The sequence below is a fragment of the Ectopseudomonas khazarica genome (assembly GCF_004521985.1).
Taxonomy (GTDB): domain Bacteria; phylum Pseudomonadota; class Gammaproteobacteria; order Pseudomonadales; family Pseudomonadaceae; genus Aquipseudomonas; species Aquipseudomonas khazarica.
In genome coordinates, this window is sequence record NZ_SBHZ01000024.1 from 1 (window position 1) to 56,665 (window position 56,665).

Consider the following 56,665-nt stretch of genomic DNA (forward strand, 5'->3'; position numbering starts at 1 on the left):
ACTGCTTTAATAACGGTCTGATCATGCGCGCCGTGGGCGACACCATGATCATCGCGCCGCCGCTGGTGATCAGCCAGGCGGAAGTGGACGAACTGGTGGAAAAAGCACGCAAGTGCCTGGATCTGACTTTGCGTGACCTGTCGGTCTGAAAAAGCCGCAGTCACGGAAAGTTGTCAGCGGTGCCATGACCTTGCCAGACTGCGCCAGAGCGCGTTGGCCAGCCTGATTCGAGCGGCTTGCGCGACGTCTGGAATACCGACACAACAACAGGAGCTGTACGCATGAAAACATTCGGCAAGACCCTTCTCGCGTTGTCCCTGACCGCGGCCGTGGCTGGCGCTGCTCAGGCTGACGACAAAGTGCTGCATGTCTACAACTGGAGCGATTACATCGCCGAAGACACCCTGGCCAATTTCGAGAAGGAAACCGGCATCAAGGTCGTCTACGACGTCTTCGACAGCAACGAGGTGCTGGAAGCCAAGTTGCTGGCCGGCAGCTCCGGTTATGACGTGGTGGTACCGTCCAACCCCTTCCTGGCCAAGCAGATCAAGGCTGGCGTATTCCAGAAGCTGGACAAGTCCAAGCTGCCGAACTGGTCGAATCTGGACAAGGACCTGCTCAAGGCCCTGGAGCCGAGCGACCCGGGCAACCAGTACTCGATCCCCTACATGTGGGGCACCATCGGCATCGGCTACAACGTCGAGAAGGTCAAGGCCGTGCTCGGCGCCGACGCTCCGGTCGACTCCTGGGACCTGGTGTTCAAGCCGGAGAACATGGAAAAGCTGAAGTCCTGCGGCGTTTCCTTCCTCGACTCGCCGACCGAGATTCTGCCGGCCGCGCTGCACTACCTGGGTTACGCCCCGGATAGCAGCAACAAGGACGAGCTGAAGAAGGCCGAGGAACTGTTCCTCTCCATCCGTCCTTCGGTGGCTTACTTCCACAGCTCCAAGTACATCTCCGACCTGGCCAACGGCAACATCTGCGTTGCCATTGGTTACTCGGGCGACATCTACCAGAGCAAGGCGCGCGCCGAAGAAGCGAAGAACGGCGTTGAAGTCGGCTACAACATCCCGAAAGAGGGCGCGGGTTCCTTCTTCGACATGCTGGCCGTACCGGCCGATGCGAAGAACGTCGAGGAGGCGCACACCTTCCTCAACTACCTGATGAAGCCGGAAGTGATGGCCAGCATCACCAACTACGTGCAGTTCCCCAACGGCAATGCCGCGGCCACGCCGCTGGTGGACGAGGCACTGCGCACCGACCCGGGCGTCTACCCGACCCCCGAAGTGCTGAAGAAGATCTACACCTTCCCGGATCTGGCGCCTGCCGTGCAGCGCACCATGACCCGCAGCTGGACCAAGATCAAGTCCGGTCGCTAAGCGACGAAGCAACGCCGCCTGGCGGGTTCGCCCGCCAGGCACTCAAAAAGCCCGAAGAGGAAACGTTATGCGTCGTTCTACCCTGCTGGCTGGCCTGATCGCCGCCGCCCTCGGTATGTCCGTAGCTCAGGCAGCCGATCGCGTGGTCAAGGTCTACAACTGGTCCGACTACATCGCGCCAGACACCATCGCCGATTTCGAGAAGGAAACCGGTATCAAGGTGGTGTATGACGTTTTCGATTCCAACGAAACCCTCGATGGCAAGCTGGCCACCGGCCAGAGCGGCTACGACGTGGTGGTCCCGACCAACCACTTCCTGGCCAAGCAGGTGCGTGCCGGCACCTACATGAAGCTGGACAAGTCCAAGCTGCCCAACCTGGTCAATCTCGACCCGACCATCATGAAGAACCTGGCCGCGGGTGACCCCGGCAACGAATACTCGGTGCCCTATCTCTGGGGTACCAATGGCATCGGCCTGAACGTGACCAAGGCGCGCGCCGTGCTTGGCGAAGACGCCCCGCTGGATTCCTGGGAGCTGCTGTTCGATCCGAAGTACGCCGAGAAGCTCGCCTCCTGTGGCATCGCCCTGCTCGACTCGGGCGACGAAGTGCTGCCGCAGATGGTCAACTACCTGGGCATGTCGCCGCACACCAAGAAGCGCGAAGACTACGAGAAAGCCTACGAGCAGATGATGAAGGTGCGTCCTTACATCACCTACTTCCACAGCTCCAAGTTCATCTCCGACCTGGCCAACGGCAACATCTGCGCCGCGTTCGGCTATTCCGGCGATGTGCTGCAGGCGGCCGATCGCGCCGAAGAGGCCGGCCGCACCGACGAGATCGCCTACATCATTCCCAAGGAAGGCACCGCCATGTGGGCCGACCTGCTGGCGATCCCGAAGGACTCCAAGAACGTCGATGAGGCGCACGCGTTCATCAACTACCTGCTGCGTCCCGAAGTGATCGCCAAGATCAGCGATTACGTGGCCTACGCCAACCCCAACAGCAAGGCCACCGCGCTGGTCGACGAAGACGTGCGTGACAACCCCGGCGTCTATCCCAGCGCCGAGGTCATGGCCAAGCTCTACGTCGCCCAGGAACGTCCGCGTGACGTACAGCGCTGGCTGACCCGCGACTGGACACGAATCAAGAGCGGTCGCTGATCGTCGGAAGATTTTCCTATAAAGTGCCGCGCCTTTTTCCGGGCGGCACACAAAAACGAGGATGAAACTGTGCGAGTTACCCTGCCCAAGTCTCTGATCGCCCTGGCGGCTTCCGCCTTCTGTGGTGTCACCCTGGCCCAACCTTCGGTGCACATCTACAACTGGAGCGACTACATCGGCGAAGAGACCCTGGCCAAGTTCGAGGCGAAAACCGGGATCAAGCCGGTCTATGACGTCTTCGACTCCAACGAAACGCTCGAAGGCAAACTGCTGGCTGGCCGTAGTGGCTACGACGTGGTGGTGCCCTCCAACCACTTCCTCGGCAAGCAGATCCGCGCGGGTGCCTTCCAGCCGCTGGATCGCGCCAAGCTGAGCAACTGGGACAACCTCGATCCGGCCCTGCTCAAGCAGCTGGAAACCAACGACCCGGGCAACCAGTATTCCGTGCCCTATCTGTGGGGCACCAACGGCATCGGCTATAACGTCGAGAAGGTCAAGGCCACCCTGGGCATCGACGAGATCGACTCCTGGGCCGTGCTGTTCGAGCCGGAGAACATCAAGAAGCTGAGCGAGTGCGGCGTCGCCTTCCTCGACTCCGGCGATGAAATGATCCCGGCCATGCTCAACTACCTGGGCCTCGACCCCAACAGCACCAAGGCCGAGGATTACGCCAAGGCCGAAGCCAAGCTGCTCGAAGTGCGTCCTTACGTCACCTACTTCCACAGCTCCAAGTACATCGGCGACCTGGCCAACGGCAACATCTGCGTGGCGGCAGGTTTCTCCGGTGACATCCTGCAGGCTGCCGACCGTGCCGAAGAAGCCGGCAAGGGTATCGAGATCGCCTACAGCATTCCCAAGGAAGGCGCCAACCTCTGGTTCGACATGATGGCCATCCCGGCCGACTCCGCGAATGTCGAGCAGGCCCACGCGTTCATCAATTTCCTCCTCGAGCCCGAAGTGATCGCCGAAGTCAGTGACTACGTCGGTTATGCCAACCCCAACGTCAAGGCGGGCGAGCTCATGGATCAGGAGGTTCGCAACGACCCGTCCGTGTACCCGCCGCAGGCCGTACTGGACAAGCTGTACATCTCCGCTGAATTGCCAGTGAAGGTACAGCGCCTGATGACCCGTACCTGGACCAAGGTCAAGTCGGGTCAGTAATCGTTTCCAGCCCGGCCGCAGGGGCCGGGCACAATCTTCCGGGAGTTTTCCTAAATGGCTGTTGCCTCCAGCGCCTACAAAAAAGCCCTCGAGGGGGATCAGACACCGAAAGAGGTGTTGGTCAAAATCGATCGGGTGACCAAGAAGTTCGATGAGACAGTAGCAGTCGACGATGTATCGCTGACCATCAACAAGGGCGAGATCTTCGCTCTGCTGGGCGGTTCGGGTTCGGGCAAGTCCACGCTGCTGCGCATGCTCGCGGGCTTCGAGCGGCCCACCGAGGGGCGCATCATTCTCGATGGCGTGGACATCACCGACATGCCGCCGTACCAGCGGCCGATCAACATGATGTTCCAGTCCTACGCGCTGTTCCCGCACATGACCGTGGCGCAGAACATCGCCTTCGGCCTGCAGCAGGACAAGCTGCCCAAGGCGGAGATCGACGAGCGCGTCAGCGAGATGCTCAAGCTGGTGCACATGACCCAGTACGCCAAGCGCAAGCCGCACCAGCTCTCCGGTGGCCAGCGTCAGCGTGTGGCCCTGGCCCGCTCGCTGGCCAAGCGGCCGAAGCTGCTGCTGCTCGATGAACCCATGGGCGCACTGGACAAGAAGCTGCGTTCGCAGATGCAGCTGGAACTGGTGGAGATCATCGAGCGCGTGGGCGTGACCTGCGTGATGGTGACCCATGACCAGGAAGAGGCCATGACCATGGCCCAGCGCATCGCCATCATGCACCTGGGCTGGATCGCCCAGACCGGCAGCCCGGTGGATATCTACGAGACCCCCACCAGCCGTCTGGTGTGCGAGTTCATCGGCAACGTCAACCTGTTCGAAGGGCAGATCACCACCGACGAAGCCGACCACGCGATCATCGACTGCCCGCACGTGGACAAGCCGATCTACATCGGTCACGGCGTCAGTACCCGTGCCGAGAACAAGTCGGTCAGCTACGCCCTGCGCCCGGAAAAGCTGCTGATGGCCACCGCCCTGCCGGACGACCACGAGCATCCCGAGTACAACTGGAGCCATGGCCACGTCCACGACATCGCCTACCTGGGCGGTCACTCGGTGTACCACGTCAAGCTCACGTCCGGGCAGGTCGTGCAGTGCTTCATCGCCAACGCCGAGCGCCGTGGCAAGCGTCCGACCTGGGATGACCCGGTGGTGGTGTACTGGGAAGACGACAGCGGCGTGGTACTGCAATCATGAAACCGAGCAAACTCCTGCGCTATCTGCCCAGGGGGCGGCATGCCGTGATCGGCATACCCTTCCTGTGGTTGTTCATGTTCTTCCTGCTGCCCTTCATCATCGTGCTGAAGATCAGTTTCGCCGAGGCCGACGTCGCGATTCCGCCCTATACGGAAATCTACGAATGGGCGGACGGCAAGCTGACGTTGCTGCTGAACTTCGGCAACTACATCTTCCTCACCGAGGACGCACTCTATCTGTCGGCCTACCTGGGCTCGCTCAAGGTCGCGTTCTTCAGCACCCTGCTGTGCCTGCTGATCGGCTACCCGATGGCCTATGCCATCGCCCGTGCGCCGAAATCGCAGCAGACCGTGCTGCTGCTGCTGATCATGATGCCGACCTGGACCGCGATCCTGATCCGCGTCTACGCCTGGATGGGCATCCTCGGCAACAACGGCCTGCTCAACAGCCTGCTGATGGGAATCGGCCTGATCGACTCGCCGCTGCAGATCCTCAACACCAACATCGCCGTCTATATCGGCGTGGTGTATTCCTATCTGCCGTTCATGATCCTGCCGCTCTACGCCAACCTGGTGAAGCATGACCCCAGCCTGCTGGAGGCCGCTTCCGACCTGGGCTCGAGCAACCTCAACAACTTCTGGCGCATCACCGTGCCGCTGTCGAAGAACGGCATCATCGCCGGCTCCATGCTGGTGTTCATTCCGGTGGTCGGCGAGTTCGTCATCCCCGAACTGCTTGGCGGTCCGGAGACCCTGATGATCGGCAAGGTGCTGTGGCAGGAATTCTTCAACAACCGCGACTGGCCGGTGGCTTCCGCCCTGGCGGTGGTGATGCTGGCGATCCTGATCGTGCCCATCATTCTGTTCAACCGTAACCAGGCCAAAGAACTGGAGGGCCGCCCATGAAGCGTTTCAGTTTCTCCAGTCTCATGCTCTGGGCGGGCCTGGTGTTCATCTACCTGCCGATGGTCATCCTGGTCATCTACTCGTTCAACGCCTCGCGTCTGGTCACCGTCTGGGGTGGCTGGTCGGTGAAGTGGTACGTCGGCCTGCTCGACAATACCCAGCTGATGAACTCGGTGATGCGCTCGCTGGAAATCGCCTGCTACACCGCCATCGCGGCGGTGGCGCTGGGCACGCTGGCGGCCTTCGTGCTTACCCGTATCACCCGCTTCAAGGGGCGTACGCTGTTCGGTGGCCTGGTCACCGCACCGCTGGTCATGCCGGAGGTGATCACCGGTCTGTCGTTGCTGCTGCTGTTCGTGCTGATGGCGCAACTGATCGGCTGGCCGATGCAGCGTGGCATGACCACCATCTGGATCGCCCACACCACCTTCTGCTCGGCCTACGTGGCGGTGGTGGTGTCGTCGCGTCTGCGTGAGCTGGACCTGTCCATCGAGGAAGCGGCCATGGACCTCGGCGCCAAGCCATGGAAGGTGTTCTTCCTGATCACCGTGCCGATGATCGCGCCGTCGCTGGCGGCGGGGGCGATGATGTCCTTCGCCCTGTCGCTGGATGATCTGGTGCTGGCCAGCTTCGTCTCCGGTCCGGGTTCCACCACGCTGCCGATGGAGATCTTCTCCGCCGTGCGCCTGGGTGTGAAGCCCGAGATCAACGCGGTGGCCAGCCTGATCCTGCTGGCGGTGTCCTTCGCCACCTTCCTGGCCTGGTTCTTCAGCCAGCGTGCCGAAGAGAAGCGCAAGAAGGCCCTGCAGCAGGCCATGGACGAGACCGCCAACAGCGTCAATCCGTCCTGGCAGCAGGTAGTCGACAGCCGTCGCAGCGACAGCTGAGCCTGGTGCTGCAATGAAAAACGGGCCCTTCGGGGCCCGTTTTTCGTGGGGAGCGGCAGCGCTTCAACCGCGACGAACGGCTCGCCGGCAAAGCGCCTGCCACAGGGGTGTGGCGGTCATTTCACCAGCGCTTTCCAGGCCTTGAGGCTTTGTACGACCTGAGTCTGGGTCATGCGCAGCTGGCGCTGCTCGTCGTCCAGGGGTTGCAGGGCCAGCCCCTGCAGCTTGCTCAGCTCGCCGTAGAGGCGGTCGACCTCGGCGACGTCCAGCACGCCGCGCGCCAGGCGCAGCCAGACCAGCAGGCGCTCCAGGCGTGGCATCTGTTCGGCCAGGTCTTCCGGTTGCTGCTGGTAGCGGCGTAGTTGCAGGGCCGCCCCTTCCTCGGCCAGCAAGGTCGGCAGCCAGCTGCCCAGGGCCGCTTTGCCCTGACGCTCGCCCCGTGCATTGCGCGCCGCCGTCCAGCTGCGTTGCAGCAGCCAGTACGACAGCTTCAGCGACAGCAGGCCCCAGCGGCAGCCGTCCAGCTCGGCGGCGAACAGGGCCGGCGCGTTGCGGCGCATGCTGTCGTCGTTCTGCCCGGCAGCCAGGCGCGGGCGCCAAGCATCGAGCAGGCTGTCGAGCGCTTCGCGCAGCTCCCGCGAGCTGGCGCGCGGGGCGGCCTGGCCGAGACTGGCGAGCAGGGCGCGCAGGTCGACCAGTTGCTCCAGCCACTGCTGCAGCAGGCTCCAGTGGCCGTTCCAGCGGTACTGCTCGGCCAGGCGCTGGCTGGCGCCGAGCAGGTGCCAGGCCAGCGCGGCGACGGTGTCGTCGAGGCTCATCTCGGCATCCAGCGCGGGCGCTGGCAGGCTCAGGCTGTAGCTGCCGGCGTCGAACAGGCGATAGCCGCGTTCGGCCTTGCTGATATCGCAGGGCATCAGCGGCAGGTCGGCGGCCAGCTCGCAGGCCAGCTCCAGCAGCGCGGCCGGCTCGCCCTGGCGCAGCTCCAGTTCCAGCTCGCAGATTTCCTCTTCACCCTCGCCAGCCAGCACCTTGCCCAGGTCCAGCGCCGCTTCGATGACGACCTTGGCCTTGCCGCGGCCCCAGGCGATTTCCGCCTTCTCGCGCACGAAATCGGTGGTGAACAGCGGCTGCAGGCTCTTCTTGTCCAGCTCGGCCAGGCTGGCGGGCCAGCAGCTGTCATCGAGCTTGCTCAGGTCGAGCTTGGCCTTGCTCAGGTACCAGTCCCACTCGTTGCGTTCGGACAGGCCGGCGACGCTCTGTCCACGCGATTTCAGGGTCTGGATGAACTGTTCGCCGTCACGCCGCAGGCGCAGCGCAACCTTGGCGGCGGCCAGGTCGCGCGCTGGCGTGTCGTAGTACTGGTTGAACAGTTCGACGCGTTGCCAGCCGCTCTTGTTGCGTTTCTTCAGCAGCGGGTGTTCGCGCAGTGCGGCCAGGGTGGCGCGGCTGGCACGCAGTTTGATTTCGGTTTCTTTGACCATGGTGGAGAGCTAGATAGCCTTTTATGAAAATGTGACAGACCGATGACGCGCGCTGGCGGATGACGAAGTCGGTCCCTATACTTGCGGCCTTCTCAAAACGGGGGCTTACCCTATGCCTATCAATCCCTTTGTCAGCCTGTTCGGCCGTTCACCCATCGGCCCCATGCAGCAGCATATCGCCAAGGCCCACGAGTGCGCGGCGAACCTGGTGCCCTTCTTCGAGGCCGTGATGGCCGAAGACTGGACCAGGGTTGAACAGGTACAACAGGAGATGTCCCGGCTGGAGCACGAGGCGGACAAGCTGAAGAAAAGCGTGCGCCTGCATCTGCCCAAGAGCCTGTTTCTGCCGGTGCCGCGCTCGGACCTGCTGGAGCTGCTCAGTGTACAGGACAAAGTCGCCAACCGTGCCAAGGACATTGCCGGCCTGATGCTTGGCCGTCAGATGAGCATTCCGCAGGCACTGCAGCCGCTGATGGCTTCCTACGTGCAACGCAGCGTCGATGCCAGCGCCCAGGCGCTGAAGGCGATGAACGAACTGGATGAGCTGCTCGAGACCGGTTTTGCCGGGCGTGAAGCGGTGCTGGTGGAAACCCTGATCGAAGAGCTCGGCAATATCGAAAACGATACCGATCGCCTGCAGATCGAGGTCCGCCGCAACCTGTTCAAGCTGGAGAAGGACCTTCCCCCGGTCGATGTGATGTTCCTCTATCAGATCATCGACTGGATCGGCGATGTCGCCGACCGTGCCCAACGAGTGGGCAACCGACTGGAACAACTGCTGGCGCGCTAAGCGCCAGTGTCCTTTCTGGGATCTACGGATAATTCATTATGTCTCTGATTGCGGACTACGGGCTGGTTCTGCTCGTTCTTGCCTGCCTTTTCGGTTTTTTCATGGCCTGGGGTGTTGGCGCCAATGATGTCGCCAATGCCATGGGTACTTCGGTCGGCTCACGTGCGCTGACCATCAAGCAGGCGATCCTCATCGCCATGGTCTTCGAGTTCGCCGGTGCCTACCTGGCCGGCGGTCAGGTGACCGAGACGATCAAGAGCGGCATCGTCGATGCCTCGATGATCAGTCCCAACCTGATGGTGCTGGGCATGATGTCCGCGCTGCTGGCGGCGGGCACCTGGCTGCTGGTCGCATCGACCAAGGGCTGGCCGGTGTCGACCACCCATTCGATCGTCGGTGCGGTGATCGGCTTCGCCGCGGTCGGCGTGTCGATGGATGCCGTGCACTGGGGTGGCGTCGGCCCGATCGTGGCCAGCTGGGTGATCTCGCCGGTGCTCTCCGGGGTGGTGGCGTTCGGCGTGTTCATGAGCGTGCAGAAGCTGATCATCGACACCGAGACGCCCTTCGCCAACGCCAAGCGCTACGTGCCGGTGTACATGTTCCTCACCGGTTTCATGGTGTCGATCATGACCGTCACCAAGGGCCTCAAGCACGTCGGCCTGCACCTGAGCGGCGGCGAAGGCTTCCTGCTCTCGGCCGGTATCGGTGTGCTGGTCATGCTGATCGGCATCGCCCTGCTGAGCCGCATCAAGATCGACGTGGAGGCTGACAAGAGCTTCCACTTCGCCAGCGTCGAGAAGGTGTTCGCGGTGCTGATGATCTTCACCGCCTGCTCCATGGCCTTCGCGCATGGTTCCAACGACGTGGCCAATGCGGTCGGCCCGCTGGCAGCCATCGTCGGGGTGATCCAGAGCGGCGGCGAGATGGTCGGGGCCAAGGCGGCCCTGCCGGCCTGGGTACTGTTGCTGGGTGCGATCGGCATCGTCGTAGGCCTGGCCACCTACGGTTACAAGGTGATCGCCACCATCGGCAAGGAAATCACCGAGCTGACCCCCAGCCGTGGCTTCGCCGCCGAACTGGCGACCGCCACCACCGTGGTCGGCGCCTCGGCCATCGGCCTGCCGGTGTCCACCACGCACACGCTGGTCGGCGCCGTGCTCGGCGTGGGCATCGCCCGGGGTATCGGCGCGCTGAACCTGGGCGTGATCGGCAAGATCTTCATGTCCTGGCTGATCACCCTGCCGGTCGGCGCCGCGCTGTCGATCTTCTTCTTCTTCATCCTGCGCGGGCTGTTCGGCGGCGTCTGATTCGGCGCCGGCGGTTTCCCCTGAGGTTGGATGCTCCTATGATGGGAGCTCCGACCCAGGAGAGCGCCGATGCCCTTGCCGTCCTTTCAGGAGCAGTTCGCCGCGTTGATTGCAGCGCCCTCGGTGAGCTGTACCCAGCCGAACTGGGACCAGACCAACGCACCGGTGATCGACCTGCTCGCCGCCTGGCTGAGCGATCTCGGCTTCCGCTGCGAGACCCAGCAGGTCGCGCCGGGCAAATTCAACCTGCTGGCCAGCTATGGCAGCGGCCCTGGCGGCCTGGTCCTGGCCGGGCACAGCGACACCGTGCCTTTCGACGCCGCGCTGTGGCAGAGCGACCCGCTCAAGCTGACCGAGGTCGGCGACCGCTGGGTCGGTCTCGGCAGTTGCGACATGAAGGGTTTCTTCGCCCTGGTCATCGAGGCCGTTCGGCCGCTTCTCGAACAACCTTTCCAGCAGCCGCTGCTGATTCTCGCCACCTGTGACGAAGAAAGCTCCATGGCCGGCGCCCGTGCCCTGGCCGATGCCGGCCGGCCGCTGGGCCGGGCGGCGGTGATCGGCGAGCCGACGGGGTTGAAGCCCATCCGCCTGCACAAGGGGGTGATGATGGAACGCATCGACATCCTCGGGCAGAGCGGCCATTCCTCCGACCCTGGCCTTGGCCACAGTGCGCTGGAGGCCATGCAGGACGTGATGGGCGAACTGCGCGCCCTGCGTGCGCAGTGGCAGCGCGAGTTCAACAATCCGCAGTTCGGCGTGCCGCAACCGACGCTCAACCTGGGCTGCATCCACGGCGGCGACAACCCCAACCGTATCTGCGGGCAGTGCGCGCTGGAGTTCGACCTGCGCCCGTTGCCGGGCATGGACCCGGAGGCACTGCGCGAGGCGATCCGCGGCAAGCTGCAGCCGCTCGCGCTCAAGCATCAGGTGCGCATCGACTACGGGCCCCTGTTTCCCGCCGTGCCGCCGTTCGAGCAGGCTGCGGATGCGGAGCTGGTGCGCGTGGCCGAGCGATTGACCGGACATGCGGCGCAAGCGGTGGCATTTGGCACCGAGGCGCCTTATCTTCAGCACCTTGGCTGCGAGACCCTGGTGCTTGGCCCGGGCGACATCGACTGTGCGCATCAGCCCGGGGAACACCTGGCACTCTCCCGTATCGAACCTACGGTGACACTGCTGCGCCAACTGATCCAACACTATTGCCTGATTCGGAGTGAAGACGTGCAGCGACGATGAGCGGACCTCTCGAACCGAACATGGCGGGTGATTTCCGCCCTACGTCTCGACGCTAACGGATTTGTCATGCACGACTACGTCAACTGGCTACGCCACGCTTCGCCCTATATCAATGCTCACCGTGACTGCACCTTCGTGGTCATGCTGCCGGGGGAGGGCGTCGCCCACCCGAACTTCGCCAACATCGTCCACGACCTGGTGCTGCTGCACAGCCTCGGCGTGCGCCTGGTGCTGGTCCACGGCTCGCGCCCGCAGATCGAGACACGCCTGGCCGCGCGTGGCCTGACCCCGCACTACCATCGCGACCTGCGCATCACCGATGCGCCGACCCTGGAGTGCGTGATCGATGCCGTCGGCCAGCTGCGCATCGCCATCGAGGCACGCCTGTCCATGGACATGGCCGCCTCGCCGATGCAGGGCGCGCGGCTGCGCCTGACCAGCGGCAACTTCGTCACTGCGCGGCCAATCGGCGTCGTCGACGGCATCGATTACCACCACACCGGCGAAGTGCGCCGCATCGACCGCAAGGGCATCAACCGCCAGCTCGACGAGCGCAGCATCGTGCTGCTGTCGCCGCTGGGTTATTCGCCCACCGGGGAGATCTTCAACCTGGCCTGTGAGGACGTCGCCACCCGCGCTGCCATCGACCTGGGGGCGGACAAGCTGCTGCTGTTCGGCGCCGAGGACGGCCTGCTCGACGAGGCGGGCAAGCTGGTGCGCGAGCTGCGCCCGCAGCAGGTGCCCGCGCACCTGACGCGCCTGGGCGGCCACTACCAGGGCGAATTGCTCGACGCCGCTGCCCAGGCCTGCCGGGGTGGCGTGAAGCGCAGTCACATCGTCAGCTACGCCACCGATGGTGCCCTGCTCAGCGAACTGTTCACCCGCACCGGTAACGGTACCCTGGTTGCCCAGGAGCAGTTCGAGTCGCTGCGCGAGGCGAGCATCGAGGATGTCGGTGGTCTGATCGAGCTGATCAGCCCGCTGGAGGAACAGGGCATCCTGGTGCGTCGCTCGCGCGACGTGCTGGAGCGCGAGATCGAGCAGTTCAGCATCGTCGAGCGTGAAGGGCTGATCATCGCCTGTGCGGCGCTCTACCCGATCGCCGATTCCGACTGCGGCGAGTTGGCCTGCCTGGCGGTCAATCCGGACTACCGCCATGGCGGTCGCGGTGACGAGCTGCTGGAGCGTATCGAGGCGCGGGCACGGGCGCAGGGGATCAAGACCCTGTTCGTGCTCACCACCCGCACGGCGCACTGGTTCCGCGAGCGCGGTTTCCAGCCGAGCAGCGTCGAGCGCATGCCGACGGCGCGCGCATCGCTGTACAACTACCAGCGCAATTCCAAGGTGTTCGAGAAGGCGTTGTAACCCGCAACGCCGCGACCGCTGGGAGCGGCTTCAGTCACCAGCTCGAGAAGCGTCGATCAGGCGCTGTGCTGCTGCAGGCGCATCTGTTCATGGCCGTCGTCCCAGCCGGCCTCCCAGGCGGCGGCGGGGATTTCGTCGGGGTAGGGTTGGCGGTTTCTGGCCTGGCCGGTAAGGCCGGCCATATAGCCTTGCTGGTAGGCCTTGGTCAGGCTTTCCAGGCTCCATTGCGGCGTGGCTTCGTCGGCCATGGGGCGCTGCTCGTCTTTCGTCCGTTACCCGGCAATGCTAGCTGGCCGGGCGGCCTGCAGTGTGGCCGCCCATCCCGGCTTTTGCTCCGCTGGTTGGCTTTGTGACGCAGTCGACTATTGCCGTTTCGTTACACCGCCAGTGCCAGGATGCTCGCCTGGTAGGCGGCGACGAACGCGTCGAAGTCGCCAGCGGGCTGCGCTTCCAGCTCGGCCTGCTCGGCCAGCGAGTTCTGCGCGGCCTGCTCGAAGGCAGCCTGCTGCCCGGCGTCGAGCGGCTGGGCGCGGAAGTACTCGGCGTGCTGCAGGCTCTGCTGCAGGGCGAACTCGGCGAAGCTGGTGCCCTGGCGCAGGATCGCCAGCACCTGCGCCGACGGCGTCAGCTCGACATCCGCGACCTTGGCCTGCTGATGGGCCAGCGCCTCGACATGGGCCTGGCTGTCCTGGCTGCGGTCGAGCAGCTCGGCCAGCGGCAGGATGCGCTCGAGCAGTTCGCCCGCCCAGGCCTTCAACTCCACCGAGCGCCCCTGGCGCTGCAGGTGCAGGCCGGGACGACGCCCTTCCTTGACCACCTTGAGGAAGTTGCGGGTGCAGTCGCCGCACTCGCCGTTTTCCAGCAGCGGGCTGTCTTCCAGTGCACAGAACAGCAGGAAGGCGTCGATGAAGCGCGCTTGCGCCACGTCGATGCCCAGCGGCAGGAAGGGGTTGATGTCGAGGCAGCGTACTTCCACGTACTGCACGCCACGGCTGGTCAGCGCCTGGATCGGGCGCTCGCCGCTGTGGGTGACGCGTTTCGGGCGGATGCTCGAGTAGTACTCGTTCTCGATCTGCAGGATGTTGGTGTTCAGCTGCAGCCACTCGTCGCCACGCTTGGTGCCCGCCTCGACGTAGGCCGGGTAGGGCGTGCCGACCGCCAGGCGCAGGCTGTCGGTGTAGCTGGCCAGGTCGTTGTAGCACGGCGTCAGGCCGGACTGGGCGCTGCTCTGGTAGCCCAGGTCGCTCATGCGCAGGCTGGTGGCGTAGGGCAGGTACAGGGTGCTGGCGTCCAGCTCCTGCAGCTGGTGCGGGCGACCGCGCATGAAGCCCTTGTCCAGCGCCGGCGAAGCACCGAACAGGTACATCAGCAGCCAGCTGTAGCGACGGAAGTTGCGGATCAGCGCGATGTAACGCGCCGACTGATAGTCGCGTGCGCTCAGCGTGTCGCCTTCGGCCTGCTGCTGCAGTTGCCACAGGCGCTCGGGCAGCGAGAAATTGTAGTGAATGCCGGCGATGCACTGCATGGTCTTGCCGTAACGCAGGGCCAGGCCCTTGCGGTACACGTACTTGAGGCGGCCGATGTTGGAGCTGCCATAGCGGGCGATGGGAATGGTCGCCTCGTCCGGCAGGGCGCAAGGCATCGACGGGCTCCACAGCAGTTCGCTGCCGAGCTTGTCGTAGGCGAAGCGGTGGATACGCTCCAGCTCGCCCAGGGTCTCGGCCGGGTCGGCGGCCGTTCCGGTGATGAACTCCAGCAGCGACTCGGAGTAGTCGGTGGTGATCTGCGAATGGGTCAGCGCCGAGCCCAGCGCTTGCGGGTGCGGCGTCAGGGCCAGTTGGCCGTCACGGTCGACGCGCAGGCACTCGCGCTCGATACCATGCAGGCACTCACCCAGCAGGGACAGGTTGGCCGGCTCGCCGAGCTGGGCCAGGCGGCGGGAGAGAAGATCGCTCAAGATGCAATTCCTAACTGGGCAGTCGCCACAATATGGGGATCGCCCCCGCACTCTGCAAGGGGCACAGTTTCACCCACAGTAGACGAGTTCGCTCAGCGCGGATTACACGCAGGCGAAGGTGCCTTGTGCCTTGGCGACCAGCTTGTCGTCCTGCCAGACCTCGGCTTCGACCACCTGGGTGCGGCGGCCGGCGTGCAGGACCTTGGCATGGCACAGCACGCTGCCGTCGGAAACCGGGCGGATGTAGTTGATCTTGCATTCCAGCGTGACGCTGCTCGGGCCGCCGTCGCCCAGGCTGTGGCTGGCCTGGCCCATGGCGGTGTCGATCAGCGAGAACAGCGCGCCGCCATGCAGCTTGCCGTGCAGGTTGCGCAGGTCATCGGTCAGGGCCAGGCGGATGCGCGCCTCGCCGCCGCCGACCTGCAGGATCTCCAGTCCGAGCAGGCGGGAGAAGGCGCTGCTCGCGCCCACCTCCTGCTTGCCGCTCATCGCTTGAGCTGCTTGGCGTTGGCGAACAGCGCCGCCATGCCGCCGGTGGCCGGGGCCGGTTTGTCCTGGCTGGAGTGACGCTCGCTGCGCGGCGTGTTGCCGCCACGGTTGCCATTGCCACGCTGGCCGCCGCGTGCGCCCTCGACCTTCTCGCCGGGGGTGTCGCCCATGCGCATGGACAGGCCGATGCGGTTACGCGGGATGTCCACTTCCATCACCTTGACCTTGACCACGTCGCCGGTCTTGACCGCTTCGTGCGGGTCCTTGATGAACTTCTCCGACAGCGCGCTGATATGCACCAGGCCGTCCTGATGCACACCGATGTCGACGAAGGCGCCGAAGTTGGTCACGTTGGTCACCACGCCTTCGAGCACCATACCGGGCTTGAGGTCGGCCAGGGTCTCGACGCCTTCCTGGAACTCGGCGGTCTTGAACTCCGGACGCGGGTCGCGCCCCGGCTTGTCCAGCTCCTTGAGGATGTCGCCGACTGTGAGCAGGCCGAAGCGCTCGTCGGTGAACTTGGCCGGGTCGAGGCGCTTGAGAAAGCCCGAGTCGCCGATCAGCGAGCGGATGTCGCGGCCGGTGTCCTGGGCGATACGTTCCACCAGGAGGTAGGTTTCCGGGTGCACCGCCGAGGCGTCCAGCGGGTTGTCGCCGTTCATCACACGGAGGAAGCCGGCGGCCTGCTCGAAGGTCTTGTCGCCCAGGCGCGGTACCTTCTTCAGCGCGGCGCGCGAGGCGAACGCGCCATTGGCGTCACGGTATTGCACGATGTTCTGCGCCAGGGTCGCGTTGAGGCCGGAGATGCGCGCCAGCAGGGCGGCGGACGCGGTGTTCACGTCCACGCCGACGGCGTTCACGCAGTCCTCGACCACGGCATCCAGCGAGCGTGCCAGCTTGAGCTGCGACACGTCGTGCTGGTACTGGCCGACGCCGATGGATTTCGGGTCGATCTTCACCAGTTCGGCCAGCGGGTCCTGCAGGCGACGGGCGATGCTGACTGCGCCGCGCAGCGACACGTCGAGATCGGGGAATTCGCGGGCGGCCAGCTCGGAGGCCGAGTACACCGAGGCGCCGGCCTCGGAGACCATCACCTTGGTCAGCTTCAGGCCCGGTACCTTCTTGATCAGCTCGGCGGCCAGCTTGTCGGTCTCGCGGCTGGCGGTGCCGTTGCCGATGGAGATCAGGTCGACGCCGTGCTTGGCGCACAGCTTGGCCAGGGTCGCCAGGGTGCCGTCCCAGTCGTTGCGCGGCGCGTGCGGGTAGACGGTGGCGGTGTCCAGCACCTTGCCGGTGGCATCGACCACGGCCACCTTGCAGCCGGTGCGCAGGCCGGGGTCCAGCGCCAGGGTGGCACGCGGGCCGGCCGGCGCGGCCAGCAGCAGGTCGTGCAGGTTGCGGGCGAACACGGAAATCGCCTCGTCCTCGGCCTTCTCGCGCAGCTCGCCGAGCAGGTCGGTTTCCAGGTGGTTGTACAGCTTGACCTTCCAGGTCCAGCGCACCACCTCGGCCAGCCACTTGTCGGCGGCGCGACCCTTGTTCGCGAGGCCGAAGCGCTCGCCGATCATCAGCTCGCACGGGTGCAGGGTGCCGGGCAGTTCTTCGCCGACCTTCAGGCTGGCACTGAGGATGCCTTCGTTGCGCCCGCGGAAGATCGCCAGCGCGCGGTGCGACGGCACGCCCTTGAGCGCTTCGTCGTGTTCGAAGTAGTCGCTGAACTTGGCCCCTTCGTTTTCCTTGCCGGGCACCAGGCGGGCGCTGAGGGTGGCGTTGTCCTTGAGGAAGCTGCGCAGCTTGTCGAGCAGCGCGGCATCCTCGGCGAAGCGCTCCATGAGGATGTACTTGGCGCCTTCGAGCACGGCCTTGACGTCGGCGAAGCCCTTCTCGGCGTCGATGAAGCGCTCGGCTTCCTGCTCGGGGGTCAGGTTCGGGTCGTTGAACAGTGCGTCGGCCAGCTCGCCGAGGCCGGCTTCCAGGGCGATCTGGCCCTTGGTGCGGCGCTTCTGCTTGTACGGCAGGTAGAGGTCTTCGAGGCGAGTCTTGGTGTCGGCCAGGTCGATCTCGCGCTTGAGTTCCGCAGTCAGCTTGCCCTGTTCCTCGATGCTGGCGAGGATCGCCCCGCGCCGCTCGTCCAGCTCGCGCAGGTAGCGCAGACGCTCTTCCAGGTGGCGCAGCTGGGTGTCGTCGAGGCTGCCGGTCACTTCCTTACGGTAGCGGGCGATGAAGGGCACGGTGGAGCCTTCGTCGAGCAGGGCCACGGCGGCGGCAACCTGTTGCGGGCGCACGCCCAGTTCTTCGGCGATGCGGTTGTTGATGCTGTCCATATAGTGCTACCCACGCTGGTACGACAAGGCGGCCGCGCCAGGGCGGCCAGATACGAAAGCGGCGCATTATAAACACCGCATCCACCGACGCTGAGAACCGTTCGGGGAAAAATCTGCTAACAATGGCTAAGGCGCCCATCCATGCGCCTGAGCGATAATGCCGCCACTCGCCGTCCATCGTACGGCTGTCCAAGGAGACGCCATGACCCAGTCCGCCCCCGCCGCCGAAGGCGAGAAGATCCTCATCGTCGATGATGACGCCCGTCTGCGCCGCCTGCTCGAGCGCTTCTTCGACGAGCAGGGCTACCGGGTACGTGCGGTGGAGAACGTCGAGCAGATGGATCGTCTGCTGGCGCGCGAACTGTTCAATCTGGTGGTGCTCGACCTGATGCTGCCGGGCGAGGATGGCCTGTCCGCCTGCCGTCGTCTGCGTGAGTCGAACAATCAGATCCCGATCATCATGCTCACCGCCAAGGGTGATGAGTCGAGCCGTATCCAGGGCCTGGAACTGGGCGCCGACGATTACCTGGCCAAACCCTTCAACCCGCGTGAGCTGCTGGCGCGGATCAAGGCCGTGCTGCGCCGCCAGGCGCCGGTGGTGCCGGGCGCGCCGGGCTCCGAGGACGAGAGCGTCAGCTTCGGCGACTACGAGTTGTCCCTGGCCACGCGCGAACTGAAGAAAGGCGACGAAGTGCACATGCTCACCACCGGTGAGTTCGCCGTGCTCAAGGCGCTGGTGCAGCACGCGCGCGAGCCGCTGACGCGGGACAAGCTGATGAACCTGGCGCGTGGCCGCGAGTGGGATGCGCTGGAGCGTTCCATCGACGTGCAGATCAGCCGCCTGCGCCGCCTGATCGAGCCGGATCCGTCCAAGCCGCGTTATATCCAGACCGTCTGGGGCGTGGGCTACGTGTTCGTGCCGGATGGCAATAAGTGAAGTTGCACGCTGCCAGTCACACGCTGCAGGTGATCGGAGGTTGGGCGGCTTCTTCTTGCGGCTTGCAGCTTGAGGCTTGCCGCTCGTGAAGACTCCCGTCTGGTTCCCGCAAAGCTTCTTCGCCCGCACCCTCTGGCTGGTGCTGGTGGTCGTGCTGTTCTCCAAGGCACTGACGCTGGTTTATCTGATGATGAACGAGGACGTGCTGGTCGACCGCCAGTACAGCCATGGTGCGGCGCTGACCCTGCGCGCCTACTGGGCGGCCAACCCTGATGACCGCGACCACATCGCCCAGGCGGCAGGGCTCAAGCGCATCCCGCGTGACAAGGTGCCGGCCAGCGAACAGCACTGGCCTTACAGCGAGATCTTCCAGCGGCAGATGCAGACCGAGCTCGGTCCCGACACCGACACCCGGGTGCGTGCCACCACACCGCCTGCGCTGTGGGTGCATGCCCCCAGCCTCGGCGACGGCTGGGTGCGCGTGCCGATGTACCCGCACCCGCTGCGTGGCCAGCGCATCTGGAGCGTGCTGGGCTGGTTCCTCGGCATCGGCCTGCTGTCCACCGCCGCCGCCTGGATCTTCGTGCGCCAGCTCAGCGCACCGCTCAAGCGTCTGGTCTACGCGGCTCGCCAACTGGGCCAGGGGCGCAGCGTGCGCCTGCCGATCAGCGACACGCCCAGCGAGATGACCGAGGTCTATCGCGCCTTCAACCAGATGGCCGAGGACGTCGAGCAGGCCGGACGTGAACGCGAGCTGATGCTGGCGGGCGTCTCGCATGACCTGCGCACGCCACTGACCCGCCTGCGTCTGGCCCTGGAGTTCATGCAGAACGATGCGGAAACCGAGGACATGGTGCGCGACATCGAGGACATGGACGCGATTCTCGATCAGTTCCTCGCCTTCATCCGCGACGGACGCGACGAGCCGGTGGAGGAGGCGGACTTCCCCGAGCTGGTGCGTGAAACCCTGGCGCCCTACAACCAGGGCGGCGAGCGTGTTCGCCTGTGCCTGGAGCCGATTCCTCCCTTCCCGCTGCGCCGCGTCTCGACCAAGCGGCTGCTCACCAACCTGGTGGAGAACGCGCTCAATCATGGCGGCGGCGATGCCGTGGAGGTGGTTGCCAGCCTGGCCGGTGACCACAGCGCGCCCTATGTGGTGCTGAGCGTCCTCGACCGTGGCAACGGCATCGACCCGACCGAACTGGACAGCATCTTCAACCCCTTCATTCGCGGTGACCGGGCGCGTGGCGGGCGGGGCACCGGTCTCGGCCTGGCCATCGTCAAGCGCATCGCGGCCCTGCATGGTGGCAGTGTCGAGCTGCGCAACCGCAGCGGCGGTGGCCTCGAGGCGCGCGTGCGGCTGCCCCTCGGCCTGCTGCTGCCGCGTGACGCGGTGTAGCTGAGCGGCCTGCCCGGCGGCGGCGTGCTGGCAATACGCTGCCAAGCGCTCTGGCGCTGGGCTATGCTGTGCCTGCGAATCGATTCGAGGCCCGCATGTCCGCCGCCTTCCCTGACCGCCTGCCCAGCTGGACCTGGTGGCTGCCGCTGCCGATCTTTCACCTGGGCACCTGGATATCCCTGGCAACCCGCCTGAACGATGGCGTGGCGCTGTGCTACCTGCCGCTGGTGCTCGGCCTGACGCTGTGCCTCTGGTGGGGGCCGCGGGTGTTGCCGGCGCTCTACCTCAACGCCCTGTTCAGCGTGCCGTTGTGGGGCCTGCCCTGGCAGTGGGCGCCGCTCTATGCCTTGCCGGAAACGGCGGCGGTCGCCCTGGGCTGGTGGTTGCTGCAGCGGCAGGTCTTCGACCCCGCGTTGGGACGCTTGTCGGATCTGCTGCGTTTCTTCGCCCTTGGTGTACTGGTGCCCGCCACCCTGCTGGCCCTCGGGCTGCAGACCAACCTGTGGCTGACCGGCCTGCAGATCGGCGAGCGCTGGGCGCTGGCCAGCCTGTCGATCTGGCTGACCGACGCGATCAACCTGCTCGCCCTGTGTGCGCCGCTGCTGGCCTTCGCCACGCCGCTGTTGCGCGCGCGTGGCTGGCTGCGCAAATGGGCCGAGACGCCCGGGACGACCTCGTTGCTCAGTGCCTCGCCGTCCGCCTGGTTGCTCGCCGCGGGCGTATTCGTGCTGCTGCTGGTGTTGCTGGGCAGCCTGCCGTTGCTGCTCGCCCTGCCGGTACTGGGCATCAGCATGCTGGTGTTGGCGCTGCGCCATGCGTTCGTCGGCGCCCTGTACGGCGTCATCCTCGGCTATTGCGCGACCCTGGTGCTGCCCCTGCTGCGTACCAGCCTCGGTCAGGAGGACCTGGACCTGCAGCGCAACCAGTTGCAGCTGGCTGTCCTCCTGCTGATGGGCGCGGTCCTGCTGGTGGGCCGGGCGCTGAGCGACCTGCGCCAGACCCTGGCACTCAGCGCGCAGATACAGCAGCAACTGGCACGCGCCAACCTGGCGATGGAAGCCAGCCCGCTCGGGGTGACCATCGCGGATGCACGGCAGGCCGACATGCCGCTGGTCTACTGCAACCCGGCCTTCACCCAGATCACCGGTTACTCCGCCGCCGAGGCCGAGGGGCGCGAGTGCCTGTTCCTGGCCGGCGATGAACACAACCAGCATGGCCTGCAGAAGCTGCGCACGGCGCTGCGCGAAGGGCGCGCCGCACAGGCCGTGGTACGCAACGTGCGCAAGGATGGCAGCCGCTTCTGGAACGAGGTGGTGCTGGCCCCGATGCGCGACGAGCAGGGCATCAGTCATTTCGTCGGCCTGCAGCACGATGTCAGCGAGCGCGAGGAACTGGCGGCGCAGGTCGAGCGGCAACGGCTGGCCATGCTGCGCCAGAGTCATCTGTTCACTCAGACCGAGGACATCGCCAACCTGGGCGGCTGGGTGCTGGAGCTCAGCGACTACGGCATGTTCTGGAGCGAGGGCTGCTACCGCATCGTCGAACGCGACATCCAGCAGGGCCCGCCCGACCTGCAACAGGCGCTCGACTACTACGACACGCCGAGCCAGGCGCTGATCATGCAGACCCTGCAGGCTGCACTGGGCGGGGTCGAGGAGCTGGACGTCGAGGCGCGCCTGGTCGCGCGCCTGGGCGGCCGGCTGGTGCGCCTGCGCGGGATTCCCGAGCGCGATGCCGACGGCACCCTGGTGCGCATCTACGGCGTGGTGCAGGACATCAGCGAACGCAAGCGCGCGGAGTCGCAACTGCGTGAGCGCGACGAGCGCCTGCGCCTGTTCTTCGAGGCGCCGCTGATCGGCATGGCGCTGACGACCCAGTCGTTCGGCTGGGAAGAGGTCAACCAGAAGCTGTGCAACATCCTCGGGCTGGAGCGCGACGAACTCCTCGCCAGCTCCTGGCAGCAGCTGTCGCACCCGGGCGACCTGCCGACGGAGCAGTCGCGGCTGGAACCCGTGCTGCAGGGCTCCAGCGACGGTTTCGAGATGGACAAGCGCTTCCTGCGCGGCGATGGCCAGGTGGTCTACACCCGCGTCAGCCTGAGCGTCGTGCGTGGCACTGGCGGTCGTCCGACCCTGTTCCTGCTGCTGGTCGAGGACATCAGCGCACGGCGCGAGGCCGAGGCGCGTTACCGCACCCTGGTCGAGCACGCCCCCGAGGCGATCCTGCTGTTCAGCCCCGATGGCGGCATCGTCGAGTTCAACGAGAATGCCTTGCAGCTGTTCCGCTACCGCCGCGAGGAGCTGCTCGGGCGCTCGATCCAGAGCATCAGTCCGCTGCGCCAGGGCGACGGGCGGCTGTCCTCACGGGCCGGCCAGGAGTACCTGAAGCGCGCCATCGAGGGCGAGGCACCGGTGTTCGAGTGGAACCACCGCGACAGCGCCGGTCGTCAGTTACCCTGCGAGGTGCGTCTGGTGCGCATGCCGGGCGAGCAGCTGCTGATCCGCGCCAGCGTCACCGACATCTCCGAGCGCCAGCGCTACCAGCGCGAGATCGAGCGCCTGGCCTACAGTGACGAGCTGACGGGCCTGCCCAACCGCCGGCTGCTGCTCGACCGTCTGCAGCACGCCATGGACCGCGAGCACCGCGAGGGCAGCCTGGGCGCGTTGCTGTTCATCGATCTCGATCACTTCAAGACGGTCAATGACAGCCTCGGCCATCTGGTCGGCGATGCCTTGCTCTGCGAGGTCACCACCCGCCTGGCGGGCGAGTTGCGCACCGAGGACACCCTCGCCCGTCTCGGCGGTGACGAGTTCGTGGTCCTGCTCGAGGCCCTCGGCCAGGAGCCCAAGGCCGTGGCCGAGCATGCGGCGGCGGTTGGCGAGAAGCTGCTTCGGGGCCTGCAGGGCAGCTGCCTGATCGACGGGCATGAGCTGGCCATCAGCGCCAGCATCGGGATCGCCCTGCACCCGCTGGGGTTGCAGCAGGCCTCGGACATTCTCAAGCAGGCCGACACGGCGATGTACCGGGCCAAGCACGCCGGGCGCAACGCCCTGCATTTCTTCGCCCCGGAGATGCAGGCGGCCATCGACCAGCGTCTGCAGCTGCAGAGCGAGCTGCGCCAGGCACTCGCCCGCCAGCAGTTGCAGCTGGTGTTCCAGCCGCAGCTGATGCTGGCCGACGACTCCGTTGCCGGTGCCGAGGTGCTGCTGCGCTGGATGCACCCCGAGCGCGGCGAGATCGGCCCGGACCAGTTCATCCCCCTGGCCGAGGAAACCGGCCTGATCCAGGAGATCGGCCAGTGGGTGCTGGAGCAGGCCTGCGCGGCGCTGGCGCGCTGGCAGACGCAGTGGCCGCAGCTGGTGCTGGCGGTCAACCTCAGCCCGCGCGAGCTGCGCCAGAGCGAGTGCGTGGAACGCGTCGAGGCCTGCCTGCAGCGGCATGGCGTGCCGGCGCAGGCACTGGAATTGGAGATCACCGAAGGCGTGCTGCTCGAGGACGTCGAGCGCTGCATCGGCAACATGCAGCGCCTCAAGGAGCAGGGCGTGCGCTTCGCCATCGATGACTTCGGCACCGGCTATTCGTCGCTCACCTACCTCAAGCGCCTGCCGCTGGATCGCCTGAAGATCGACCGCAGTTTCGTCGCCGACCTCGATGGCGACAGCAGCGGGCGCATGCTGGTGCAGACCATCCTGATGATCGCGCGCAACCTGGGTCTGGAGTGCGTGGCCGAAGGCATCGAGCGCGACAGCCAGCTACAGTTGCTACGCGAGCAGGCCTGCACGTTGGGCCAGGGCTATCTGTTCGGCCGGCCCATGGCCGAGGCCGAGTTTCTCGCCTGGATGGACAGCCGCGTCACCAGCTGAGGCGGTTGCCGCCCAGGCGCGCCTGCTGGCCGCAGGGCCAGGGGAAGTTGCTGTCGCCGTGCCCGCTGGGCAGCTCGCTGTAGAGCGCGATGCCCAGCGGCGTCAGGTATTCGCTGAAGATCTGCTCCAGGCTGTGGTGCACGCCGCGTCGCGGGCAGTCGGTGAAGCCGCCGAGGCACACCGCACGCGGGCGTTGCCCGGCGAAACTCTGGAGCAACTGCCAGAGGCTGCGCTCCAGGCGGTAGTAGGGCTCGCCGACGTCCTCCAGGATCAGGATGGCATCGTCCATCAGGTGCAGCTGCGCTGTGCTGCCGCAGGCACTGGCCAGTGCCGTGAGATTGCCGCCCTGCAGGCGGCCCTCGAGGTGCTGCGCAGGGCCGCTGACATGGCGCACGGGCAGTTCCTGCGGTTGCCCGTCGAGCAGGCGCCACAGCGCCTGCATCGAGGCCAGGCGCTCGCGCTGGCCACCTGGCGCCGCCAGCGCCTGGTGCCCGAGGGCGCTGGCCACCGGGCCGTGAATGGCTGGCAGGTCGTGCTGGCGGAAGGCGTCGAGCAGGATCGACAGGTCGGAGAAGCCGATCAGCGGGCGTGGGCTGGCCTGGCGCAGCAGGGCCCAGTCGATGTCGGCCACCAGCTGCGCGCTGCCATAGCCGCCACGCAGGCACCAGACGGCATCGATGTCGGGCAGGGCGAAGGCCTGGTGCAGGTCTTCCAGGCGCTGCTGCGGCGTGCCGGCCAGGTAGCGGTGCCGAGCGCGCACGTGCCGGCCCAGGTGGTAGCGGATACCCAGGACGTCGAGCTGCGCCAGGGTCGCTTCGAGCACATCTTCGGCAAGCGCCGCTGCCGGGGCGATCAGCGCCACGCGGCCGTCGAACGCAGGGCTCATCCGCGACCCTTGGTGCGGGTCTGGCCGGGCTCGGCGTTCTTCTCCAGGTACTGGATGATCATGCCGGCCACGTCCTTGCCGGTGGTGGTTTCGATGCCTTCCAGGCCTGGCGAGGAATTCACCTCCATCACCAGCGGGCCGTGGTTGGAGCGCAGGATGTCCACCCCGGCCACGTTCAGGCCCATCACGCGGGCGGCGCGCACGGCGGTCATGCGTTCTTCCGGGGTGATCTTGATCAGGCTGGCGCTGCCGCCACGGTGCAGGTTGGAGCGGAACTCGCCGGCCTTGGCCTGGCGCTTCATCGCCGCGATCACCTTGTCGCCGACCACGAAGCAGCGGATGTCGGCGCCGCCGGCCTCCTGGATGTACTCCTGGACCATGATGTCCTGCTTGAGGCCGAGGAAGGCCTCGATCACCGACTCGGCGGCCTTGTGCGTCTCGGCCAGCACCACGCCCATGCCCTGGGTGCCTTCCAGCACCTTGATCACCAGCGGTGCGCCGCCGACCATCTGGATCAGGTCGGGGATGTCGTCCGGCGAGTGGGCGAAACCGGTCACCGGCAGGCCGATGCCCTTGCGCGACAGCAGCTGCAGTGCGCGCAGCTTGTCCCGCGAGCGGCTGATGGCCACCGACTCGTTGAGCGGGTAGACGCCCATCATCTCGAACTGGCGCAGGACCGCGCAGCCATAGAAGGTCACCGAGGCGCCGATGCGTGGAATGACCGCGTCGAAGCCCTCCAGCGCCTGGCCACGGTAGTGGATCTGCGGCTTGTGGCTGGCGATGTTCATATAGGCGCGCAGGGTGTCGATCACCTGCATGTCATGGCCCCGTTGCTGACCGGCCTCCACCAGACGGCGGGTTGAATACAGACGCGGGTTGCGCGACAGCACGGCGATCTTCATTGGGCACCTGGAAGGGACGAGGAGAGAGAGGGTTTTTCCTGCACATAGCTGAGTGCCGGATTGACCACCAGTTGGCCGGTGATCAGCGCCTTGGAACCGAGCAGTACGCGATAACGCATGGTCTTGCGGCAGGCCAGGGTGAACTCCACCGGCCACAGGCGATCGCCCAGGGCCAGGTGGGTACGGATGACGTAGCGGCTCTGCGCCTGGCCATTGGAACTCTTGATGCGCTTCACCGAGACCAGTTGTGCCTCGCAGCGGTGGCGGCGCTGCACCTGGGTGCCGAGGTAGGCGGTGAAGCGCACCCAGTCCTCGCCGTCGCGCTGAAAGGGCTGGATATCGCTGGCGTGCAGGCTCGACGTGCTGGCGCCGGTGTCGATCTTGGCGCGCAAACCGATGATGCCGAGCTCCGGCAGGTTGATCCACTCGCGCAGGCCGATCACGCTGAGCTGGTCGAAAGTCTTCAAGGCAGTGGTATTCCCCTGAGGCGACAGCGCCTATGATTCCGCGCATTCTAGTTGTGTGGTGTGACAACTGCATCTGCCGCGCTTGGCGAATGCGAAATCCCTTCAGAGAGTGAGATGAGCGAGAAAGACGACGACAAGGTCCGCCTGGACAAGTGGCTGTGGGCGGCACGCTTCTACAAGACCCGGGCGCTGGCCAAGGCCGCCATAGAAGGTGGCAAGGTGCATCACCGGGGGGAACGCTGCAAGCCGGGCAAGGAGCCGAAGATCGGTGACGAGTACGTGCTGCGCACCGGCTTCGACGAGCGCACCGTGCAGGTGCTGGCGCTGTCCACGGTGCGCCGGGGGGCGCCCGAGGCGCAGTTGCTGTATCGCGAGACGGACGAGAGCATCGCGCGCCGCGAGCAGGCCGCGGCGATGCGCAAGGCCGGGGCCATCGGCGTGCAGACCGACGGCCGGCCGAGCAAGAAGCAGCGGCGGCAGATTCAGCAGTTCAACGAACAGCAGGGTGGCGGCTTGCGCCACCCCTGGGCGGACGAGGAATAGCGCGCGGCGCGGTCAGTGTCCGCTGACCACGCTGATGCGCCCGAGCAGTGGCAGCCTGGCCAGGCGCGAAGTGAGCGGCAGGGTGATCTTCTCCAGCCACTCGCTGGCGCGGTAGCCCAGCGGGGTGAAGCAGCCCCAGGCCAGGCCGGTCAGGCTCAGCAGCACGCCGCCGACGAAGGCATCCGAGCCCCAGTGTGCACCGGCCACCAGGCGCGGCAGCATGCCGATCACGGCAATGGCCCAGACCAGTGCCAGGCGCCAGCCACGGGCGAAGAAGCTGAGGAAGAAGGCCCAGATCATCAGCACCGAGGCGTGATCGCCAGGGAAGCTGCGGCTGGCGCTGTCCTTCAGGTCCCAGCGTTCTTCCCAGGCCGGGAACATCTCGGTCAGGCGCGCACTGCCTTCTACGGCCAGCGAGGCGCTCTGGCGTTGCCAGCCCATGTAGTCGACGAGGTCGGAAAACAGCACGCGGACCAGCAGCATCACGATCAACATCGCCAGGAAGGCGTAGAGCGCGCGGCGCACCTGCGGGCCTTCGAACACCAGGCCGGCCTTGAGCATCACCGCCAGCATCACCACGCCGACACCGGCGTCGACCGGGCGCATGCTGCCGATGGCCCAGATGTGCGCCCACAGGCCGGCGGCATGCACCGGGTCGTTGAGCAGGTGGAACAGCTGCAGATCGAAGGCGTCCCACAGCTGGCGCGTCGGCTGCCACAACCAGCTGGCGAGCAGCAGCAGGCTGACGACATGGCAGGCCAGCAGGGGCTTCACGCGCCACTGCGTATTGAGAAAGACGGTCGACATGAGAAGTCCCTTTGCAGAAATATGACAGCTCTACCCGAGCGCGCGCATGGTAGACCCTTATGGCCAGGATGCAATGTGACTCCGTGCTCGGTTCAGGTCAGGTTCAGAGCAGGCCCCGGCTTCCGCGCAGGTGACGCTCGGCGCCTGGCCCTTGGTTGTGCGGGCATTTGTGCATAAAATCGCCAGCCTTTTTTTGCAGACCCTGAGCCCGCCGCTATGAACGACTTCAGCCAACGTTTCCTGTTCGACGACACCGACGTGCGTGGTGAGATGGTCGCGCTGCGCGAGAGCTACGCTCACGTGCTGGCCAAGCACGCCTACCCGCAGCCCGTGGCGCAACTGCTGGGCGAGATGATGGCGGCCGCCGCGCTGCTGGTCGGCACGCTCAAGTTCGATGGCCTGCTGGTGCTGCAGGCGCGCTCGGAAGGGCCGCTGTCGCTGCTCATGGTGGAGTGCTCCAGCGCGCGCGAACTGCGTGGCATCGCCCGCTACGACGCCGAGCAGATCGGCGCGGACGCCGACCTGCACAGCCTGATGCCCAACGGCATGCTGGCGATCACCATCGACCCGGCCAAGGGCCAGCGTTACCAGGGTATCGTCGACCTCGACGGCGTCGACCTGGCCGAGTGCCTGAGCAACTACTTCGCCAGCTCCGAACAGCTGCCGACGCGCTTCTGGCTCAAGGCCGACGGCCAGCGTGCCCGTGGCCTGCTGCTGCAGCAGTTGCCCGTGCATCACCAGACCGAGCCGCAGGAGCGCGAGGAAAGCTGGAACCATGTGCTGACCCTGGCCGATACCCTGACCGCCGAAGAGCTGCTGGGCCTGGACAACCCGACGCTGCTGCATCGCCTCTACCATGAAGAGAACGTGCGCCTGTTCGACGAGCAACTGCTGCAGTTCCGTTGCAGCTGCTCGCGTGAGCGCTCGGCCAGCGCCCTGATCAGCCTGGGCCAGGCCGATGCCGAGCTGCTGCTGGCCGAGCAGGGCGGCCAGGTCGAGATCGACTGCCAGTTCTGCAACGAGCGCTACCTGTTCGACGCCGCGGACATCGCCCAGCTGTTCGCAGGGGCCGGTAGCGAGGCGCCGTCGCAGACCCGTCATTGATGAACTTTTCCACCTTATAGAAGTTCTCTATCGGATCGGAGGATGCCAAGAAGTTCGCTTTTCTGGCATACTCCCGCGACTTTTTTACCGTGTAGTCCGGTTGCCCCTGGACTACACAACGTTCGGAAGACTCGGCCCAGCGGCCGACGGGGACCCTCATGACGCAAGCCAACAACGCCGTGTACACCGACATCAGCGCCGCGCAACTGGTCGAAGAAGCCATTCGCCGTGGTGAAGGGGAACTGGCCGCCAATGGCGCCCTGGTGGTACGCACCGGCCATCGCACCGGCCGCTCGCCGGCTGACCGTTTCATCGTGCAGGAGCCGAGCACCGAGGCGCAGATCGCCTGGGGCAACATCAACCGTCCGTTCCCGGCCGACAAGTTCGATGCCCTGTGGGATCGCGTCGAGGCGTTCAACAATGCACAGGAGCATTTCGTCTCCCACGTGCACGTCGGCTCTGCCGAAGCTCACTACCTGCCGGTGAAGATGACCACCGCGACTGCCTGGCAGAACCTGTTCGGCCGCCAGCTGTTCATCAATCCCGAGGCCTACAACCCGGCCGGTCGGGAGCAGTGGCAGATCCTCAACGTCGCCAACTTCGAGTGCTCGCCCGAGCGTGATGGCACCAACTCCGACGGTTGCGTGATCATCAACTTCGCCGCCAAGAAGGTGCTGATCGCCGGCATGCGTTACGCCGGTGAAATGAAGAAGGCCATGTTCTCCGTGCAGAACTTCCTGCTGCCGGAAAAAGACGTGCTGCCGATGCACTGCGCCGCCAACATCGGTGAAGAAGGCGACGTGACCCTGTTCTTCGGTCTGTCCGGCACCGGCAAGACCACCCTGTCCGCCGACGAATCGCGTTACCTGATCGGTGACGACGAGCACGGCTGGGGCGAGGGTGTGGTCTTCAACGTCGAAGGCGGCTGCTACGCCAAGTGCATCGACCTGTCCGAGAAGAACGAGCCGGTGATCTGGAAAGCCATCCAGTTCGGCACCGTGCTGGAAAACGTCGTGCTCGACGAGCAGCGCACGCCGGATTACGCCGATGACAGCCTGACCCAGAACAGCCGTGCGGCCTACCCGCTGGAGTACGTCGAGAAGCGCAGCGAGAAGAACCTGGGCGGCGAGCCGAATGCCGTGATCTTCCTGACCTGCGACCTGACCGGCGTACTGCCGCCGGTGTCGATCCTCAATAACGAGCAGGCGGCCTACCACTTCCTGTCCGGCTACACCGCGCTGGTCGGTTCCACCGAAATGGGTTCGGGCGGCGGCATCAAGTCGACCTTCTCCACCTGCTTCGGCGCACCCTTCTTCCCGCGTCCGGCCGGCGTCTACGCCGAGCTGCTGATCAAGCGCATCAACGCTTTCGGCTCCAAGGTCTACCTGGTCAACACCGGCTGGACCGGCGGTGGCTATGGTGTCGGCAAGCGTTTCAACATCCCCACCACCCGTGGCGTGATCTCCGCGATCCAGAGCGGTGCGCTGATCGGTGCCGAGACCGAGCACCTGCCGATCATCAACCTGGACGTGCCGAAATCGGTACCTGGCGTCGAGACCAACCTGCTCAACCCGCGCAACACCTGGGCAGACAAGAACGCCTACGACGAAGCCGCCAAGGGCCTGGCCAAGCTGTTCATCGACAACTTCACCAAGTTCGATGTCAGCGACGCCATCAAGAGCGCCGGCCCGCAGCTGTAAGCGCTGTGCAAGCAAAAGAAACCGCCTTCGGGCGGTTTCTTTTTTGGGGCTGCAGGCAAGAGCAAAGGCAGTTGTCCGCGGGCTGGCAGTCAATGCAGTAGGCTTGTAGCCAATGTGGCGGGTTTCACCCGCCCTACGAAGTTCGTAGCCGCAAGGCGCACGACCCGTATCGCCATTTCGCCCTGGGGCAGGTGCAACCCGCCGTAACCGACGGGACTCTCAGCCTGCCGCCTGAAGCATTTCAAAGGAGTGATCGCGCATGTCCACCCTCAAACGTGTCTTCGGCTTCGATCATCTGCGCCCCGGTCAGGAGGCGGTGATCAGCGCCGTGCTGGCGGGGCGTTCGGCGGCGGCGATCTTTCCTACCGGTTCGGGCAAGTCGCTGTGCTATCAGTTGCCGGCACTGCACCTGCCGCACCTGACCCTGGTCATTTCGCCGCTGCTGGCGCTGATGCAGGATCAGCTGGCCTTCCTCCATGCCCATGGCATTGCCGCCGCCAGCATCGACTCGGCGCAGGACCGCGAGCAGACCCAGCAGGTGATGAACCGTGCGCGCAGTGGCGAGCTGAAGATCCTGATGATCTCGGTGGAGCGCCTGAAGAACGAGCGCTTTCGCCATTTCATCGGCCAGGTGCCGATTTCCCTGCTGGTGGTCGACGAGGCGCACTGCATCTCCGAATGGGGGCACAACTTCCGCCCGGACTACCTCAAGCTGCCGGACTATCAGCGCCAGTTCGGCATCGCCCAGGTGCTGCTGCTGACCGCCACGGCCACTCCCAGGGTGATCGCCGACATGCGCGACAAGTTCGCCATCGCCGAGGCCGATGTGGTCACCACCGGCTTCTACCGCGCCAACCTCAACCTGCTGGTCGAGCCACAGCCCGGCGGCGCCAGGCTGCAACGCCTGCAGCAATGGCTGGCGCCGCGCCGGGAGCAGGCGAGCATCGTCTACGTCACCCAGCAGAAAACCGCCGAGCAGGTCGCCGAGCACCTGCAGGGACAGGGGCTGGCGGTCAGTGCCTACCACGCCGGCATGGGCCATGAGGCGCGTGAGGCGATCCAGCGGCGCTTCATGGCCGGTGAGCTGGCGTGCATCGTCGCCACCATTGCCTTCGGCATGGGCATCGACAAGCGTGACATCCGCAACGTGGTGCACTTCGACCTGCCCAAATCGGTGGAGAACTACAGCCAGGAAATCGGTCGTGCCGGGCGCGATGGCCAGCCTTCCGACTGCCTGGTGCTGGCCAGTCGCGATGGCTTGAGCGTGCTGGAGAACTTCGTCTACGGCGATACGCCGGAGCCCGGCGGCATTCGCGCGGTGCTCGAGGATCTGCGTGCGGTCGGCACGGGCGGGCAGTGGGAGCTGATGCTCGGGCAACTGGCGGACCAGAGCAACATCCGCGCATTGCCACTGAAGACCCTGCTGGTGCAGCTCGAACTGCGTGGCGTGATCGCGCCACGCTATGCCTACTTCGCCGAATATCGCTTCAAGTTGCTGCTAGATGACCAGGCGTTGCTGGCGCAGTTCGAGGGCGAGCGGCGGCAGTTCGTCGAAGCGCTTCTCTCCAGCTCGCGTCGCGCGCGGACCTGGAACACCCTGGACTTCGACCTGCTCTACCGCGAGCACGGCGCCGAGCGCGCGCGGGTGGTCAAGGCGCTGGACTACTTCCAGGAGAAGGGCTGGCTGGAACTGGAAAGCAAGCAGATGACCGAGGTCTACGCGGTGCTCGATGGCGCCTTCGACCTGGAAGCGCTGACGGCTGAGCTGCATGCGCATTTCGTTGCCCACGAAGCCAGCGAGATCACGCGTATCCAGGCCATGCTGGGACTGTTCGAGAGCCGTGAGTGCCTGAGCCGACGCCTGGCGCTGTATTTCGGCGACGAGCAGGCCCCCGAGCGCTGTGGGCATTGCTCGGTGTGCCTGGGGCGCGTCGCCGTCCTGCCAGCTCCGCCGGAGCTGCCGTCGCTGCAGGGGCGTGATGCCCAGGCGCTGTGCGCGGCGTTCGTCGAGAAGCACGTGCAGCACGCCGGGCAGGTGCCGAGTCGGGAATGCCTGACGCGCTTCCTCTGTGGCATCAGCACGCCGCTGTTCACCAGGCTCAAGGCGCGCCAGCTGGCCGGTTTCGCCGCGCTGGAGGACTATCCCTACGCCCAGGTGCGTGACTGGCTGCAGGGCGCCTGGGCCACATAAAACAGTGGCCGTGCCCTACCCGGTGTCGATCAGCGCTTGCGCTGTCCTTCGCTCAGGGTCCAGTCCACCAGCTCGCGAGACAGACGATCGCCGGCCTGGCCGAATGCGGCCACCACCGCCGTTATCGAGGTGTCGGTCGCCGGCTGACTGGCGCTGAAACGGCGGCTGGCGAGGATGCGCTGATCGCGCGGGTTGACCAGGCGCGCATCGAGCTGGATCAGCGCCACCGGGCGACCGTCCTGATACTGGCTGTGAAAGCTGCGCAGGTCGCTGACCAGTTCCAGGTCGGCCTGCAGGCGCTGTTCATCGTTGCTCAGCGCCTGTATCCGCCCGTCATCGTGAAAGGCGTCCAGCAGTCGGCCGCGCAGCAACTGCGGCGTACGTTCGCTCCAGCGCGCGCCCTGGTAGGTGTTGACTCGCCCGGGCTCGGGCAGCACGACGATGCGCGTGCCATCGAGCAGCTGGCCGCTGCTCGGGCTGCTCACCCGCAATGACCAGTCGACGCGCTGCTGCTGCGCCGGCAGCGTGCCGCCGGGCAGCAGGTAGATATCCAGCGGTTCGCTCTGCGGCAGGATCGAACAGGCGCCGAGCAGGCCGGCCATCAGCAGCGGCAGCAGGTGCTTCATGGTTGGAACTCCTTGATGCTGTCGTTGCGCAGCAGGTAGCCGGTGGGGTCCTGCTCCAGGCGGCGGGAGAAGCCGCGCAGGGCGCTGAGGGTTTCGTGCAGCTCGGCGATGGCCGGGCCAAGCTCGCTGAGCCCCTGCATGCCGTTGTCCAGGGCGCTGCGGTTGTTCGCCAGCAGCTCCTCGATGTTGCGGCTGCTGCGTTCCAGCGAGGCCATCAGGCGTTCGGCGTTCTCCATCACCTGCGTGCCCTGGCCGTCGAGCAGGCGGTTGGCCGTACGCATCAGTGCGGCGGCTTCGCGGGTGGCGGCGCCGACCTGCTGCATGGCGGCGCCGAGATCGTCGCGCTGATCGGCCAGCCCGGCGGTGGTGCGCTCCAGGTTGTCCAGGGTGCGCGACACCCGTTCGGCATTCTCCCGCGACAGCATGCGGTTGGCCCGGTTGAGCAGGCGGGTGATGTTGACCAGCAGGTCCTCGCCGTTGGCCATCAGGCGTGACAGCGGCGAGCGATCGGCGATGATGATCCCCGGTTGGCCGTGCTCGCCTTCCAGCGCGGGGCTTTCCGGGCTGCCACCATGCAGCTGGATCACCGCCAGGCCGGTGATGCCGGTGATCGCCAGGCGGGCGCGGGTGTCCTGCTTGATCGGGGTGTTGCCGACGATGCGGATGCGCGCCCGTACGGTGCGTGGATCGTTCGGGTCGAGGCCGAGGCTGACCACGTCGCCGACCTTGATGCCGCTGTACTGCACGGCGCTGCCCTGGGACAGCCCGGTGACCGCCTCGTTGAAGATCACCTCGTAGTCGGTGAAGGCGCGATCGGAGCTGCTGCTGTTCAGCCACAGGCCGAACAGCAGCGCGGCACCCACCGTGAGCACGGTGAACAGGCCGATCAGCACGTGATGGGCTCTGGGTTCCATTCATTGACTCCCTGCCGCGGTCGCGGCCTGTGCGGCTGCGCGTCCACGCGGGCCGTGAAAATATGCCTGAATCCAGCTGTCGTCGGTGGCGGCCACCACCTCCAGGCGGTCGGCCACCAGCACCTTTTTCTGCGCCAGCACCGCGACCCGGTCGCAGATGCTGTAGAGCGTGTCGAGGTCGTGGGTCACCAGAAACACGCTCAGCCCCAGGCTGTCGCTGAGGGTACGGATCAACTGGTCGAAGGCCGCCGCACCGATTGGGTCGAGGCCGGCAGTGGGTTCATCGAGAAACAGGATGTCCGGGTCCAGCGCCAGCGCGCGGGCGAGTGCGGCGCGCTTGGCCATGCCGCCGGACAGCGAGCTGGGGTATTTGTCGGCGGCGTCCTGTGGCAGGCCGGCCAGGGCGATCTTGACCCGTGCCAGGCGCTCGGCGGCGGCGCGTGACAGACCGGCATGCTCGATCAGCGGCAGGGCGATGTTCTCGCTGACGGTCAGCGAGGAGAACAGCGCGCCGCGCTGGTAGAGCACGCCGAAACGGCGCTCCAGCTGCGAGCGCTTCTCGGCCGGCAGGCTCAGCAGCTCTTCGCCGAATACCCGCACGGTGCCGGCGTTGGGACGGCGCAGGCCGACGATGCTGCGCAACAGCACCGACTTGCCGGTACCGGAGCCGCCGACCACGCCGAGAATCTCGCCGCGATAGAGATCGAAATCCAGGTGCTCGTGCACCACCTGGCTGCCGAAGCGGTTGCTCAGGTCGCGCACCTCGATGATGGCCTCGCGCGTCACCAGCCCATCTCCATCAGGAACAGGGCAGCCAGCGCGTCGAGCAGGATGACCACGAAGATCGACTGCACCACCGCCGAAGTGGTGTGTTCGCCCACCGACTGGGCGCTGCCGCTGACCTTGAAGCCTTCCAGGCAGCCGATCAGGGCGATCAGGAAGGCGAAGATCGGCGCCTTGAGCAGGCCGACCAGGAAATGCCGCAGCAGGTCGCTGTCCTGCAGGATCGACAGGTACATCGCCGACGGAATGTCCAGCGCCACTGCGCAGACCAGGGCGCCGCCGAGCATGCCGCTGAGCATGGCGATGAAGGTCAGGATCGGCAGGGCGATGAGCATGGCGAATACCCGAGGCAGCACCAGCAGCTCGACGGGGCTCAGGCCCAGGGTGCGGATGGCGTCGATCTCCTCGTTGGCTTTCATCGAGCCGATCTGCGCGGTGAAGGCGCTGGCGGTGCGTCCGGCCATGAGGATGGCGGTGAGCAGCACGCCGAACTCGCGCAGGAAGGAGAAGGCGACCAGGTTTACCGTGTAGATGCTGGCGCCGAAGTCCGCGAGGATGGTGGCGCCGAGGAAGGCCACCACGGCGCCGACCAGGAAGGTCAGCAGGGCGACGATGGGCACGGCGTTGAGCCCGCACTGCTCCAGGTGCGCGGCCAGCGACGTCAGGCGCCAGCGCCGTGGGCGTATCAGGATGGCGAGCATGCCGCTCAGGGTCAGGCCCATGAAACCGAGCAGCGCCCGCCCCTGGTGCCACATGCCCTCGACGACCTCGCCGATATGCCCGAGCACTTCGCGCAGCACCGACGGTTCGCCAGGTGTCTGCGCCTGCCGGCTGTCGGCCATGGCATCGGCCACCGCCAGCAGCAGCGCACGGCGCTGGCTGTTCAGCGCGCTCCGCTCCGTGAGCTGGCGCAGGCGCGCGCTGCCGAACAGCTCCACCAGCAGCGCGGCCCCCGCGGTATCCAGTGCGGCCAAGGTGCTGAGATCGACCGGCTCCTCGCCCTGCAGGCGCTCGCGCAGAGCCAGCACCTGGGGTTCTAGCCGGGCGTAGTGGGCCAGCGTCCAGTCGCCGCCAATCCGCAGGCCGTTGGCGGCATCCTTGCTGCTGGTCTGAAGCGGGGTCAGGTAGGGCGTGGTCATGGCGACAGCTTAGCGCCGCAGAGGCCTCGCCGGCCAGTCGAGGCACGCGCGCGCCGTGACGGACCAATCGAAGGTCGGATGACAGGGCGATGAACTAAGGTGAGTCTGTGTCGACCGTCCTTCTCTCGCGAGTGAGTGCCATGTCCGTGGAACACCTGGATGTCCTGATCATCGGTGCCGGCCTGTCCGGTATCGGCGCCGCCTGCCATCTCAAGCGCCTGTGCGCCGACAAGCGTTTCGCCATTCTCGAGGGGCGACAGGCCATGGGCGGGACCTGGGACCTGTTCCGCTATCCGGGCATCCGTTCCGACTCGGACATGTACACGCTGGGCTACAACTTCAGGCCCTGGAGCGATCCGCAGGCCATCGCCGACGGGCCGTCTATTCGTCGCTACATCGAGGACACCGCCCGTGAGCAGGGTGTCGATCGGCTGATCCGCTATCAGCACCGGGTGCTCGAGGCGAACTGGTGCAGTGCCAGCGCCACCTGGCAACTGCGGGTGCAGCGGGGTGACGAGGACGAGCCGCTGCGCATGAGCTGCCGCTTCCTGATGATGTGCACCGGCTACTACCGCTACGAGGCCGGCTACACCCCGGCGTTCGCCGGGCGCGAGGCCTACCGGGGCACCTTCATCCATCCGCAGTCCTGGCCGCAGGGCTTCGACTGCAGCGGCAAGCGGGTGCTGGTGATCGGCAGCGGTGCGACTGCCGTGACGCTGGTGCCGGCGCTGGCCGAGGCGGGCGCGCAGGTCACCATGCTGCAGCGCTCGCCCAGCTACGTGGTCAACCTGCCGCAACGCGATGCGCTGTCCAACGCGCTGCGCCGGGTACTGCCGGAAACCTGGGTCTACCGCCTGGCGCGCGGGCGCAACGTGACCTTGCAGCTGATCTTCTACAAGCTGGCCAAGCGGTTCCCGGGGCTGGTGCGCCGGGTGCTGCTGGGACTGGTGCGGCGGCAGTTGGGGACGGTCGATCCGCAGCACTTCAGCCCGAGCTACAAACCCTGGGACCAGCGCGTGTGCGCGGTGCCGGACGGTGATCTGTTCCGCGTGCTGCGGCAGGGCAAGGCGCAGGTGGTGACGGCCGAGATCGAGCGTTTCACCGCGCACGGCGTGCGCCTGAGCAATGGCGAGGAGCTCGAGGCCGAGGTGGTCGTCAGCGCCACCGGCCTGCAGCTGCAGTTGTTCGGCGGCATTGCCGTGAGCGTCGATGGCGCGCCGTTCGAGGCGCCGAAGAGCATGGGCTATCGCGGCATCATGTTGCGTGATCTGCCCAATCTGGCGGTGGTGATGGGCTACACCAACGCCAGCTGGACGCTCAAGGCCGACCTGTCCAGCGAATACTTCTGCCGCCTGATACGGCACATGGACGCCACCGGCATGCGCCAGGTGACGCCACGCGACGGCGACGGCCAGGTGCGTCCACAGCCGTTTCTCGACCTGCAGTCCGGCTACATCGAGCGCGCTGCGCACCTGCTGCCGGCGCAGGGCGACCGGGTGCCCTGGAAGTTGCACCAGAACTACCTGCTGGATCTGCTGCAACTGCGCTACGGCAGGCTGGAGGACGACTACCTGGTCTTCTCGGCGGAGCAGGATGAGGGGCAGGCGGAACTGGCACAGCCCTGATGACGCGGGGGGTATAGCGAATGTCCTACAAAAAAATGCACGATCGCGCCGCTGACAGCCCTGGCACAGGGCTACTACCATTTTGCGATATGCGTCACGGATGAGTCAGCGGGTGTGAGATCACCCATTCAACGAGAGGTCGGCCATGAAGGAACAGCGCCATTTACCTGCACTGCGTGCCCATATCGAGCACCTGCTCAGCAGCGGCTGGGTGATCTCCAGCCGTACACCCTTGACGTTGCAGAACGGACGACGCTGTTATCTGGTCTCCCACGGCATGCTGATCAGCGAATCCGCCTCGCGCGCTGCCTGAGCAGGTTTCCCGACCGCTGCGCCCCCCATCCCGCCTTGGCGCAGCGGCGTTTTTGGTTACCGGATATTGCGCCGCCAACCCCCTCGCTTCACGCCTGCATCCCGGTTCATCTGGGCTGCGCCCATCCTGCCCCTCTTTGCTGATGATGCGTCGATCGCTGTAACGCCTTGGTCCGGGCGTGGTCTGTGCCTATAACCCTTCGGTCACCGTTAGAGGTTCCACGCCATGCCCAGCCGTCGTCGATTCCTGCACGGTAGCGCCAGCCTGGCGGCGCTCGCCGCCCTGATGCCCTGGTTGCCATCATCCGCCTTCGCCTCCAGCGGCCTGATGAGCAGGCCCATACCCAGTACCGGTGAGCTGCTGCCGGTGGTGGGGCTGGGCACGTCGCGCACGCACGATGTCGCCATGACGGACGCAGCGCTGGAGCCGTTGCGCGAGGTGCTGCGCACGCTGGCCAATGGCGGTGCCAGCCTGGTGGACACCGCGCCCAGCTACGGGCGGGCGGAGGCGGTCTGCGGTGCGCTGGCGGCGGAGGACGACATGCGCAAGCGGCTGTTCCTGGCCAGCAAGGTATCGTCCACCGGGCGTGCGGCCGGGGAGCGCCAGGTCGAGGCCAGCTTCGCCGCGTTGCGCACTGACACCATCGACCTGATGCAGGTGCACAACCTGCAGGACACCCGCACCCAGCTCGACCTGCTGCGCGAACTGAAGGCGCAGGGGCGGGTGCGCTACATCGGCGTCACCCATTACCTGGACTCCGCCCATGAGCGCCTGCTGCAGGTGCTGCGCCAGGAGCCGGTGGACTTCGTCCAGTTCAACTACTCCATCGGCGAACGCAACGCCGAGCGCGAGCTGTTGCCGTTCTGTGCCGACAAGGGCATCGCGGTGCTGATCAACCGCCCCTTCCAGCGCGCCGCACTGTTCGACCGGGTGCGCGGCAGGAGCCTGCCCGACTGGGTGGCCGTGGAGCTGGGTGCGACCTCCTGGGCGCAGTTGATGCTCAAGTTCATCCTCGCCCAGCCCGCCGTGACGGCGGTCATTCCGGCCACCTCCACGCCGCGCTACATGGCCGACAACCTGCTGGCCGGGCAGGGCAAGCTGCCCGACGCGGCCCAGCGCCAGCGCATCGTCGAGCTGTTCGCCTGAGATGCAGGCGCTCACACGGCGCCTGGCACGGGCAGTCAATGCCGAAAGCGGGGAACTGCCGGCGGTGCTCGCCGGTTTCGCCCTGTTCTTCTGCCTGTTCGCCGGCTATTTCATGCTGCGGCCGATCCGCGAGGCGATGGGCATCACGGGCGGGGTGAGCAACCTGCAGTGGCTGTTCAGCGCCACCTTCGTCGTCATGTTGCTGGCCGTGCCGCTGTTCGCCTGGCTCAACTCGAAGGTCCCGCGCATTCAGTTCATCGACTGGGTGTACGGCTTCTTCTGCCTCAACCTGCTCGCCTTCGTCCTGCTGTTTCGCCTCGATCACGACAGCGTCTGGCTGGCGCGGGTGTTCTACGTGTGGATATCGGTCTACAACCTGTTCGTCGTGTCGGTGGCCTGGAGCCTGATGGCCGATGTGTTCGATGCGGCCCAGGCCCGCCGCCTGTTCGCCTTCATCGCCGCCGGCGCCAGTGTCGGTGGGCTCTGCGGTCCGCTGCTGAGCACGCTGCTGGTGGGCGGCGTCGGTGAGTCGGGCCTGATGCTGATGGCCGCCGTGCTGCTGGGCGTGGCCATCTCGCTCAAGCGCTACCTGATGGGCTGGCGCGAAGGGCGGGGCGCCGGCCGGCCCGGGGCGCAGGCCAGTGAAAGCCCGCGCCGGCCGGTAGCGGGCAATCCGTTCAGTGGCCTGACCCGCCTGCTGCGCTCGCGCTACCTGCTGGGCATCGGCGCCTTCATTCTGCTGCTGACCTCGGTGAGCACCTTTCTCTACTTCGAGCAGGCACGTCTGGTGGCTGCGCTGTTCCCGGACCGTGCCGAGCAGGTGCGGGTGTTCGGGGTGATCGATTTTGTGGTGCAGGCCGGTGCGCTGAGCGCGCAGCTGTTCATCACCGGGCGGCTGGCGCAGCGGCTCGGGGTGCGGGTGTTGCTGGCGCTGGTGCCAGCCCTGGTCAGCCTCGGTTTCATCGGCCTGGCGCTGGCGCCGACCTTCGCCATGCTGGCGGGGCTGATGATCGTGCGGCGCATCGGCGAGTACGCCTTCGTGCGTCCGGGGCGCGAGATGCTGTTCGCGCCGCTGGATGCCGAGAGCAAGTACAAGGTGAAGAACTTCATCGACACGGTGGTCTATCGCGGCGGCGACGCCCTCAGTGGCTGGGCCAAGGCCGGCCTGGACATGCTCGGCCAGGGTACCTGGTTGATCGCCGTGGTCGGCGCGTTCTGCGCCGCGCTGTGGGGCCTGCTCGGCTGGCACCTGGGTGGTCGCGCCGATGCACAGGCGCGTGAGCGGCAATAGCGCGGTGTGCTGATCAACCGGCCACCGCGATGATCTCCTCGATCAGCCATTGCAGCGCGGCGTCACGCTGGCGCTGGGCCAGGCTGACCATCTCCAGGTGGAAGGGGCCGAGGGTGAAGGGCAGGTCGAACAGCCGCAGCGGCAGCAGGCTGGCGAAATGCCGGGCCAGGGCGGTGGGCAGCACGGCGGTCAGCTCACTGCCGGCGACGATGTGCGCGGCCTGCAGGTAGTTCGGCGTGGTGTAGAGAATCTGCCGCGACAGACCCTGTTCGCCGAGCCACTGATCGACCATGCCACGGGTCTGTCCACCGTGGACCCAGAGGTGGCGCAGGCGCAGGAACACACTGAGGTCCGGCGCCTCCTGCAACAGCGGATGGTCGTTGCGCGCCGCCAGCTTGAGCGTCTCGCTCATCCAGTGGCGGCGGGCGAAGCGTGCGGGCAGCTCGTCGAAGCGTCCCAGCACCAGGTCCAGCTCGCCCTTGTCCAGCGCTTCCATCGGCAGGCTCGGGCTGAGGTGGCGAATGTCGATGCCGACGCCCGGTGCGTGACGGCTGAGGCGGTCGAGCAGGCGAGGCATGCACACCAGCTCGACGTAGTCGGTGACGGCGATGCGAAAGCGTTGGCGGCTCTCGCCGGGCACGAAGGACTCGCCGGCGCTCAGGCTCTGCTCCAGCTGGCGCAGGGCGCTGCGGATCGGCGCCTCCAGGGCCAGTGCCCGTGGCGTGGGTTGCATGCGCCTGCCCACGCGCACCAGCAGCGGGTCGTCGAGCAGCTCGCGCAGGCGGTTCAGGGCATTGCTCACGGCCGGTTGGCTCAGCGCCAGGCGTTCGGCGGCGCGCGAGACGTTCTGCTCGCGCAGCAGGGCGTCGAGCACGCGCAGCAGGTTGAGGTCGAAGTTGCTGAAATTCATCTGCTGAATACGTCGTATCACAAGACTAAATTTCAAAAATAGTAGCGGCTTGCTTATCGTGACCCAAGCTTTTGGGCGCTTTCGAGAGGAACAACAATGAACAACACCGTCTCGCCGCTTCGCTGTGCCGCCGTGATCGGCGCCGGCACGATGGGCCGCGGTATCGTCATCAGCCTGGCCAATGCCGGCCTGCGCGTGCTCTGGCTGGACAACAACCGGCAGATGCTCGAAGCCGGTCTGCAGATGGCCGAGGAGACCTGGGCGCACAACGTCGCCAAGGGCCGTATCGATGCGCCCGAGGCGGCCGCGCGGCGTGCCCTCATCGAGGCGGTGGATGGCTATCCGGCGCTGGCCGATGCCGACCTGGTGATCGAGGCGGTGTACGAGAATCTCGAGCTCAAGCAGCAGATCTTCCGTGAGCTGGACGCGGTGATGAAGCCCGGAGCGTTGCTCGCCAGCAACACCTCGGCGCTGGACATCGACGCCATCGCAGCGGTCACTACGCGCCCCGAAGCGGTGCTCGGGCTGCACTTCTTCAGCCCGGCGCACATCATGAAACTGCTGGAAATCGTACGCGGCGCCAGCACCGCGCCGGCTGTGTTGCAGGCCGCCGTGGCACTGGGCACGCGCATGGGCAAGGTGGCGGTGGTCGCCGGCAACTGCCACGGCTTCATCGGCAATCGCATGCTGCACACCTACGTACGCGAGGCGCGCATGCTGCTGCTCGAAGGCGCCTGGCCGCACCAGGTGGACGCGGCATTGCAGGGGTTCGGTTTCGCCATGGGGCCGTTCCGTATGTACGACGTGGTCGGTATCGACCTGGAGTGGCGGGCCCGCGAGCTGTCCGGGCAGGGCCAGGACGACCCGGCCGTGCAGGTGGATAACCGCCTGTGCGAACTGGGACGCTTCGGCCAGAAGAGCGGCAAGGGCTACTACCTGTACGCGCCGGGCAGCCGTCAGGCGGAACATGATCCGGCCGTCGACGGCCTGGTGCAGATGCAATCGGAGCGCCTCGGGTTCGTCCGTCGCGATGTCGGCACCGAGGAGATCGTCGAGCGTTGCCTGCTGGCGCTGGTCAACGAGGGGGCGAAGATCCTCGAGGAGAACATCGCCGTCAGCAGCGCGGATATCGATCGGGTCTACCTCAACGGTTATGGCTTCCCCGCCGAGCGTGGCGGGCCGATGAGCTGGGCCGATGCTCAGGGCCTGGCCGCCATCCGCCAGCGCCTGTTGCTGCTGGCCGAACGCTTCGGCGCACACTGGCAGCCTGCGGCGCTGATCGAGCGCCTGGTGCAGGAGCACAAGACCTTTGCCGATGTTCAGGAGGGTAAGGCATGAGCTACCAGGCACCTCTGCGCGACATGCGCTTCGTGCTGCACGAACTGTTCGATGCCGCCGGCCACTGCGAACGCCTGGGCAACGGCCTGGATCGCGAGCTGATCGACGGGGTTCTCGAGGAGGCTGCCGCCTTCGCCACGGGCGAGGTCGCTCCGCTCAATCGCAACAGCGATGAAGAGGGCTGCCGGCTCGAGGATGGCTGCGTGACGACGCCCCGGGGCTTTCGCGAGGCCTACCGGCAGTACGTGGACAACGGCTGGGCGAGCATGACCGGGCCGCTGGAACATGGCGGCCAGGGTTTCCCGCAGCTGGTGGCGTTCGCCTTTCACGAGATGCTGATGGGCGCGTCGCTGTCCTTCCGCGTGTACTCCGGGCTCACCGAAGGGGCGGTGCTGGCGCTGCACCGGCATGGCAGCGAAGCGCTCAAGCAGGGCTACCTGGACAAGCTGGTCAGCGGTCAGTGGGCCGGCACCATGTGCCTGACCGAGCCGCAGGCCGGCACCGACCTGGCGCTGCTGCGCACCCGTGCCGAACCGCAGGCCGATGGCAGCTACCGGGTGAGCGGCAACAAGATCTTCATCAGTGGCGGCGAGCAGGACCTGTCGGAGAACATCGTCCACCTGGTGCTGGCGCGCCTGCCGGATGCGCCTGCCGGGGTGAAGGGCATCAGCCTGTTGCTGGTGCCGAAGTTCATCGCCGCGGCCGACGGCACGCCGGGCGAGCGCAATGCCCTGAGCTGCGGCGCCATCGAGCACAAGATGGGGATCAAGGGCGCCTCCACCTGCGTGATGAACTTCGACGGTGCGACGGGCTGGCTGGTCGGCGAGGCCAACCAGGGCCTGGCGTGCATGTTCACCATGATGAACGACGCGCGCTTCCAGGTCGGTCTGCAGGGCCTGGGGATCGGCGAGGCGGCCTTCCAGGGCGCGTTGCGCTATGCCCGCGAGCGTTTGCAGTCGCGGGGGCTGACAGGCGTGCAGGCGCCGGACAAACCGGCCGATCCGATCATCAATCACCCTGACGTGCGGCGCATGCTGCTGACCCAGAAAAGCCTGCTCGAAGGCTGCCGCATGCTCGCCGCCTATACCGCGCGCCAGCTGGACCTGGAACACGCCGCCGAGGACGGCGAGAGCCGCAAGGCGGCTGGCAAGCGTGCGGCGCTGCTGATCCCCGTGGTCAAGGCGTTCTTCACCGACATGGGCCAGGAGGTGGCCAGCCATGCGGTGCAGGTCTACGGCGGCCATGGCTTCATCCGTGAATGGGGCATGGAGCAGCTGATGCGCGACAGCCGTATCACCCAGCTCTACGAAGGCACCAATGGCATCCAGGCGCTGGACTACATCCGCCGCAAGGTCCTGGGTGATGGCGGCAGCGAACTGTCTGCGCTGCAGGCCGAGTTCAGCGAGCTGTGCGATGCCCAGGCCGCGCATCCGCGCCTGGCGGAGATGGCCAGGGTCGTGCAGGGCCGAATCGGCGAGTGGCGGGAGCTGAGCGCGGCGCTGCTCGCGGCTTGCCAGCGCGACCCGCAGGAGATTGGCGCCACCTCGGTGGACTTTCTCCAGTACTCGGCCTACGTACTGCTGGCCGGCTTCTGGTTGCAGGCTGCGGCGCGAGCCCAGCAGGCGCTGGACGCCGGCAGCGCCGAGGCGGACTTCTACCAGGCCAAGCTGCACAGCGCGCAGTTCTACCTGCGCCGTGTGCTGCCGCGCGCCAGCGCCCACCGCGAGGCGCTGCTGGGTGGTGCGGACTGCCTGATGGCCATGGCCGAGGAGAGCTTCGCCTTCTGACCGAGCGACGGTGCAGGGGCCGGCAAGCCGGCGTCTGCACCGTCAGTGATACCCGAGGTCACGACTACAACAAGAGGAGCACTGCATGCACCCTTTCAGCTTCACCACCACCGCGCAGATTCTCTGCGAATCCGGCGCCAGCCTGAGGCTGGCCGAACTCTGCCATGAGCGCGGCGCTCGCCGCGTGCTGATCGTCACCGATCCGGGCATCACCCGGCTCGGTCTGCTCGACCCGCTGTTGCCGGGCTTCGCCCGTGCCGGGATGGACGCACGGGTATTCGATCAGGTGCTGGCCGACCCGCCCGAAGCGGTGGTGCTGGCCGCCGTGGCCCAGGCCCGCGAGCAGCAGGCGGAGCTGGTGATCGGCTTTGGCGGCGGCAGTTCGATGGACGTGGCCAAGCTGGTGGCGCTGCTCGGGCATCCCGACTGCGACCAGGCGCTGGCGCAGATCTACGGCGTGGGCAACGCGCGTGGTCGGCGCCTGCCGCTGATCCAGATACCGACCACCGCCGGTACCGGCTCCGAGGTTACCCCCATCGCCATCGTCACCACCGGCGAGACGACCAAGATGGGCGTGGTCTCCCCGCTGCTGCTGCCCGATCTGGCACTGCTCGACGCCGACCTGACCCTGGGGCTGCCGCCGACGGTGAGCGCCGCGACCGGCATCGACGCCATGGTGCACGCCATCGAGGCCTACACCAGCGCGCTGAAGAAGAACCCCATCTCCGATCTCCTGGCGCGTGAGGCGCTGCGTCTGCTGGCCGGCAATCTCGACGAGGTGGTGGGTAATGGCGGCAACCGCCAGGCCCGTCAGGCCATGCTGCTCGGCGCCTGCCTGGCCGGTCAGGCATTCGCCAACGCGCCGGTGGCGGCGGTGCATGCGCTGGCCTATCCGCTGGGCGGGCACTTCCATATTCCCCATGGCCTGTCCAATGCCCTGGTGCTGCCGCAGGTGCTGGCATTCAATGCGCCGGTTGCCGCACCGCTGTATGCCGAGCTGGCGCCGCTGGTGCTTGGCGATCGACTGCGACCTGGCACTGCGGCTGCGCAGACCGGGCAACTGATCGAGGCCCTGGCCGCCTTCAGCGAGCGCAGCGGCCTGCCGACGCGCCTGCGCGACGCCGCTGTCAGCGAGGCCATGTTGCCGACGCTGGCGGCGGACGCCATGCTGCAGCAGCGCCTGCTGGTGAACAATCCACGTGAGATGAACGAACAGCAGGCCCTGGCCATCTACCAGGCCGCCTACTGACGCGCCAAGGAACCTGCATGAACCCACCCCAGCACCTGCGTGGCGACTACCGCCATTTCCAGCCGATCACCACGCGCTGGCACGACAACGACATCTATGGCCACGTCAACAACGTGACCTACTACAGCTACTTCGACAGTGCGGTGAATGCCTACCTGATCGCCGAGGGCGGCCTGGATATCCATGCCGGCGAGGTGGTGGGCTTCGTGGTCAGCTCCAGTTGCGACTACTTCGCTTCCATCGCCTTCCCAGATGCCATCGAGGTGGGGCTGCGCGTCGGCAAGCTGGGCAACAGCTCGGTGCAGTACGAACTGGCGATCTTCCGGGCGGGCGAGGAGCAGGCGTGCGCGGCGGGGCGCTTCGTGCATGTCTTCGTCGAGCGCACGAGCAATCGCCCGGTGGCCATACCCGATGCTTTGCGCGCGGCGCTGGCGAGCCTGCTCAGCGCCTGATCGACAGCGCCGGCTGGCGCACTGGCAGAAGATGGCCGGTGACCTGCAGTGAAGCCGCGATGTGACGCTGCTTTCAGCGCTACCTTGCCGGCATAGGTAGTTCTGCGATGGCCTGCTAGGCTGTGGGCAGTCATTCGCCAGGGAGTGCCCATGTCCGATTTCGAGCGTGAGCAGGCGCAGCAGCGCGCTGCCCGCATCGCTGCGTTCCGCGAGGAGTTGAGCGCACTGAGCGCGGAGCAGGTCCTGCAACTGAGCGAGGCTCAGGCGCAGGCGGTCAGCAGCCATCATCAACGCCTGCTGGCGCACTTTCGCCAGACGCTGGACATCGACGCCGACGTTCGTGCCCGCCAGCTGTCGCTGGGCATGCGCCTGGCCTCGCTGTTCGGCGCGCTGGCGCTGGCCGCCGGCCTGTTCTTCCTCTTCTACCAGTTCTGGGGGTTGTTCGCCGCTTCCGCTCAGGTCGCCATCCTGCTCGGCAGTACCCTGGGCAGCCTGCTGCTGTGCCACTGGCTGCAGCGGCGCGACAGCTCCGGCTATTACGCCAGGCTGGCAGCCGTGCTGGCGTTCGTGTGCTTCGTGCTCAACCTGTCGATGCTCGGGCAGATCTTCAACATCGCCCCGTCCGACAAGGCCTTGCTGCCCTGGGGCGCGCTGGCCCTGCTGCTGGCCTATCAGTGCCGCCAGCGCCTGCTGCTGGTGGTGGCGCTGCTCTGTTTCGGCCTGTTCGTCGCCGCGCGCCTGGGGAACTGGGCCGGCTGGCACTGGTGGTCGCTGGCGGAGCGACCGGAGCTGTTCATGCCGCTGACCGCATTGCTGCTCGTGCCGCAGGGGTGGGATCAGCGCCGCTACCTGGGGTTCGCGGCCTGCTACCGGGTGATGGGGCTGCTCTATCTGCTCGGCCCGGTGCTGGTGCTGTCCTACTGGGGCGGCGGCAGCTATCTCGGCTGGTCCACGGGGTGGATCGAGGCGTTCTATCAGACCCTCGGCTTCGCCCTGTCAGGGTTGGCGATCTGGCTGGGCATTCGCCGTGGCTGGAGCGAAGTGGTCAGCACCGGTCTGGTCTTCGCCCTGATCATGCTGTTCGCCAAACTGTTCGACTGGTGGTGGCAGCTGTTGCCACGCTACCTGTTCTTCCTTCTGCTCGGTCTGATCGCGTTGCTGCTGCTGGTGCTGCTGCAGCGCTGGCGGCGCACGGCCAATGGCGGTGCAGCATGAAGCGCTCCCTGTGGCTGGCCCTGGGGATCGTGCTGCTGAGCAATGCCGTTGCCCTGGGCGGCGTCTGGTACAACCGCAGCGGTGAGCCCGAGGCGCGCCTGTCGCTCAGCGAGCGCGAGCTGCAGCGCGTTTCCAGTGGCTGGCTGGCGGATGAGGGGGACACCGTGACGCGTCTGCAACTGCTCTGGCGCCGCCCCGGTGACGACTGGCAGCTGCCCTGGCTGGACGCGGCCAAACTCAGGGCGCTGGGGTTCGCTGTCGGTGACGGGCAGGTCGAGCTGGGGCGACAGCCGGCGCGCGAGGTCTGGCTGGTGCTGGAACTGGATGGGCCGAGCTACCGGCGCCAGGTCGAGCAGGTGCGCCAGGCGCTGAGCCTGGCCGAGGCCGAGTTGCAGGCCAGTCCCGACAGCGAACTGCTGCAGCAGGAGCGGGACGAGCGCCGCCGTCGTCTGGAGCACGAGGAACAGCGGGCCAGTCGCCTGATGCTGGTGGATGCGGGGGTGGACCCTGAGGCGCTGCGCCAGCGCTGGCCGGATCGGCGGCATCAGGTGTTGCTGGCCGGGCGCATCGAGCCCTACCGCCATTCGGCGCAAGGCGGTTATGGCGCCAGCATCCGCCTGGACAATGGACGCCTGAGTGTTCCCCATGCCTACCGGGAGCAGGCGCGCGGCTGGACGCCGGCCTATCAGCAGTCAGGGTTCAAGGCGCAGGTCGATGTCGCTTTCGGTCGCCGCCACGAACCCTGGGTACTGGGCGTACGTTAGCGACGGTGCCAGTGCTTGTGGTGTTTCCGCTGCTTCTTGCCGTTGTAGTGGCGATGCTTGCCACGGCGATCGTCATCGTAGCTGGCGTTGCCCATGTAGTTGCCCAGCGCACCACCGGCACCGCCGCCGACCGCGGCACCGACCACGCCGCCGGTGTTGCCGCCAACCTGCTGACCGACCACGTTGCCGCCCGCCGCACCCAGTGCGCCACCGATGGCTGCTTCCGTACGGCTGCGGCGATCGGCGCCGACCATGCTGCCGGCGGCGCCGCCCAGGCCAGCGCCCACGGCGGCACCGGTGTTGCCACCGACCTGCTGGCCCACCATCGCACCCACCGCTCCGCCCAGGGCGCCGCCGAGGCCGGCTTCGGTGCTGCCGGCAAAGGCATAGCCCGCGCTGCTCAGGCCAAGGGAAAGGAAGAAGAGTTGCACAGACTTCATGGACACCTCGAATGCAGAAACCGCCAGATGGCAGGGGTTACGCCATTGACCGGCGATTTCCGTTCGAGGTTCCTGGCCGCCGGTCAGCTGGTCGCGCTGCTGCCCAGCAGGTTGCTGCCGTTCGCTGCCGCGAGGCAGATGGCAACGAACTTGGAGGTCGGCGTGCTGCTGCCGACACCGGCACTTTCCAGCGGCACCAGCGGGTTGGCCTCGGGGAAGTAGGCCGCAGCCTGGCCGGCGGGAATGTCGAAGGCCAGCAGGGTGAAGCCGCTGACGCAGCGCTCGACACCGTCGTTCCACAGCGAGCGGATGTTCACTTTCTGGCCGGGCTTGAAGCCCAGGCGCAGGATGTCCGCCTCGTTGGCGAACAGCACGTCGCGCTGGCCGCGCACGCCCCGGTAGCGGTCATCGAGGCCGTACACCGTGGTGTTGTACTGATCGTGCGAGCGCAGGGTCTGCAGGATCAGGTCCGGGGTCTCACCGCTTTCGCGAACCTGCGGGGGGAGCAGGTCCTCGAGCAGGGCGTTGGCCTTGAAATTGGCCTTGCCGGAGGCGGTGCTCCACTGCCGGGCCCCGGCCGAGTTGCCGAGGTAGAAGCCCCCAGGGTTGGCGACACGCCGGTTGAAGTCCTGGAAGCCGGGAATGGTGTCGGCGATCAGGTCGCGGATGCGGTCGTAGTTGGCGATCAGCGCGTCCCAGGCCACCGGGTGATCACCCAGCGTCGCCTTGGCGATGCCGGCGATGATGGCTGGCTCCGAGCGCATCTCGCTGCCGGAAAGCGGTTCCAGCTGCCCGTAGGAGGCGTGGATCATGCTGAACGAATCCTCCACCGTCACCGCTTGTGGGCCGTCGATCTGGCGGTCGATGTCGGTGCGGCCGAGGCACGGCAGGATCAGCGCATCCTTGCCCACGGTCAGGTGGCTGCGGTTGAGCTTGGTGCTGATCTGCACGGTGAGGTCGCAGCTCTGCAGTGCCTGGTGGGTGCGCGGGCTGTCCGGGGTGGCCTGGGCGAAGTTGCCGCCGAGGCCGATGAACACCTTGGCCTGGCCGTCGATCATGGCGTTGATCGCTTCCACGGTGTTGTGCCCGTTCTCGCGCGGCACCTTGAACTGGAAACGTTCCTCGATGGCGTCGAGCAACGCCACCGGTGGGCGGTCGTTGATGCCCATGGTGCGGTCGCCCTGCACGTTGCTGTGGCCACGCACCGGGCACAGGCCGGCGCCGGGGCGGCCGAGGTTGCCGCGCAGCAGTTGCAGGTTGACGATTTCCTGGATGGTGGCCACCGAATGGTGGTGCTGGGTGATACCCATGGCCCAGCAGATGATCACCCGCTCGGCACGGCGGTACATGCGTGCGGCCTGCTCGATGTCCCTGAGGCTCAGCCCCGACTGTTTCTCGATGGCCTCCCAGGCGGTGTCGTCGAGCAGCGCCAGGTAGGCGTCGACGCCATCGGTGTGTTCGGCGATGAAGGCATGGTCGAACAACGCGGGCTCGCCCTTGGCCTGCGCCTCGCGCTCCCACTGCAGGAGGAACTTGGCGATGCCGCGCAGGGCGGCCATGTCACCGCCCAGGGCCGGACGGAAGAAGGCGGTATTCAGCGGCTCGGAGCCGTTGGTGAGCATCTCCAGGGCGTTCTGCGGGTGCTGGAAACGCTCCAGGCCACGCTCCTTGAGCGGGTTGAAGCAGACCACCTGGGCGCCACGCTTGACCGCCTCGCGCAGCGGTTCGAGCATGCGCGGGTGGTTGGTGCCGGGGTTCTGGCCGAGCACGAAGATGGCGTCGGCGTGTTCGAAGTCGTCGAAGGTGACGCTGCCCTTGCCGATGCCGACGCTCTGGATCAGCGCCACGCCGCTGGCTTCGTGGCACATGTTCGAGCAGTCGGGGAAGTTGTTGGTGCCGTAGGCGCGGACGAACAGCTGGTAGAGGAACGCGGCCTCGTTGCTGGCGCGGCCGGAAGTGTAGAACTCGGCGTGATCCGGGCTCGGCAGGGCCTTGAGGTGCTGCGCGATCAGGGCGAAGGCGTCGTCCCAGCTGGTCTGCACGTAGCGGTCGCTGGCAGCGTCGTAGCGCATCGGGTGGGTCAGGCGGCCCTGATATTCGAGCCAGTAGTCGCTCTGCTCGCGCAGCTGGCTGACGCTGTAGCGCTTGAAGAACGCCGCATCCACGCGACGTTTGGTGGCTTCCCAGTTGACCGCCTTGGCGCCGTTCTCGCAGAACTTGATGCGGCCGTCCTCGGGGGAGTCGCCCCAGGCACAGCCGGGGCAGTCGAAGCCGCCATTCTGGTTGGTCTTGAGCAGGGCGCGCAGGTTCTTGAACGGCTGCTTGCTGTCCAGCCAGAAGCGGGTGACGGCGTTCAGCGCACCCCAGCCCGCAGCGGGGCCGTTGTAGGGTTTGTAACGAGGGTTGACGGGTTGCAGGCTCATGGTCGGTCTTCTTCGTCAGGCGCCGGGCTGTAGACGCGCGGCGTGCTGTGATGAGGCAGGTGGATCAGGTTGAGGCGATGGCGCCGCGCCCATTCCACGGTCAGTGCCGTGGGGGCGGACAGGCTCACCAGGGTGCCGATGCCGGCACGTACGGCCTTGTGCAGCAGTTCCAGGCTGCAGCGGCTGGTCACCAGGGCGAAGCCGCCGCGGGTGTCGATACGTTCGCGGGCCAGGGCGCCAATCAGCTTGTCGAGAGCGTTGTGGCGGCCGATGTCTTCGCGGCACAGGCGGATCTCGCCCGCTGCGTCGATGAACAGGGCGGCATGCAGGGCGCCGCTGTGGCGTGCCAGCTGCTGCTGTTCGCCAATGCGCTCGCGCAACCCGCTCAGGTGCTGCAGTGCCGGCAGCGGTGCGCCGGGCAACGCCTGCAGGGCGGGCAGGGCCTGCTCCAGGGCATCCACGCCGCACAGGCCGCAACCGCTGCTGCCAGCCAGTTGCCGGCGCTGCTGCTTGATGGCCCAGAATGCGCGGCTGCTGACTTCCAGGCGGGCTTCGCGGCTGTCGCCGAGACCGCGCAGCTGGATGTCATAGATATCGTCGATGGACGAGATCAGACCATTGCCGAGGCTGAAACCCACGGCAAAATCTTCCAGGTGATGGGGCGAAACCATCATCACGGCTTGGTTCAGGTCGTTGTAGCTGATCGCCAGGGCGCATTCTTCGGCGAGTGCGGCATGCTGCGCACGGCCGTCACCAAGTTCGGCGTAGGCGTAGGCACTGGCAATCTGCGGCGAGGCGTCTGGCTTGGCCATCGAGGCGTGCTCTGTGACAGATTGACACAGGCAAGCCTAGGCTCATGGACGAGGAGCGTCTAATCGTTGGCTTTGATACCTTGATCGAGCGTATCTATCGTGGTGTTTGCAGCCAGTCCCGGGCCTCTTCGAAACAGGCCTGGGCCAGGGGCGAGCCTGGCGCGCTGCGGCGCATGATCAGGCCCTGCGGGGCCAGGGTGTGGGCATCTTCGATGGGCAGCAGGCGCAGATGGCCTTCGGCCGGGGTGCCGTCTATCGGCAATGGCATGATGCAGCAGCACAGCCCGGCGCTGACGGCTTGGGTGAGGTGATGGACGGCGTCGGCTTCCACGCGCACCTGCGGGCTCAGGCCACGGGCGCGGAAGCTGTGGTCGATGGATTGGCGGAAGTGCATGCCGGTCGACAGCAGCCCCAGGGGTAGGCCGGCCAGTTGCTCCCAGCGCAGGCTGCTGCTGGCGAAGTGAAAATGGCGCTGGTCGTAGAGCAGGCCCATGCGGGCTTCGGCCAGCTCCAGGCCGGCGAAGTGTTCGCGGTCCAGGCGGTCGAGATAGGACAGGCCCAGGTCGAGCTGATTGCGCGCCAGCTGTTCGAGAATCTGTTCGCTGCTCAACGCCTGCAACTGGAAGCGCAGGCCCGGATGGCGGGCGGCGAACAGGCCGATCAGGCGCATCGGGTCGAAGCTGGCCAGCGGCACGACGCCCAGGCGCAGGGTACCTACCAGGTGACCGCGACAGGCCGCCGCTTCCGCGAGCAGGCCATCCTGGGCTGCCAGCAGGCTGCGTGCCCAGGCCAGGATGCGTTCGCCTTCGGCGCTGAACCCTTCGAAGCGCTGGCCGCGACGCACCAGCTCCAGACCCAGCTCGTCCTCCAGCTGGCGCAGGCGCATGGACAGCGTTGGCTGGGTCACGTGGCAGCGCGCGGCCGCCTGACCGAAGTGGCGTGTTTCGTCGAGGGCGACGAGAAATTTCAGTTGCTTGATATCCATGGGAACTCCTGGTCTGGGCGGATTCTAATGTGCGCGGGCCAATCCGGGGCGTCTGCTGAACTAGACTTTGCGCTCCGGGAGCTGTGCCCGGTCATCCACAAGGAAAGAGAGGAATTGCCATGAGTCTGTTTGCCTTTGTCAAAGATGCTGGGGTCAAACTGTGGGAGTCACTGGTGGGGCAGGAGGCGCAGGCCGCCGAATCGCTCAAGGAACATGTTGCCAAGGTCGGCCTGGGCAACCCGAATATCGACGTCAGCGTCGAAGGTGACAAGGTCATCGCGCGCGGCGAGGTGGCCACCCAGGAAGAGAAGGAGAAGATCCTGCTGGCTCTGGGCAACGTGGCCGGCGTCGGTGAGGTCGAGGATCAGATCAGCGTGACCACACCGGCCCCGGCCGCGCGTTTCGTCACCGTGAAGAAGGGCGACACCCTGAGCGCCATCGCCAAGAGCGAGTACGGCAACGCCAACGCCTACATGAAAATCTTCGAGGCCAACAAACCGATGCTCAGCCATCCGGACAAGATCTATCCGGGCCAGGTGTTGCGCATCCCCTAGGGCGCAGCCCGCTTCTCGCCGCCGCCTTCGGCGGTCTCGGGTGGAAAGCCTTCGCGGTTTCCACCCTACAGCCCCCGCAGCAGCGCGCGGTAGTCCTCCACGGCGGCGAACTCTTCGCTGTCCTTGGGGCCGGCCTGGCTGTCCGGCTGGCGCACGGCGAGCAACTGGGCGACGCCGAAGCGCCCGGCGCTGCGCAGGATCGGCAGGCTGTCGTCGATGAACAGGCTGCGTGCCGGATCGAAGTCGACGTCCTGGCGCAGGGCGGACCAGAACTGCTGGTCTTCCTTGGGATAGCCGTAGTCGTGTGAGCTGATCAGGCGTTCGAACCAGGCCGCCAGTTCCACGCGCTCCATCTTCAGCGACAGCGAATCGCGGTGTGCATTGGTGATCAGCACCACGCGCTTGCCGGCGTCGCGCAGCGCGCGCAGGAACAGCTCGGCATCCGGGCGCAGGGCGATCAGGTGGGCGACCTCGCGTTTGAGATCGCGGATCGACAGGCGCAGTTCGCGACTCCAGAAGTCGGTGCAGTACCAGTTCAACGTGCCGGCATGTTCGCGAAACAGCGGCAGCAGTTCGGCCTCGGCCAGCGCCAGGCTGATGCCGTGGTGCTCGGCATAGCGCCGTGGCAGATGGCTCAGCCAGAAGTGGTTGTCGAAGTGCAGGTCGAGCAGGGTGCCGTCCATGTCGAGCAGGACGGTGTCGATCTGGTGCCAGGGCAGTGCGGGCATGCTGGCCTCGTGCAAAGAGTGAATCCGTCGACCTGTTTCGCCTTGATGCAATCTCGGCCAGGGACAATGACAAAAGCCGCTGTATGATAACCGACCAGGTCACGCCAAGGAGTCAGCCCATGCGTCAGAAGCCCACGGTACTCGCCCGTGAAATAGTCGCCAGCAGTCGTCTGTTTCGTGTCGAGGAAGTGCAGTTGCGCTTCTCCAACGGCGCGGAGCGCACCTACGAACGTCTGGTCGGCAAGGGCTCGGGCTATGGTGCGGTGATGGTGGTGGCGATGCTCGATGCCGAGCATGCGGTGCTGGTGGAGGAATACTGCGGCGGCACCGACGACTACCAGCTGTCGTTGCCCAAGGGCCTGATCGAACCGGGTGAGGACGTGCTGGTGGCGGCCAACCGCGAGCTCAAGGAGGAGGCGGGCTTCGGCGCCCACGAGCTGGAATACATCACCGAGCTGAGCCTGTCCCCCGGCTACATGAGTCAGAAGATCCAGGTGGTGCTGGCGCGCAACCTGTTCGAGGAGCGTCTGCCCGGTGACGAGCCGGAGCCGATGCGGGTGGACCGCATCAGCCTGCGCGAGCTGTCGAGCCTGGCCCGGCATGAGCAGTTCAGCGAGGGGCGTGCCCTGGCGGCGCTGTACCTGGTGCGTGATCTGTTGAGCGCACGCGGGGAGTTCAGCCTGTGAGCCATCCTCTCGTTCCGCGGGTGATCGAACTGGTGCGCGCCGCCGGTGCGGCGACCCTGCCGTACTGGCGCAGTGGCGTCGCGGTGACGGAGAAGGCCGATGCCTCGCCGGTGACCGCTGCCGACCTGGCCGCGCACCACATTCTCGCCGACGGACTGAAGACCCTGGCGCCGGAAATTCCGGTGCTGTCCGAGGAAGCCGCCGACATCCCCCTGAGCGAGCGCTCGGCCTGGACGCGCTGGTGGCTGGTCGATCCGCTGGACGGCACCAAGGAGTTCATCGCCGGTTCGGAGGAGTTCACCGTCAATGTCGCGCTGATCGAGCAGGGGCGCGTGGTGTTCGGCGTGGTCGGCATCCCGGCCAATGGTCGCTGCTACCACGGCGGTACCGGCCTGGGCGCCTGGTGCAGCGACGTGGTGGGTGACGAGCGTCCGATCAGTGTTCGCCTGGCGCCGGCGCGGGGCTTTACCCTGGTGGCCAGCAAGCGCCATTCGAGCCCGGCACAGGAAACCTTGCTCGCGGGCTTGACCGCCCGTTTCGGCGCGCCGCAGCTGGCCAATATCGGCAGCTCGCTGAAGTTCTGCCTGCTGGCCGAAGGTAACGCCGATTGCTACCCACGCCTGGCGCCCACCTCGCAGTGGGATACGGCGGCAGCACAGGGCGTGCTGGAGGGGGCCGGGGGCGAGGTGCTTGATCTGGCCGGCGAGGCACTGACCTACGACGCGCGTGAGTCCTTCCTCAACCCGTCGTTCCTGGCGCTGCCGGCCGCGGCCGAGTGGCGCGGCGAGCTGATCGAGCTGGCGCGCGATCTGGAAGGTTGAGGCATCTTCTGCGGGGGTGGCGGGTTGCACCCGCCCTACGTGAGGGCGCGGCGGCGATGCGCTGCGACGACGGGGAATCGCGGCTGAAGCCGCTCCTACCTAGCGTGTCTCTGGCGGGGAGTGGCGTGGAGTGGCGGGTTGCGCCCGCTGAGGCTGCTGGGTGTGGCCGTGGGAGGCGCTTCAGCGGCGACTTGCGCGGCGAAAGCCTCTCCCTTGTGCATCACGCTCAGTCGAGCATGTCGCTGTAGCGCTCGTCCTTCCTGAACACCAGCGGCTGGTCGAAACCGGGCACCTTCACTTCGTCGCGGGTGATGGAGATCGCCTGGTCGTCGATCATGTCGTTGCCGAAGTTGTAGATGATGTCCAGCTTGCCCTGCAGCGCCTGACTGTCGTACGCCGCTGCCGCAGTGCGCGTGCCCTCGCGGCGCGCCAGGTAGGCGTCGAAGGCGGCCTGGCCGTGGCGTTTGCGCAGCATGCGCTCGGTCACGTGCGGGGCCAGCACCAGGGCGCTGGCGTTGTTGCCGCCGAAGCCCTTGGAGTTGATGAAGGCCACGTCCAGTGCCTGCTCGCCGACCTTGCGGTCTTCGGTGGACAGACTCAGGTGCTTCTGGTGCACGTCGTCGGCCACCGCGTCGATGGTCTTCAGGCCGGGCACGATGCCGTACTTGAAGGCGCCGAGTGCAGCGATCACCTGGTCACCGCTGGCGGTGGCCAGGGAGTGGCCGACGAAGGCCTTCACCGCAGTGATCGGCCACTGCTCGATGCCGAAGGCCTCGGCGACGCGGTCGAGGATTTCCGACTCGGTGACGCGGTTGGCCGGGGTGCTGGAACCGTGTGCGTGAACGAAGCTGCGCTGCTGCACGGCATCCAGCCCCAGCAGCTGCACGGCGCTGGCCACGGCCTTGGCCACGGTCAGGTAGTTGCCCGGGCCCGGGGCGGAAATCGACTTCTTGAAACCGTCGGCGTTGATGAACACGTCCGGCACCGCGCCGTGGATCTCGGCACCCAGCTCCAGGGCCAGTTCGTCGTCCATCAGCACCACGAACTGGCAGGCCTCGGCCAGGGTGAAACCGCAGTTGGCACCGAACGGGCGGCTGGCGCGGCGGAAGTCGACGCTGTCGCGGCCTTCGAGCTGGCGCAGGCCATCCTCGGTGGCCAGTGCGCCCATGGCGCCGTAACCTTCGATGCACTCCTGGTTGATCGGTGCCTCGCT

Annotated in this window: 50 protein-coding genes and 1 pseudogene (1 of these 51 cut by a window edge); 31 read left to right on the forward strand and 20 right to left on the reverse strand. The window is 66.4% G+C overall.

Annotated features, from left to right (window positions below; genetic code table 11):
* From EPK82_RS22865 to EPK82_RS22895, 7 genes and pseudogenes are all read left to right on the forward strand, one after another.
* Positions 1-149, forward strand: a pseudogene (locus tag EPK82_RS22865) (aspartate aminotransferase family protein); the annotation flags it as partial.
* Between the two features lie 132 nt (positions 150-281).
* Complete coding sequence (locus EPK82_RS22870; RefSeq protein WP_037050251.1) at positions 282-1,379, forward strand: polyamine ABC transporter substrate-binding protein; 1,098 nt, start codon at positions 282-284, stop codon at positions 1,377-1,379.
* A gap of 67 nt (positions 1,380-1,446) precedes the next feature.
* Positions 1,447-2,541, forward strand: coding sequence for a polyamine ABC transporter substrate-binding protein (locus EPK82_RS22875; RefSeq protein WP_134678148.1), 1,095 nt, complete (start codon positions 1,447-1,449; stop codon positions 2,539-2,541).
* Positions 2,542-2,610: 69 nt separating this feature from the next.
* Positions 2,611-3,702: a polyamine ABC transporter substrate-binding protein gene (locus tag EPK82_RS22880; RefSeq protein WP_037050248.1), complete on the forward strand. Its 1,092-nt coding sequence runs from the start codon at positions 2,611-2,613 to the stop codon at positions 3,700-3,702.
* 54 nt (positions 3,703-3,756) lie between these two features.
* Positions 3,757-4,911: a polyamine ABC transporter ATP-binding protein gene (potA, locus tag EPK82_RS22885; RefSeq protein WP_037050245.1), complete on the forward strand. Its 1,155-nt coding sequence runs from the start codon at positions 3,757-3,759 to the stop codon at positions 4,909-4,911.
* Positions 4,908-5,816, forward strand: a complete 909-nt coding sequence (locus EPK82_RS22890; RefSeq protein ID WP_037050242.1) for an ABC transporter permease subunit — start codon at positions 4,908-4,910, stop codon at positions 5,814-5,816. The genes potA and EPK82_RS22890 overlap by 4 nt, the downstream gene beginning before the upstream one ends.
* On the forward strand, positions 5,813-6,703 hold the full coding sequence (locus EPK82_RS22895) for an ABC transporter permease subunit (RefSeq protein ID WP_037050240.1): 891 nt from the start codon (positions 5,813-5,815) through the stop codon (positions 6,701-6,703). The genes EPK82_RS22890 and EPK82_RS22895 overlap by 4 nt, the downstream gene beginning before the upstream one ends.
* 116 nt (positions 6,704-6,819) lie before the next feature.
* On the opposite strand, the gene EPK82_RS22900 is transcribed toward EPK82_RS22895, so the two are convergent.
* The gene (locus tag EPK82_RS22900) at positions 6,820-8,184 is read right to left on the reverse strand and encodes a CYTH domain-containing protein (protein ID WP_134678150.1); all 1,365 of its coding nucleotides are present in this window, start codon (positions 8,182-8,184) and stop codon (positions 6,820-6,822) included.
* A gap of 112 nt (positions 8,185-8,296) precedes the next feature.
* Between EPK82_RS22900 and EPK82_RS22905 the strand changes: the two genes are divergently transcribed.
* From EPK82_RS22905 to argA, 4 genes are all read left to right on the forward strand, one after another.
* Positions 8,297-8,974: a TIGR00153 family protein gene (locus EPK82_RS22905; RefSeq protein ID WP_037050237.1), complete on the forward strand. Its 678-nt coding sequence runs from the start codon at positions 8,297-8,299 to the stop codon at positions 8,972-8,974.
* A gap of 38 nt (positions 8,975-9,012) precedes the next feature.
* On the forward strand, positions 9,013-10,281 hold the full coding sequence (locus EPK82_RS22910) for an inorganic phosphate transporter (protein ID WP_037050236.1): 1,269 nt from the start codon (positions 9,013-9,015) through the stop codon (positions 10,279-10,281).
* Positions 10,282-10,350: 69 nt separating this feature from the next.
* Positions 10,351-11,517 carry an acetylornithine deacetylase gene (argE, locus tag EPK82_RS22915; RefSeq protein ID WP_037050235.1) on the forward strand — a complete coding sequence of 389 codons (1,167 nt, stop codon included), beginning with the start codon at positions 10,351-10,353 and terminating at the stop codon, positions 11,515-11,517.
* A 66-nt stretch (positions 11,518-11,583) separates the two neighbouring features.
* Positions 11,584-12,882 (forward strand): amino-acid N-acetyltransferase, encoded by a 1,299-nt coding sequence (argA, locus tag EPK82_RS22920; protein ID WP_037050234.1) that lies wholly within the window; start codon positions 11,584-11,586, stop codon positions 12,880-12,882.
* A gap of 56 nt (positions 12,883-12,938) precedes the next feature.
* On the opposite strand, the gene rmf is transcribed toward argA, so the two are convergent.
* The 4 genes from rmf to EPK82_RS22940 all read right to left on the reverse strand — a co-directional run bounded on the left by rmf (position 12,939) and on the right by EPK82_RS22940 (position 17,652).
* Entirely contained in the window at positions 12,939-13,130 is a 192-nt protein-coding gene (gene rmf / locus EPK82_RS22925; RefSeq protein WP_037050232.1) for a ribosome modulation factor, read from the reverse strand.
* Between the two features lie 128 nt (positions 13,131-13,258).
* Positions 13,259-14,839, reverse strand: a complete 1,581-nt coding sequence (gene gshA / locus EPK82_RS22930; RefSeq protein WP_047588517.1) for a glutamate--cysteine ligase — start codon at positions 14,837-14,839, stop codon at positions 13,259-13,261.
* 102 nt (positions 14,840-14,941) lie between these two features.
* Positions 14,942-15,328, reverse strand: a complete 387-nt coding sequence (locus tag EPK82_RS22935) for a PaaI family thioesterase (protein WP_051800559.1) — start codon at positions 15,326-15,328, stop codon at positions 14,942-14,944.
* Positions 15,325-17,652, reverse strand: a complete 2,328-nt coding sequence (locus EPK82_RS22940; RefSeq protein WP_134678151.1) for a Tex family protein — start codon at positions 17,650-17,652, stop codon at positions 15,325-15,327. The genes EPK82_RS22935 and EPK82_RS22940 overlap by 4 nt, the downstream gene beginning before the upstream one ends.
* Before the next feature lie 202 nt (positions 17,653-17,854).
* Between EPK82_RS22940 and ompR the strand changes: the two genes are divergently transcribed.
* From ompR to EPK82_RS22955, 3 genes are all read left to right on the forward strand, one after another.
* Positions 17,855-18,589 carry an osmolarity response regulator transcription factor OmpR gene (ompR, locus tag EPK82_RS22945; protein WP_037050229.1) on the forward strand — a complete coding sequence of 245 codons (735 nt, stop codon included), beginning with the start codon at positions 17,855-17,857 and terminating at the stop codon, positions 18,587-18,589.
* An 85-nt stretch (positions 18,590-18,674) separates the two neighbouring features.
* Positions 18,675-19,988 carry an ATP-binding protein gene (locus EPK82_RS22950; protein ID WP_037050228.1) on the forward strand — a complete coding sequence of 438 codons (1,314 nt, stop codon included), beginning with the start codon at positions 18,675-18,677 and terminating at the stop codon, positions 19,986-19,988.
* A 95-nt stretch (positions 19,989-20,083) separates the two neighbouring features.
* Positions 20,084-23,851 (forward strand): bifunctional diguanylate cyclase/phosphodiesterase, encoded by a 3,768-nt coding sequence (locus tag EPK82_RS22955; protein WP_134678152.1) that lies wholly within the window; start codon positions 20,084-20,086, stop codon positions 23,849-23,851.
* Here the strand turns inward: EPK82_RS22955 and EPK82_RS22960 are convergent.
* From EPK82_RS22960 to rimB, 3 genes are read right to left on the reverse strand one after another with little or no spacing between them, the layout of a single operon-like run.
* Positions 23,841-24,737 (reverse strand): S66 peptidase family protein, encoded by an 897-nt coding sequence (locus EPK82_RS22960; RefSeq protein ID WP_134678153.1) that lies wholly within the window; start codon positions 24,735-24,737, stop codon positions 23,841-23,843. The genes EPK82_RS22955 and EPK82_RS22960 overlap by 11 nt on opposite strands.
* Positions 24,734-25,639 (reverse strand): 30S ribosomal protein S6--L-glutamate ligase, encoded by a 906-nt coding sequence (rimK, locus tag EPK82_RS22965; protein WP_037050224.1) that lies wholly within the window; start codon positions 25,637-25,639, stop codon positions 24,734-24,736. Before rimK ends, EPK82_RS22960 begins: the two co-directional genes overlap by 4 nt.
* Positions 25,636-26,106: a retropepsin-like aspartic endopeptidase RimB gene (gene rimB / locus EPK82_RS22970; protein ID WP_037050223.1), complete on the reverse strand. Its 471-nt coding sequence runs from the start codon at positions 26,104-26,106 to the stop codon at positions 25,636-25,638. Before rimB ends, rimK begins: the two co-directional genes overlap by 4 nt.
* Positions 26,107-26,220: 114 nt before the next feature.
* On the opposite strand from rimB, the gene EPK82_RS22975 reads away from it, so the two are divergent.
* Positions 26,221-26,649, forward strand: coding sequence for an RNA-binding S4 domain-containing protein (locus EPK82_RS22975; protein WP_037050222.1), 429 nt, complete (start codon positions 26,221-26,223; stop codon positions 26,647-26,649).
* A 12-nt stretch (positions 26,650-26,661) separates the two neighbouring features.
* Here the strand turns inward: EPK82_RS22975 and EPK82_RS22980 are convergent, their stop codons facing one another.
* On the reverse strand, positions 26,662-27,456 hold the full coding sequence (locus EPK82_RS22980) for a phosphatase PAP2 family protein (protein WP_037050220.1): 795 nt from the start codon (positions 27,454-27,456) through the stop codon (positions 26,662-26,664).
* A 216-nt stretch (positions 27,457-27,672) separates the two neighbouring features.
* Here EPK82_RS22980 and hslO point away from each other — a divergent pair, with 216 nt between their 5' ends.
* The 3 genes from hslO (at position 27,673) to EPK82_RS22995 (ending at position 32,451) form a co-directional block, all read left to right on the forward strand.
* Positions 27,673-28,560 (forward strand): Hsp33 family molecular chaperone HslO, encoded by an 888-nt coding sequence (gene hslO / locus EPK82_RS22985; protein ID WP_134678154.1) that lies wholly within the window; start codon positions 27,673-27,675, stop codon positions 28,558-28,560.
* A 158-nt stretch (positions 28,561-28,718) separates the two neighbouring features.
* Entirely contained in the window at positions 28,719-30,260 is a 1,542-nt protein-coding gene (locus EPK82_RS22990) for a phosphoenolpyruvate carboxykinase (RefSeq protein WP_134678155.1), read from the forward strand.
* Positions 30,261-30,519: 259 nt separating this feature from the next.
* Positions 30,520-32,451, forward strand: coding sequence for a RecQ family ATP-dependent DNA helicase (locus EPK82_RS22995; RefSeq protein WP_134678156.1), 1,932 nt, complete (start codon positions 30,520-30,522; stop codon positions 32,449-32,451).
* 29 nt (positions 32,452-32,480) lie between these two features.
* Here EPK82_RS22995 and EPK82_RS23000 read toward each other — a convergent pair whose 3' ends face one another.
* From EPK82_RS23000 to EPK82_RS23015, 4 genes are read right to left on the reverse strand one after another with little or no spacing between them, the layout of a single operon-like run.
* Positions 32,481-33,077 carry an ABC-type transport auxiliary lipoprotein family protein gene (locus EPK82_RS23000; protein ID WP_134678157.1) on the reverse strand — a complete coding sequence of 199 codons (597 nt, stop codon included), beginning with the start codon at positions 33,075-33,077 and terminating at the stop codon, positions 32,481-32,483.
* A complete protein-coding gene (locus EPK82_RS23005) occupies positions 33,074-33,991 on the reverse strand; it encodes an MlaD family protein (protein ID WP_037050208.1) in 918 nt (305 codons plus the stop codon). Before EPK82_RS23005 ends, EPK82_RS23000 begins: the two co-directional genes overlap by 4 nt.
* Positions 33,992-34,777, reverse strand: coding sequence for an ABC transporter ATP-binding protein (locus EPK82_RS23010; RefSeq protein ID WP_134678158.1), 786 nt, complete (start codon positions 34,775-34,777; stop codon positions 33,992-33,994).
* Complete coding sequence (locus tag EPK82_RS23015; RefSeq protein WP_134678159.1) at positions 34,774-35,913, reverse strand: ABC transporter permease; 1,140 nt, start codon at positions 35,911-35,913, stop codon at positions 34,774-34,776. Before EPK82_RS23015 ends, EPK82_RS23010 begins: the two co-directional genes overlap by 4 nt.
* A 140-nt stretch (positions 35,914-36,053) precedes the next feature.
* Between EPK82_RS23015 and EPK82_RS23020 the strand changes: the two genes are divergently transcribed.
* The 4 genes from EPK82_RS23020 to EPK82_RS23030 all read left to right on the forward strand — a co-directional run bounded on the left by EPK82_RS23020 (position 36,054) and on the right by EPK82_RS23030 (position 40,288).
* The gene (locus tag EPK82_RS23020) at positions 36,054-37,538 is read left to right on the forward strand and encodes a flavin-containing monooxygenase (RefSeq protein WP_134678160.1); all 1,485 of its coding nucleotides are present in this window, start codon (positions 36,054-36,056) and stop codon (positions 37,536-37,538) included.
* Between the two features lie 145 nt (positions 37,539-37,683).
* Entirely contained in the window at positions 37,684-37,851 is a 168-nt protein-coding gene (locus EPK82_RS24845; RefSeq protein WP_167494397.1) for a hypothetical protein, read from the forward strand.
* A gap of 225 nt (positions 37,852-38,076) precedes the next feature.
* Positions 38,077-38,997, forward strand: a complete 921-nt coding sequence (locus tag EPK82_RS23025) for an aldo/keto reductase (RefSeq protein ID WP_134678161.1) — start codon at positions 38,077-38,079, stop codon at positions 38,995-38,997.
* Between the two features lies 1 nt (position 38,998).
* Entirely contained in the window at positions 38,999-40,288 is a 1,290-nt protein-coding gene (locus tag EPK82_RS23030; protein ID WP_134678162.1) for an NTP/NDP exchange transporter, read from the forward strand.
* A 13-nt stretch (positions 40,289-40,301) separates the two neighbouring features.
* On the opposite strand, the gene EPK82_RS23035 is transcribed toward EPK82_RS23030, so the two are convergent.
* Positions 40,302-41,198, reverse strand: a complete 897-nt coding sequence (locus tag EPK82_RS23035) for a LysR family transcriptional regulator (RefSeq protein WP_134678163.1) — start codon at positions 41,196-41,198, stop codon at positions 40,302-40,304.
* A gap of 96 nt (positions 41,199-41,294) precedes the next feature.
* Between EPK82_RS23035 and EPK82_RS23040 the strand changes: the two genes are divergently transcribed.
* From EPK82_RS23040 to EPK82_RS23065, 6 genes are all read left to right on the forward strand, one after another.
* On the forward strand, positions 41,295-42,536 hold the full coding sequence (locus EPK82_RS23040) for a 3-hydroxyacyl-CoA dehydrogenase (protein WP_134678164.1): 1,242 nt from the start codon (positions 41,295-41,297) through the stop codon (positions 42,534-42,536).
* Entirely contained in the window at positions 42,533-44,323 is a 1,791-nt protein-coding gene (locus EPK82_RS23045; RefSeq protein ID WP_134678165.1) for an acyl-CoA dehydrogenase C-terminal domain-containing protein, read from the forward strand. Before EPK82_RS23040 ends, EPK82_RS23045 begins: the two co-directional genes overlap by 4 nt.
* A gap of 85 nt (positions 44,324-44,408) precedes the next feature.
* On the forward strand, positions 44,409-45,572 hold the full coding sequence (locus tag EPK82_RS23050) for an iron-containing alcohol dehydrogenase (RefSeq protein WP_134678166.1): 1,164 nt from the start codon (positions 44,409-44,411) through the stop codon (positions 45,570-45,572).
* A 17-nt stretch (positions 45,573-45,589) separates the two neighbouring features.
* On the forward strand, positions 45,590-46,024 hold the full coding sequence (locus tag EPK82_RS23055; protein WP_037050180.1) for an acyl-CoA thioesterase: 435 nt from the start codon (positions 45,590-45,592) through the stop codon (positions 46,022-46,024).
* Between the two features lie 150 nt (positions 46,025-46,174).
* Positions 46,175-47,239 (forward strand): DUF2157 domain-containing protein, encoded by a 1,065-nt coding sequence (locus tag EPK82_RS23060; protein WP_134678167.1) that lies wholly within the window; start codon positions 46,175-46,177, stop codon positions 47,237-47,239.
* Positions 47,236-48,003, forward strand: a complete 768-nt coding sequence (locus EPK82_RS23065) for a DUF4824 family protein (RefSeq protein WP_134678168.1) — start codon at positions 47,236-47,238, stop codon at positions 48,001-48,003. Before EPK82_RS23060 ends, EPK82_RS23065 begins: the two co-directional genes overlap by 4 nt.
* Here the strand turns inward: EPK82_RS23065 and EPK82_RS23070 are convergent.
* From EPK82_RS23070 to EPK82_RS23085, 4 genes are all read right to left on the reverse strand, one after another.
* Positions 48,000-48,443 carry a glycine zipper domain-containing protein gene (locus EPK82_RS23070; protein ID WP_134678169.1) on the reverse strand — a complete coding sequence of 148 codons (444 nt, stop codon included), beginning with the start codon at positions 48,441-48,443 and terminating at the stop codon, positions 48,000-48,002. The genes EPK82_RS23065 and EPK82_RS23070 overlap by 4 nt on opposite strands.
* Positions 48,444-48,526: 83 nt before the next feature.
* Positions 48,527-50,866 (reverse strand): FdhF/YdeP family oxidoreductase, encoded by a 2,340-nt coding sequence (locus EPK82_RS23075; RefSeq protein ID WP_134678170.1) that lies wholly within the window; start codon positions 50,864-50,866, stop codon positions 48,527-48,529.
* A complete protein-coding gene (fdhD, locus tag EPK82_RS23080; RefSeq protein WP_134678171.1) occupies positions 50,863-51,678 on the reverse strand; it encodes a formate dehydrogenase accessory sulfurtransferase FdhD in 816 nt (271 codons plus the stop codon). Before fdhD ends, EPK82_RS23075 begins: the two co-directional genes overlap by 4 nt.
* Positions 51,679-51,772: 94 nt before the next feature.
* A complete protein-coding gene (locus EPK82_RS23085; RefSeq protein WP_047585580.1) occupies positions 51,773-52,663 on the reverse strand; it encodes a LysR family transcriptional regulator in 891 nt (296 codons plus the stop codon).
* A gap of 119 nt (positions 52,664-52,782) precedes the next feature.
* Here EPK82_RS23085 and lysM point away from each other — a divergent pair, with 119 nt between their 5' ends.
* On the forward strand, positions 52,783-53,217 hold the full coding sequence (lysM, locus tag EPK82_RS23090) for a peptidoglycan-binding protein LysM (RefSeq protein ID WP_037050164.1): 435 nt from the start codon (positions 52,783-52,785) through the stop codon (positions 53,215-53,217).
* A gap of 65 nt (positions 53,218-53,282) precedes the next feature.
* Here lysM and yrfG read toward each other — a convergent pair whose 3' ends face one another.
* Positions 53,283-53,945 (reverse strand): GMP/IMP nucleotidase, encoded by a 663-nt coding sequence (yrfG, locus tag EPK82_RS23095; protein WP_134678172.1) that lies wholly within the window; start codon positions 53,943-53,945, stop codon positions 53,283-53,285.
* Between the two features lie 119 nt (positions 53,946-54,064).
* On the opposite strand from yrfG, the gene nudE reads away from it, so the two are divergent.
* Together nudE and cysQ are read left to right on the forward strand one after the other, a co-directional pair.
* Positions 54,065-54,631, forward strand: coding sequence for an ADP compounds hydrolase NudE (nudE, locus tag EPK82_RS23100; RefSeq protein ID WP_037050162.1), 567 nt, complete (start codon positions 54,065-54,067; stop codon positions 54,629-54,631).
* Positions 54,628-55,452, forward strand: a complete 825-nt coding sequence (cysQ, locus tag EPK82_RS23105) for a 3'(2'),5'-bisphosphate nucleotidase CysQ (protein WP_134678173.1) — start codon at positions 54,628-54,630, stop codon at positions 55,450-55,452. Before nudE ends, cysQ begins: the two co-directional genes overlap by 4 nt.
* Positions 55,453-55,678: 226 nt before the next feature.
* Here cysQ and EPK82_RS23110 read toward each other — a convergent pair whose 3' ends face one another.
* Positions 55,679-56,665: the 3' portion of a beta-ketoacyl synthase gene (locus EPK82_RS23110; RefSeq protein ID WP_134678174.1), read on the reverse strand. It continues 921 nt past the right edge of the window; 987 of the gene's 1,908 nt are visible here — the last part of the coding sequence; its start codon lies off the right edge, out of view — the gene reads right to left on this strand; the stop codon is at positions 55,679-55,681.

Coding starts and splice junctions, on each gene's coding strand:
- EPK82_RS22870 (WP_037050251.1), top strand. CDS start 282: ATGAAAACATTCGGCAAGACCCTTCTCGCGTTGTCCCTGACCGCGGCC.
- EPK82_RS22875 (WP_134678148.1), top strand. CDS start 1,447: ATGCGTCGTTCTACCCTGCTGGCTGGCCTGATCGCCGCCGCCCTCGGT.
- potA (WP_037050245.1), top strand. CDS start 3,757: ATGGCTGTTGCCTCCAGCGCCTACAAAAAAGCCCTCGAGGGGGATCAG.
- EPK82_RS22890 (WP_037050242.1), top strand. CDS start 4,908: ATGAAACCGAGCAAACTCCTGCGCTATCTGCCCAGGGGGCGGCATGCC.
- EPK82_RS22895 (WP_037050240.1), top strand. CDS start 5,813: ATGAAGCGTTTCAGTTTCTCCAGTCTCATGCTCTGGGCGGGCCTGGTG.
- EPK82_RS22900 (WP_134678150.1), bottom strand. CDS start 8,184: ATGGTCAAAGAAACCGAAATCAAACTGCGTGCCAGCCGCGCCACCCTG.
- EPK82_RS22905 (WP_037050237.1), top strand. CDS start 8,297: ATGCCTATCAATCCCTTTGTCAGCCTGTTCGGCCGTTCACCCATCGGC.
- EPK82_RS22910 (WP_037050236.1), top strand. CDS start 9,013: ATGTCTCTGATTGCGGACTACGGGCTGGTTCTGCTCGTTCTTGCCTGC.
- argE (WP_037050235.1), top strand. CDS start 10,351: ATGCCCTTGCCGTCCTTTCAGGAGCAGTTCGCCGCGTTGATTGCAGCG.
- argA (WP_037050234.1), top strand. CDS start 11,584: ATGCACGACTACGTCAACTGGCTACGCCACGCTTCGCCCTATATCAAT.
- rmf (WP_037050232.1), bottom strand. CDS start 13,130: ATGGCCGACGAAGCCACGCCGCAATGGAGCCTGGAAAGCCTGACCAAG.
- EPK82_RS22935 (WP_051800559.1), bottom strand. CDS start 15,328: ATGAGCGGCAAGCAGGAGGTGGGCGCGAGCAGCGCCTTCTCCCGCCTG.
- EPK82_RS22940 (WP_134678151.1), bottom strand. CDS start 17,652: ATGGACAGCATCAACAACCGCATCGCCGAAGAACTGGGCGTGCGCCCG.
- ompR (WP_037050229.1), top strand. CDS start 17,855: ATGACCCAGTCCGCCCCCGCCGCCGAAGGCGAGAAGATCCTCATCGTC.
- EPK82_RS22955 (WP_134678152.1), top strand. CDS start 20,084: ATGTCCGCCGCCTTCCCTGACCGCCTGCCCAGCTGGACCTGGTGGCTG.
- EPK82_RS22960 (WP_134678153.1), bottom strand. CDS start 24,737: ATGAGCCCTGCGTTCGACGGCCGCGTGGCGCTGATCGCCCCGGCAGCG.
- rimK (WP_037050224.1), bottom strand. CDS start 25,639: ATGAAGATCGCCGTGCTGTCGCGCAACCCGCGTCTGTATTCAACCCGC.
- EPK82_RS22975 (WP_037050222.1), top strand. CDS start 26,221: ATGAGCGAGAAAGACGACGACAAGGTCCGCCTGGACAAGTGGCTGTGG.
- EPK82_RS22980 (WP_037050220.1), bottom strand. CDS start 27,456: ATGTCGACCGTCTTTCTCAATACGCAGTGGCGCGTGAAGCCCCTGCTG.
- hslO (WP_134678154.1), top strand. CDS start 27,673: ATGAACGACTTCAGCCAACGTTTCCTGTTCGACGACACCGACGTGCGT.
- EPK82_RS22990 (WP_134678155.1), top strand. CDS start 28,719: ATGACGCAAGCCAACAACGCCGTGTACACCGACATCAGCGCCGCGCAA.
- EPK82_RS22995 (WP_134678156.1), top strand. CDS start 30,520: ATGTCCACCCTCAAACGTGTCTTCGGCTTCGATCATCTGCGCCCCGGT.
- EPK82_RS23000 (WP_134678157.1), bottom strand. CDS start 33,077: ATGAAGCACCTGCTGCCGCTGCTGATGGCCGGCCTGCTCGGCGCCTGT.
- EPK82_RS23005 (WP_037050208.1), bottom strand. CDS start 33,991: ATGGAACCCAGAGCCCATCACGTGCTGATCGGCCTGTTCACCGTGCTC.
- EPK82_RS23015 (WP_134678159.1), bottom strand. CDS start 35,913: ATGACCACGCCCTACCTGACCCCGCTTCAGACCAGCAGCAAGGATGCC.
- EPK82_RS23020 (WP_134678160.1), top strand. CDS start 36,054: ATGTCCGTGGAACACCTGGATGTCCTGATCATCGGTGCCGGCCTGTCC.
- EPK82_RS24845 (WP_167494397.1), top strand. CDS start 37,684: ATGAAGGAACAGCGCCATTTACCTGCACTGCGTGCCCATATCGAGCAC.
- EPK82_RS23025 (WP_134678161.1), top strand. CDS start 38,077: ATGCCCAGCCGTCGTCGATTCCTGCACGGTAGCGCCAGCCTGGCGGCG.
- EPK82_RS23030 (WP_134678162.1), top strand. CDS start 38,999: ATGCAGGCGCTCACACGGCGCCTGGCACGGGCAGTCAATGCCGAAAGC.
- EPK82_RS23035 (WP_134678163.1), bottom strand. CDS start 41,198: ATGAATTTCAGCAACTTCGACCTCAACCTGCTGCGCGTGCTCGACGCC.
- EPK82_RS23040 (WP_134678164.1), top strand. CDS start 41,295: ATGAACAACACCGTCTCGCCGCTTCGCTGTGCCGCCGTGATCGGCGCC.
- EPK82_RS23045 (WP_134678165.1), top strand. CDS start 42,533: ATGAGCTACCAGGCACCTCTGCGCGACATGCGCTTCGTGCTGCACGAA.
- EPK82_RS23050 (WP_134678166.1), top strand. CDS start 44,409: ATGCACCCTTTCAGCTTCACCACCACCGCGCAGATTCTCTGCGAATCC.
- EPK82_RS23055 (WP_037050180.1), top strand. CDS start 45,590: ATGAACCCACCCCAGCACCTGCGTGGCGACTACCGCCATTTCCAGCCG.
- EPK82_RS23060 (WP_134678167.1), top strand. CDS start 46,175: ATGTCCGATTTCGAGCGTGAGCAGGCGCAGCAGCGCGCTGCCCGCATC.
- EPK82_RS23065 (WP_134678168.1), top strand. CDS start 47,236: ATGAAGCGCTCCCTGTGGCTGGCCCTGGGGATCGTGCTGCTGAGCAAT.
- EPK82_RS23070 (WP_134678169.1), bottom strand. CDS start 48,443: ATGAAGTCTGTGCAACTCTTCTTCCTTTCCCTTGGCCTGAGCAGCGCG.
- EPK82_RS23075 (WP_134678170.1), bottom strand. CDS start 50,866: ATGAGCCTGCAACCCGTCAACCCTCGTTACAAACCCTACAACGGCCCC.
- fdhD (WP_134678171.1), bottom strand. CDS start 51,678: ATGGCCAAGCCAGACGCCTCGCCGCAGATTGCCAGTGCCTACGCCTAC.
- EPK82_RS23085 (WP_047585580.1), bottom strand. CDS start 52,663: ATGGATATCAAGCAACTGAAATTTCTCGTCGCCCTCGACGAAACACGC.
- lysM (WP_037050164.1), top strand. CDS start 52,783: ATGAGTCTGTTTGCCTTTGTCAAAGATGCTGGGGTCAAACTGTGGGAG.
- yrfG (WP_134678172.1), bottom strand. CDS start 53,945: ATGCCCGCACTGCCCTGGCACCAGATCGACACCGTCCTGCTCGACATG.
- nudE (WP_037050162.1), top strand. CDS start 54,065: ATGCGTCAGAAGCCCACGGTACTCGCCCGTGAAATAGTCGCCAGCAGT.